This is a genomic window from Sphingobacterium sp. UBA5639 (genome assembly GCF_002421245.1).
In the GTDB taxonomy this organism is placed as follows: Bacteria; Bacteroidota; Bacteroidia; order Sphingobacteriales; family Sphingobacteriaceae; genus Sphingobacterium; species Sphingobacterium multivorum.
The window spans coordinates 57,672-115,342 of sequence record NZ_DIJR01000006.1; the positions used below are offsets into that span (position 1 = coordinate 57,672).

The 57,671-nt window shown below is 39.9% G+C and carries 52 protein-coding genes (1 of these 52 only partly in view); 35 read left to right on the forward strand and 17 right to left on the reverse strand.

The genetic code is table 11. From position 1 onward, the window contains the following. The 21 genes from ureC to groL form a co-directional block, all read left to right on the forward strand. Positions 1 to 1,830: the 3' portion of an urease subunit alpha gene (gene ureC, locus B4Z90_RS05975; protein WP_075990805.1), read on the forward strand. It extends 21 nt beyond the left edge of the window; 1,830 of the gene's 1,851 nt are visible here — the last part of the coding sequence; its start codon lies off the left edge, out of view; the stop codon is at positions 1,828 to 1,830. Positions 1,831 to 1,840: 10 nt separating this feature from the next. Further along, positions 1,841 to 2,335 carry an urease accessory protein UreE gene (locus tag B4Z90_RS05980; RefSeq protein ID WP_145327231.1) on the forward strand — a complete coding sequence of 165 codons (495 nt, stop codon included), beginning with the start codon at positions 1,841 to 1,843 and terminating at the stop codon, positions 2,333 to 2,335. A 23-nt stretch (positions 2,336 to 2,358) separates the two neighbouring features. Beyond that, positions 2,359 to 3,045 (forward strand): urease accessory protein UreF, encoded by a 687-nt coding sequence (locus B4Z90_RS05985; RefSeq protein WP_145327228.1) that lies wholly within the window; start codon positions 2,359 to 2,361, stop codon positions 3,043 to 3,045. 18 nt (positions 3,046 to 3,063) lie between these two features. After that, the gene (gene ureG / locus B4Z90_RS05990) at positions 3,064 to 3,684 is read left to right on the forward strand and encodes an urease accessory protein UreG (protein WP_088160017.1); all 621 of its coding nucleotides are present in this window, start codon (positions 3,064 to 3,066) and stop codon (positions 3,682 to 3,684) included. A gap of 12 nt (positions 3,685 to 3,696) precedes the next feature. Further along, complete coding sequence (locus tag B4Z90_RS05995; protein WP_145327227.1) at positions 3,697 to 4,638, forward strand: urease accessory protein UreD; 942 nt, start codon at positions 3,697 to 3,699, stop codon at positions 4,636 to 4,638. Beyond that, positions 4,631 to 5,113 (forward strand): urease accessory protein UreE, encoded by a 483-nt coding sequence (locus tag B4Z90_RS06000; RefSeq protein ID WP_120333064.1) that lies wholly within the window; start codon positions 4,631 to 4,633, stop codon positions 5,111 to 5,113. Before B4Z90_RS05995 ends, B4Z90_RS06000 begins: the two co-directional genes overlap by 8 nt. Before the next feature lie 42 nt (positions 5,114 to 5,155). Beyond that, entirely contained in the window at positions 5,156 to 6,205 is a 1,050-nt protein-coding gene (gene mutY, locus B4Z90_RS06005; RefSeq protein ID WP_075990810.1) for an A/G-specific adenine glycosylase, read from the forward strand. 19 nt (positions 6,206 to 6,224) lie between these two features. Further along, positions 6,225 to 6,683, forward strand: coding sequence for a single-stranded DNA-binding protein (locus B4Z90_RS06010; RefSeq protein WP_046674796.1), 459 nt, complete (start codon positions 6,225 to 6,227; stop codon positions 6,681 to 6,683). A 239-nt stretch (positions 6,684 to 6,922) separates the two neighbouring features. Next, positions 6,923 to 7,963: a phenylalanine--tRNA ligase subunit alpha gene (gene pheS, locus B4Z90_RS06015; RefSeq protein WP_145327223.1), complete on the forward strand. Its 1,041-nt coding sequence runs from the start codon at positions 6,923 to 6,925 to the stop codon at positions 7,961 to 7,963. Positions 7,964 to 8,088: 125 nt separating this feature from the next. Next, a complete protein-coding gene (locus tag B4Z90_RS06020) occupies positions 8,089 to 8,664 on the forward strand; it encodes a TetR/AcrR family transcriptional regulator (protein ID WP_046674798.1) in 576 nt (191 codons plus the stop codon). Between the two features lie 424 nt (positions 8,665 to 9,088). Further along, positions 9,089 to 10,498: a 23S rRNA (uracil(1939)-C(5))-methyltransferase RlmD gene (gene rlmD, locus B4Z90_RS06025; RefSeq protein WP_070561796.1), complete on the forward strand. Its 1,410-nt coding sequence runs from the start codon at positions 9,089 to 9,091 to the stop codon at positions 10,496 to 10,498. An 11-nt stretch (positions 10,499 to 10,509) separates the two neighbouring features. Next, positions 10,510 to 10,908 carry a hypothetical protein gene (locus B4Z90_RS06030; protein WP_112373963.1) on the forward strand — a complete coding sequence of 133 codons (399 nt, stop codon included), beginning with the start codon at positions 10,510 to 10,512 and terminating at the stop codon, positions 10,906 to 10,908. A 205-nt stretch (positions 10,909 to 11,113) separates the two neighbouring features. After that, the gene (locus tag B4Z90_RS06035) at positions 11,114 to 11,866 is read left to right on the forward strand and encodes a hypothetical protein (protein WP_070561645.1); all 753 of its coding nucleotides are present in this window, start codon (positions 11,114 to 11,116) and stop codon (positions 11,864 to 11,866) included. Positions 11,867 to 12,077: 211 nt separating this feature from the next. Beyond that, positions 12,078 to 12,767 carry an OmpA family protein gene (locus tag B4Z90_RS06040; RefSeq protein WP_172462318.1) on the forward strand — a complete coding sequence of 230 codons (690 nt, stop codon included), beginning with the start codon at positions 12,078 to 12,080 and terminating at the stop codon, positions 12,765 to 12,767. A 314-nt stretch (positions 12,768 to 13,081) separates the two neighbouring features. Further along, positions 13,082 to 14,518, forward strand: a complete 1,437-nt coding sequence (miaB, locus tag B4Z90_RS06045; RefSeq protein ID WP_112373961.1) for a tRNA (N6-isopentenyl adenosine(37)-C2)-methylthiotransferase MiaB — start codon at positions 13,082 to 13,084, stop codon at positions 14,516 to 14,518. A gap of 36 nt (positions 14,519 to 14,554) precedes the next feature. Further along, entirely contained in the window at positions 14,555 to 15,829 is a 1,275-nt protein-coding gene (locus B4Z90_RS06050) for a sigma-54 interaction domain-containing protein (protein WP_070561639.1), read from the forward strand. 9 nt (positions 15,830 to 15,838) lie between these two features. Then, positions 15,839 to 16,354, forward strand: coding sequence for an LptE family protein (locus B4Z90_RS06055; RefSeq protein ID WP_070561637.1), 516 nt, complete (start codon positions 15,839 to 15,841; stop codon positions 16,352 to 16,354). 13 nt (positions 16,355 to 16,367) lie between these two features. Beyond that, a complete protein-coding gene (locus tag B4Z90_RS06060; RefSeq protein WP_070561635.1) occupies positions 16,368 to 17,438 on the forward strand; it encodes a hypothetical protein in 1,071 nt (356 codons plus the stop codon). Positions 17,439 to 17,450: 12 nt separating this feature from the next. Continuing rightward, positions 17,451 to 17,864 carry a preprotein translocase subunit SecG gene (gene secG, locus B4Z90_RS06065; protein ID WP_070561633.1) on the forward strand — a complete coding sequence of 138 codons (414 nt, stop codon included), beginning with the start codon at positions 17,451 to 17,453 and terminating at the stop codon, positions 17,862 to 17,864. Between the two features lie 302 nt (positions 17,865 to 18,166). Beyond that, positions 18,167 to 18,442 carry a co-chaperone GroES gene (locus B4Z90_RS06070; RefSeq protein ID WP_028070710.1) on the forward strand — a complete coding sequence of 92 codons (276 nt, stop codon included), beginning with the start codon at positions 18,167 to 18,169 and terminating at the stop codon, positions 18,440 to 18,442. A 163-nt stretch (positions 18,443 to 18,605) separates the two neighbouring features. Further along, positions 18,606 to 20,243 carry a chaperonin GroEL gene (gene groL, locus B4Z90_RS06075; RefSeq protein WP_070561631.1) on the forward strand — a complete coding sequence of 546 codons (1,638 nt, stop codon included), beginning with the start codon at positions 18,606 to 18,608 and terminating at the stop codon, positions 20,241 to 20,243. Positions 20,244 to 20,312: 69 nt separating this feature from the next. On the opposite strand, the gene ggt is transcribed toward groL, so the two are convergent. From ggt to B4Z90_RS06095, 4 genes are all read right to left on the reverse strand, one after another. Further along, positions 20,313 to 22,013 carry a gamma-glutamyltransferase gene (gene ggt / locus B4Z90_RS06080; protein ID WP_070561629.1) on the reverse strand — a complete coding sequence of 567 codons (1,701 nt, stop codon included), beginning with the start codon at positions 22,011 to 22,013 and terminating at the stop codon, positions 20,313 to 20,315. 60 nt (positions 22,014 to 22,073) lie between these two features. After that, positions 22,074 to 22,400, reverse strand: coding sequence for a nucleotide pyrophosphohydrolase (locus B4Z90_RS06085; RefSeq protein WP_070561627.1), 327 nt, complete (start codon positions 22,398 to 22,400; stop codon positions 22,074 to 22,076). Between the two features lie 18 nt (positions 22,401 to 22,418). Next, positions 22,419 to 22,877 carry a D-aminoacyl-tRNA deacylase gene (dtd, locus tag B4Z90_RS06090; protein WP_070561625.1) on the reverse strand — a complete coding sequence of 153 codons (459 nt, stop codon included), beginning with the start codon at positions 22,875 to 22,877 and terminating at the stop codon, positions 22,419 to 22,421. 209 nt (positions 22,878 to 23,086) lie between these two features. Then, the gene (locus B4Z90_RS06095) at positions 23,087 to 25,522 is read right to left on the reverse strand and encodes a TonB-dependent receptor (protein ID WP_286801590.1); all 2,436 of its coding nucleotides are present in this window, start codon (positions 25,520 to 25,522) and stop codon (positions 23,087 to 23,089) included. A 408-nt stretch (positions 25,523 to 25,930) separates the two neighbouring features. Between B4Z90_RS06095 and B4Z90_RS06100 the strand changes: the two genes are divergently transcribed. The 3 genes from B4Z90_RS06100 (at position 25,931) to B4Z90_RS06110 (ending at position 29,020) form a co-directional block, all read left to right on the forward strand. Further along, entirely contained in the window at positions 25,931 to 27,106 is a 1,176-nt protein-coding gene (locus tag B4Z90_RS06100) for an amidohydrolase family protein (RefSeq protein WP_070561620.1), read from the forward strand. A gap of 118 nt (positions 27,107 to 27,224) precedes the next feature. After that, a complete protein-coding gene (locus B4Z90_RS06105; RefSeq protein ID WP_112373959.1) occupies positions 27,225 to 27,506 on the forward strand; it encodes an acylphosphatase in 282 nt (93 codons plus the stop codon). A gap of 44 nt (positions 27,507 to 27,550) precedes the next feature. Then, on the forward strand, positions 27,551 to 29,020 hold the full coding sequence (locus B4Z90_RS06110; RefSeq protein ID WP_112374065.1) for a lipopolysaccharide biosynthesis protein: 1,470 nt from the start codon (positions 27,551 to 27,553) through the stop codon (positions 29,018 to 29,020). 67 nt (positions 29,021 to 29,087) lie between these two features. Here B4Z90_RS06110 and dusB read toward each other — a convergent pair whose 3' ends face one another. The 6 genes from dusB to trmD all read right to left on the reverse strand — a co-directional run bounded on the left by dusB (position 29,088) and on the right by trmD (position 34,254). Next, positions 29,088 to 30,083 carry a tRNA dihydrouridine synthase DusB gene (gene dusB / locus B4Z90_RS06115; RefSeq protein WP_070561616.1) on the reverse strand — a complete coding sequence of 332 codons (996 nt, stop codon included), beginning with the start codon at positions 30,081 to 30,083 and terminating at the stop codon, positions 29,088 to 29,090. Positions 30,084 to 30,268: 185 nt separating this feature from the next. Further along, positions 30,269 to 31,051 (reverse strand): indole-3-glycerol phosphate synthase TrpC, encoded by a 783-nt coding sequence (gene trpC / locus B4Z90_RS06120; RefSeq protein WP_112373958.1) that lies wholly within the window; start codon positions 31,049 to 31,051, stop codon positions 30,269 to 30,271. Positions 31,052 to 31,062: 11 nt separating this feature from the next. Next, complete coding sequence (locus B4Z90_RS06125) at positions 31,063 to 31,638, reverse strand: anthranilate synthase component II (protein ID WP_112373957.1); 576 nt, start codon at positions 31,636 to 31,638, stop codon at positions 31,063 to 31,065. Beyond that, positions 31,625 to 31,918, reverse strand: coding sequence for a chorismate mutase (locus B4Z90_RS06130; protein ID WP_070561610.1), 294 nt, complete (start codon positions 31,916 to 31,918; stop codon positions 31,625 to 31,627). Before B4Z90_RS06130 ends, B4Z90_RS06125 begins: the two co-directional genes overlap by 14 nt. Then, positions 31,915 to 33,318 (reverse strand): anthranilate synthase component I family protein, encoded by a 1,404-nt coding sequence (locus B4Z90_RS06135; protein ID WP_070561608.1) that lies wholly within the window; start codon positions 33,316 to 33,318, stop codon positions 31,915 to 31,917. Before B4Z90_RS06135 ends, B4Z90_RS06130 begins: the two co-directional genes overlap by 4 nt. Before the next feature lie 258 nt (positions 33,319 to 33,576). Beyond that, complete coding sequence (gene trmD / locus B4Z90_RS06140) at positions 33,577 to 34,254, reverse strand: tRNA (guanosine(37)-N1)-methyltransferase TrmD (RefSeq protein ID WP_286801591.1); 678 nt, start codon at positions 34,252 to 34,254, stop codon at positions 33,577 to 33,579. An 84-nt stretch (positions 34,255 to 34,338) separates the two neighbouring features. Between trmD and B4Z90_RS06145 the strand changes: the two genes are divergently transcribed. Beyond that, complete coding sequence (locus B4Z90_RS06145; RefSeq protein ID WP_046674822.1) at positions 34,339 to 35,970, forward strand: ABC-F family ATP-binding cassette domain-containing protein; 1,632 nt, start codon at positions 34,339 to 34,341, stop codon at positions 35,968 to 35,970. A 40-nt stretch (positions 35,971 to 36,010) separates the two neighbouring features. Here B4Z90_RS06145 and B4Z90_RS06150 read toward each other — a convergent pair whose 3' ends face one another. After that, positions 36,011 to 36,190: a hypothetical protein gene (locus tag B4Z90_RS06150; RefSeq protein WP_070561606.1), complete on the reverse strand. Its 180-nt coding sequence runs from the start codon at positions 36,188 to 36,190 to the stop codon at positions 36,011 to 36,013. A 180-nt stretch (positions 36,191 to 36,370) separates the two neighbouring features. Here B4Z90_RS06150 and B4Z90_RS06155 point away from each other — a divergent pair, with 180 nt between their 5' ends. The 9 genes from B4Z90_RS06155 to B4Z90_RS06195 all read left to right on the forward strand — a co-directional run bounded on the left by B4Z90_RS06155 (position 36,371) and on the right by B4Z90_RS06195 (position 47,598). After that, positions 36,371 to 37,882: a gluconokinase gene (locus B4Z90_RS06155; RefSeq protein ID WP_112373956.1), complete on the forward strand. Its 1,512-nt coding sequence runs from the start codon at positions 36,371 to 36,373 to the stop codon at positions 37,880 to 37,882. A gap of 16 nt (positions 37,883 to 37,898) precedes the next feature. Next, complete coding sequence (locus B4Z90_RS06160; RefSeq protein WP_112373955.1) at positions 37,899 to 39,221, forward strand: gluconate:H+ symporter; 1,323 nt, start codon at positions 37,899 to 37,901, stop codon at positions 39,219 to 39,221. A gap of 288 nt (positions 39,222 to 39,509) precedes the next feature. Continuing rightward, the gene (locus B4Z90_RS06165; protein WP_172462317.1) at positions 39,510 to 40,994 is read left to right on the forward strand and encodes a TPM domain-containing protein; all 1,485 of its coding nucleotides are present in this window, start codon (positions 39,510 to 39,512) and stop codon (positions 40,992 to 40,994) included. 179 nt (positions 40,995 to 41,173) lie between these two features. Then, positions 41,174 to 41,758: a CDP-alcohol phosphatidyltransferase family protein gene (locus B4Z90_RS06170; protein WP_204990926.1), complete on the forward strand. Its 585-nt coding sequence runs from the start codon at positions 41,174 to 41,176 to the stop codon at positions 41,756 to 41,758. Beyond that, a complete protein-coding gene (locus B4Z90_RS06175) occupies positions 41,751 to 42,581 on the forward strand; it encodes a phosphatidate cytidylyltransferase (protein WP_204990927.1) in 831 nt (276 codons plus the stop codon). The genes B4Z90_RS06170 and B4Z90_RS06175 overlap by 8 nt, the downstream gene beginning before the upstream one ends. 50 nt (positions 42,582 to 42,631) lie before the next feature. Continuing rightward, positions 42,632 to 43,660, forward strand: a complete 1,029-nt coding sequence (locus tag B4Z90_RS06180) for a patatin-like phospholipase family protein (protein WP_112373953.1) — start codon at positions 42,632 to 42,634, stop codon at positions 43,658 to 43,660. Further along, positions 43,657 to 44,412, forward strand: a complete 756-nt coding sequence (locus tag B4Z90_RS06185; RefSeq protein WP_112373952.1) for an SDR family NAD(P)-dependent oxidoreductase — start codon at positions 43,657 to 43,659, stop codon at positions 44,410 to 44,412. The genes B4Z90_RS06180 and B4Z90_RS06185 overlap by 4 nt, the downstream gene beginning before the upstream one ends. Next, entirely contained in the window at positions 44,394 to 45,830 is a 1,437-nt protein-coding gene (locus tag B4Z90_RS06190; RefSeq protein ID WP_204990928.1) for a phosphatase PAP2 family protein, read from the forward strand. The genes B4Z90_RS06185 and B4Z90_RS06190 overlap by 19 nt, the downstream gene beginning before the upstream one ends. A 64-nt stretch (positions 45,831 to 45,894) precedes the next feature. Next, the gene (locus tag B4Z90_RS06195; RefSeq protein ID WP_112373950.1) at positions 45,895 to 47,598 is read left to right on the forward strand and encodes a bifunctional alpha/beta hydrolase/class I SAM-dependent methyltransferase; all 1,704 of its coding nucleotides are present in this window, start codon (positions 45,895 to 45,897) and stop codon (positions 47,596 to 47,598) included. A 104-nt stretch (positions 47,599 to 47,702) separates the two neighbouring features. Here the strand turns inward: B4Z90_RS06195 and B4Z90_RS06200 are convergent, their stop codons facing one another. The 6 genes from B4Z90_RS06200 to B4Z90_RS06225 all read right to left on the reverse strand — a co-directional run bounded on the left by B4Z90_RS06200 (position 47,703) and on the right by B4Z90_RS06225 (position 56,901). Continuing rightward, positions 47,703 to 52,547 carry a DNA repair ATPase gene (locus B4Z90_RS06200; RefSeq protein WP_286801594.1) on the reverse strand — a complete coding sequence of 1,615 codons (4,845 nt, stop codon included), beginning with the start codon at positions 52,545 to 52,547 and terminating at the stop codon, positions 47,703 to 47,705. Positions 52,548 to 52,644: 97 nt separating this feature from the next. Then, a complete protein-coding gene (locus tag B4Z90_RS06205; RefSeq protein WP_286801596.1) occupies positions 52,645 to 54,762 on the reverse strand; it encodes a flotillin family protein in 2,118 nt (705 codons plus the stop codon). A gap of 119 nt (positions 54,763 to 54,881) precedes the next feature. Further along, a complete protein-coding gene (locus tag B4Z90_RS06210; protein WP_046674834.1) occupies positions 54,882 to 55,607 on the reverse strand; it encodes an OB-fold-containig protein in 726 nt (241 codons plus the stop codon). Between the two features lie 11 nt (positions 55,608 to 55,618). Further along, the gene (locus B4Z90_RS06215; RefSeq protein ID WP_083295781.1) at positions 55,619 to 55,816 is read right to left on the reverse strand and encodes a DUF4177 domain-containing protein; all 198 of its coding nucleotides are present in this window, start codon (positions 55,814 to 55,816) and stop codon (positions 55,619 to 55,621) included. Beyond that, positions 55,800 to 56,507 (reverse strand): PspA/IM30 family protein, encoded by a 708-nt coding sequence (locus B4Z90_RS06220; protein ID WP_070561586.1) that lies wholly within the window; start codon positions 56,505 to 56,507, stop codon positions 55,800 to 55,802. The genes B4Z90_RS06215 and B4Z90_RS06220 overlap by 17 nt, the downstream gene beginning before the upstream one ends. Positions 56,508 to 56,511: 4 nt before the next feature. Continuing rightward, entirely contained in the window at positions 56,512 to 56,901 is a 390-nt protein-coding gene (locus B4Z90_RS06225; RefSeq protein ID WP_046674974.1) for a YbjN domain-containing protein, read from the reverse strand. Between the two features lie 91 nt (positions 56,902 to 56,992). On the opposite strand from B4Z90_RS06225, the gene B4Z90_RS06230 reads away from it, so the two are divergent. After that, a complete protein-coding gene (locus B4Z90_RS06230) occupies positions 56,993 to 57,652 on the forward strand; it encodes a helix-turn-helix domain-containing protein (RefSeq protein WP_070561585.1) in 660 nt (219 codons plus the stop codon). Positions 57,653 to 57,671 lie beyond the last annotated feature (19 nt).

The window sequence follows — 57,671 nt, forward strand, 5'->3', positions numbered from 1 at the left end:
GAATGGATTAAAGTCGTAGGGCTCACCACTTTGGGTACTACTGTTGGTCTACATGCGCTTGGTTTAGATAAACTAGGTTTAGATAAATCATCTGTAAAATATGTTGATGGGGAACTTTATATACCGAGAGACAAATATGCGGCTCTTTTTGGACCGACCACTGGAGATAAGGTTCGTCTGGCAGATACAGAGCTTTTTATTGAAATTGAAAAAGATTTCAATGTTTATGGAGAAGAGAACAAATTTGGTGGCGGTAAAACTATTCGCGATGGTATGGGGCAATCGGCTCGTGCCTTGCGTGATGAGGGGGTGTTGGATTTTTGTATCACTAATGTCATTATCATTGACCACTGGGGTATTGTAAAAGGCGATATCGGTATTAAGGATGGTAAAATTGTAGGTATTGGTAAAGCTGGAAACCCAGATGTACAGGATGGTGTAACCGAGGGGATGATCATCGGTGCTTCTACGGAAGTGCATGGGGGAGCGGGCTATATCCTAACTGCAGGCGGTATTGATACGCACATTCACTTTATCTCGCCGCAACAGATTGAAACAGCGCTATATTCTGGTGTAACTACTTTTATTGGTGGCGGTGCGGGACCAGCAGATGGAACACTGGCAACGACAGTGACTTCAGGAAAGTGGTATATCGAGCGTATGTTTGAAGCGTTTGAAAACCTTCCTATCAATGTTGGTTTTTTCGGAAAAGGTAACGTGTCGACCACTAAACCTATCGAAGAACAAATTGAAGCTGGTGCACTGGGCGTGAAAATCCATGAAGATTGGGGAGCGACTCCGGCAACAATTGATGCGGCATTGAAAGTTGCTGATAAATACGATGTACAAGTTGCGATCCATACCGACACACTGAATGAGGCCGGTTTCTTGGAAGATACTGTTGCTGCGATAGATGGTCGTGTAATCCATACTTTCCACACGGAGGGAGCTGGCGGTGGACACGCTCCGGATATTATTAAGATCGCCATGTATCCCAATATCCTCCCTGCATCTACCAATCCAACAAAACCTTTTACGGTAAATACTGCTGAAGAACACTTGGACATGCTGATGGTCTGCCATCACTTGGATAAAAATGTGAAAGAAGATGTGGCATTTGCTGATTCACGTATCCGTCCACAGACAATTGCTGCCGAGGATATTTTGCAAGATATGGGCGTATTTTCAATTATGAGTTCGGATAGCCAAGCGATGGGACGTGTGGGAGAGGTCATTTCCCGTACATTCCAAACCGCCCATAAGATGAAAATCCAACGCGGCCCTTTAGCTGAAGATCAAGGGAAAGAAAATGATAACTTCCGTGTCAAACGTTATGTGTCTAAATTTACAATCAACCCTGCTAAAGCACATGGTATTGACCAATATATTGGTTCGATTGAAAAAGGGAAGTATGCAGATTTGATCCTTTGGAAACCAGAATTGTTTGGTGTAAAACCTGAGTTGATCATCAAAGGCGGTATGATTTTGGGCGCTAAAATGGGGGATGCCAATGCGTCAATTCCGACACCACAGCCAATCATTTATCGGCCAATGTTTGGAAATTATGGTAAAGCAGTTTCAAAACTATGCTTCAATTTCGTTTCGAAAATTTCTTTGGAGAACGGAAATATTCAAAAATTGAATTTGTCGCGTAAATGTCTGCCTGTGGAGGGATGTCGTACGGTGATGAAAAAAGATATGGTCCATAATCATGCAACACCAAATATCGTCGTTAATCCAGAAACCTATGAAGTAACAGTCGATGGTGTGTTGGCGACCTGTGAACCATTGAAGGAACTTCCAATGGCTCAACGGTACTTCTTATTCTAATTGGTTATTTATGTTGTTAGCAAGAGACATTAAGGGGAATATTTGGGCCGATAGCACAGATCAGAACAGTGTTGAACTTGATTTTTTGGAACTCGAATGGTTTGATACGGAAAGACGTATTATCCGAGGGTTCACTGTTGAAGGTCGAGAAATAGGCTTTAAAAATTTAGGAACGGAATCCTTGTTTGACGGTGATATTTTGTTCGAAACAACGGAACTGCGCATTGCTGTTCGAATATTGCCCTGTCCTTGCCTTGTTGTACGTCCTAAAAACCTCTTGGATATGGCTCGGATATGTCTCGAAATTGGCAACAAACATATCCCTGTTTTCATCAACGCTGCACATGAAATTATTGCAGCCTATGAAAATCCCCTTTGGGAAACCTTAGAAAGGGCGGGTTTTACACCGACGAAAGAGTTACGGGTGATAGAAAGAACACATACGTTACGCATACATCAGTATGCCGTAGTCCAGCACAAAATTACCTTGGCCAAGGGGCTCTAATACTTAATTAATAACGATTACATATGAATCCATTGTTGACATTAATGCAGATTAACGACTCTGTATTCCCGATTGGAGGCTTCACACATTCCTATGGTTTGGAAACTTATATCAATAAAGAGATTGTACATGATGCTAAAACTGCAAAAGAATATGCACAGACTTTATTGGAGCATAGTTTCTATTACAACGATGCCGCTTTTTTTCATAAAGCTTGGCAATTATGTGAATCAAGAGCAACCAGGAAAAAGATCGCTGAACTGGATGCATTGATAACCGCTTTCAAAGCTCCTTATGAGATTCGGGATGCCAGTAAGAAATTGGGAATACGGTTTTTAAAATTGACAGAAAAATTAAAACCGGTCAAGCGTTGTTCGGCTTATCTAAAGGCGATAAATGCGCAAGAACAGCATGGTCACTATGCAATGGCATTTGCCATGTTTGCCCATGCGCAGGAAATTAGTTATTCAGACGCACTGAGTGCTTTTTATTATAATTCTTTGAATGGTATTATGACGAATTGTGCCAAACTGGTTCCAATTAGCCAAATGGATGCACAGCAGATTTTGTTTAAACTACAGCCCTTGATTAATAAATTGGTCGGATTACAGCCCGAACTGGATGATGATCTGATCGGAAATTGTTGTATCGCTCAGGATATTCGATGCATGCAACATGAAAAATTATACACGAGAATTTACATTTCGTAAAAATAACTGAAATAAAAGATGTCTAAGAGAAATTACGTGAAAATTGGTGTTGCTGGTCCTGTGGGCTCTGGCAAGACGGCACTTATTGAACGGTTGACACGTTCGATGTCGGCAGATTATAGTATCTGTGTTGTAACAAATGATATTTATACGCGTGAGGACGCTATGTATCTACAACAGAATTCGGCTCTGCCCGCTGAACGTATTATTGGTGTTGAAACAGGGGGCTGTCCGCATACGGCAATCCGTGAAGATGCTTCGATGAATATTGAAGCTGTAGAAGAATTAGCGAATCGTTTTGAGGATGTGGAACTGATTTTTGTTGAAAGTGGAGGTGATAACCTGACGGCGACTTTTAGTCCGGATCTAGCCGATTTGACCATATTTGTTCTCGATGTTGCTGAAGGCGAGAAAATGCCACGTAAAGGTGGGCCAGGTATTACGCGCTCGGATTTGTTGTTGATCAATAAAATAGACCTTGCCCCTTATGTAAATGCCGACTTGGAAGTTATGCGCCAGGATACAATCCGCATGCGCGGTGAAAGACCATTTATTTTTACAAACTTAATGACTTTAGAAGGTTTGGAAGATGTGAAATCATGGATCAAAAAGTATGCTTTGTTGGAGCCCGTAGGTTAAAATTTATCGTATATGGATAGCAAAATCGTATTAAATGTTGCCAAAGAGGACGGCAGAAGTAGATTGAAGGAGAGTTATCATAATGCACCTTATAAACTAACGCATTATGGCGCGGCAGGATTGACCAATCATTTGGAAATGATCATCATGAGTGCATCGCCTGGTATTATGGATACGGATTATTTGCACATTGATGTTCATGTGAAAAAAGATGCACAATTGAAACTTTTTACACAGTCCTTCAATAAGCTTCATCCTATGAAAACTGGCGCAAGACAACATACGGACGTGCATGTTGGGGCCGGTGGCTTGTTTCATTACATTCCACACCCAGTAACGCCGTTTAAGGATTCTATTTTTAAGGCAAGCAATCATATTCACTTGGCTGAAGATGCAGTTTTGATGTGGGGTGACATTATTAGTGTTGGAAGAATTCACATGAAAGAAGCATTTGAGTTTGATAGTCTCCATACGCAAACCAAGATTTTTAGACAAGGTAAACTGTCCTTTATTGACAATCAGCTTTTGCGTCCCAAAAGTCAACCGATACAGAAGATGTTATTTTTTGAGGGATATACCCATCAGGCAACTTTTGTGTTCTCGGCTCTTTTTGCGCAAGAATTAAAATATGAATTGGATGAAATCTTAACTGTTGAATACAATGATATCTCTTATGGCTTTACGCAGGCTTCAAAAGATGTGGTTATCCTACGTGCTTTGGGGACTGATGGAGAGTTGCTTTACGACTTTTTACATATGTTGGGGCAATTGTGTTGGGATTTTACACAACATAAGTTTTCTGAAAGGAAGGAAGATACAGCCGTCGAAGCGATAACGGAAGATGAGAAATCGAAGACGGGGGAAATCACCGTCATTGAACACAGAAAACCTCGTCGAAAAAGTAAGCGGGAGTTGGTGGATGCTGTAGTGGTGGAAGGAACTAACTATGCATAAGGGGAGCCAGCATGACGAGATATGGATTGATGTTATCCCTGATTTTGACAAATTGAAGCTGGGCCGCGATTCAGATATTTTGGATCTTTCCTATTATGAAGTAAATAAGCGCGTTATCCAGCGGAAAACAAGAAAGGGTAATCTGGTGCGTATACAGCGTGATGATGGCAGCGCACTGCGTTCAGGACAGTGTATTTATCATCGTGGTGATTTATTCATCCAGGTCAACATTTTACCTTGTCTTTGTGTATTGTTGGATAGTCAGAATCTATCTGTTGTGGGCGAGTTCTGCTTCGACGTGGGCAATCGACATTTGCCGGTTTATCTCAAAGCAGATGGGCGATTTGCTGTTTCTTATGATGGACGTCTCTATCAGGCGCTAAAAGAAAAATACAAAGGCTTTATCACATTGGAAAATACGATTTTAGAACCTGATGAACAGATTACCTACATTCGTAGACCTATCCTCGAATGATGGAATGCTGGTATTAGCGAAAAATTGCGCATTTTTGTCGCTATGAAATTTGGCGAGGAATTGCAAGCATGGTATCGACAGCATAAGCGAGATCTACCATGGCGAGAAACAAAAGATGCCTACAAAATATGGCTTTCTGAAATTATTCTGCAACAGACTCGTGTCGAACAAGGCTTGCCCTATTATGTACGTTTTGTCGAGCGATTTAAGAATGTTGTGGAATTTGCGAATGCAGAAGAAGATGATATTCTCCATCTTTGGCAAGGTCTGGGTTACTATTCTAGAGGACGGAATATGCATAAGGCCGCGCGAATAGTTCGCGATCGGTATCAGGGTGTTTTTCCGGTAGATTATCAAACATTAATAACGCTTCCTGGAATAGGAGAGTATACTGCTGCGGCGATATCCTCTTTTGCGAACGATGAAGCCCAGGCAGTATTGGATGGAAATGTGTTTCGTGTACTAGCGCGATACTATGGCATAGAAACACCTATCAATTCTACGGAAGGAAAGAAGATTTTCACAGCTATAGCCAAAGAAAATCTTGATCATAAACACCCGGCATTGTATAATCAGGCGATTATGGATTTTGGTGCTACCCATTGTAAGCCCAAGCTGCCTTTATGTGAATTCTGTATGTTTCGTCCTTCCTGTTATGCGTTATCTAAAGGCCAGGTAGATCAATTGCCCGTAAAGCTTAAAGCCAAGGCAAGCAAAAATAGATACTTTAATTATTTTATCTTGAAGGACAACGATCGGATACTGATGTCTAAACGCGGTGAAGGTGACGTTTGGCAGAATCTATATGAGTTTCCACTTTTGGAGTCTAATTACAGCTTGTCAATTCCGGATGTTGTTAGCGATGAGTGGTTTATTTCCTGTTTCGGTTCCGATGCAGAACTACATGTTTTACAGCAGCAGACAAAACATATCTTGAGTCATCAAAATATTTATGCGACATTTTTTGAGGTGCGGTTAAAAGGCGATCTAATTCAAAAAAAATCCAATTGGGATTATGTATTTCTAAAAGATTTAGATAAATTAGCTAAACACAAGTTGATCTTTACCTTTTTGGAAAGATCAAATTTTTAACCATTTATGCTTTTAAATTATGTCAGGAGTTAACAAAGTCATTTTAGTGGGACATCTTGGAAAAGATCCCGAAATTCGCTATTTAGAAGGCAATGTCTCTGTTGCCAGTTTTCCATTGGCAACATCAGAAACGTATAACAAAGACGGAAAAAGAGTAGAACAAACCGAATGGCACAATATTGTTATGTGGCGAGGTCTGGCTGACGTCGCTGTAAAATATCTAACAAAGGGGAAGTTAGTTTATATTGAAGGTCGACTGCGGACTCGTACTTATGAGGATAAGGAAGGTATTAGACGATATGCTACTGAGGTTGTCGCTGAAACCTTTACGCTTTTAGGTCGTAAATCGGATTTTGAGCCGAATGCGGGTGTAAGTGCTGGTAATACAGCAAACACGCAGGCGCAAAAAGTCGAAGATAAGGAAGTGGAGGTCGATTTTACGGAGAATGATCAGGAGGATAATCCATTACCATTTTAAGCTGAAGAATTTGAGATTATGTAAAAACTTTACATGTATAGTAAATATAGTAAAATCATCAAAAAACAAAAGAGCAGGCAACTAGGCCTGCTCTTTTGTTTTATTAGCGTTTTGGGTGTGGAATTCTGATTACCTTCTCCCAAGCGAGTAGGCTGTTTCTGCTATGTGTTCTTTTATGATGCTCAGTCGAAGTTCAAAATTTCTTTTTAGCGGAAATTTTGGCTATGTTTGCTCTAATTATGTTGCAAGATAGAATTACGCAGTATACTGAAGAGATTAAGGCATTTGCGCCAGCTTCTTCAGCCGATGTAGAAAATTTCAGATTGAAGTTTTTGGTTTCCAAAGGGATTGTGAAAAATCTTTTTGATGAATTCAAAACAGTTACGCCTGAAGAGAAACGTACTTTGGGAAAAGTGTTGAATGAATTTAAGCAGTTCGCAGAAAATACATTCAAAGAAGCACAAGAAAAGTTCGGGTCTGGTGAGAAGCAAAAATCACAGGAATTTGCGAGTGATTTAACATTGCCTGGTCAAGGTTTTCAGCTGGGGTCTAGACATCCCATCTCTTTAGTTCGTAAAGAAATTGTTGAAATTTTCAAGAAATTAGGCTTTATTGTATCAGAAGGACCGGAAATTGAAGATGATTGGCATAATTTCTCCGCACTAAATTTTCCGCCGGAACATCCTGCGCGTGATATGCAAGATACTTTCTTTATCAAAAAACAAGAAGGTAATGACATTACATTGAGAACGCACACCTCTTCGGTTCAGGTGCGTTTAATGGAAGCCGGTAAACCGCCATTTCGTGCGATAATGCCTGGACGTGTTTATAGAAATGAAGCTATATCAGCCCGTGCGCACTGTTTCTTTCATCAGGTAGAAGGTTTATATGTAGACGAAAATGTTTCTTTTGCCGATTTGAAACAAACGTTATATCATTTTGTTCAAGAGATGTATGGTGAAGGTACCAAAGTGCGTTTCCGTCCGTCCTATTTTCCTTTCACTGAACCTTCGGCCGAAATGGATATCTCCTGTACAATCTGCAAGGGGGCAGGGTGTAACTTGTGTAAGTACTCTGGCTGGGTAGAAATTTTAGGTTGCGGTATGGTCGATCCTAACGTGCTTGATAACTGTGGTATCGATAGTAAAAAGTATTCTGGTTTTGCTTTTGGTATGGGAATAGAACGTATCACAAACCTTAAATATGTGATTAAAGACTTACGTCTTTTCTCAGAAAATGACACACGTTTCTTGTCTCAATTTGAGACTGAATTAATATAAATTATTCATTGTAAAGATTGTGGCATCACATTATTCTCTACGATAACTAGGCAAGAGAACAATGTGATGCTTTTTGGTCTTTAGGCTTTGTAGATGACTTTCAACATTCGTACGATCTAACGTATATGGAACCAGATTATATTATTGAATCCATAAAAAGAACAGCACGTGAGCTCTTTCGTCAAAATGGCTATCATAAAACCAGTGTGAACACATTGGCAAAAAAAGCTAAGATTGCGAAGGCGACAGTGTACAAGTATTTTGATAGTAAAGAAATGATCCTGCATGCCATTCTCATGGATTATCTTCGTGCGAGTCTGCAGGATATTTTGAAAACAACCAAATATGAAGATGATATGGCTTCGTTTTTGGCGTCTACAATATTGCGGGTAAGCCGACTGACCTATACGGCTTGCAATGAATTGATCGGCTGGGAATTTATCCGGGAATCTGCAAACGCCCAAGAATATTTAAAAACGCTGTCTGAAGATTTGGAGTTTCTGCTCTTAAGTACATTCATTCAGAATGAAAAGATAAATGAAGCGATTAGCGAAGAGAAGCTAACCTTTTTGATCAAGTCCAGTAAAAGTATTGTGTTTTCTTTTGCTTTTACGGCTGTCTCAGATGCCGATGTGCGGAAAAACTTTATTTCGTTTCAGAAAGAAATCCTTCCTTATCTTGTTCAGGCAACAGTTCAGTAAAGTTGTTATAACGCGCGCATCCCTTTCTAATTCGCGACGTTATGTCCATTCCTGAAAAAGGTTTACATCTTATCTTTTTTGCATGCTCACTTTTTTATGATGCTCTGCAACGTTCATGCTGTTGCCGGGTTGTCTTCGTATTGTGTTCGTACCACCTTCGGAGATGAACACTCTTGCAACTATTATTGACCTGACTCGGAACAGATAATTCCTGTTCAGAGTCAGGTCAGAATCTGGTCAGTATTGGTACACAATCTGTATCGCATCCGAATAAGGTACGAACAATGTCCGAATCTGATCCCCGTATTTTATTCGCTTGAAACTTATCATACCCGTCAGGTACTCGTTTATGCCAGTGATAATCAATGGCTATAAATCATTTATGCAGATGAAAAATCGGTATAAATTTGTATTTTTGCACCCTATGAGTAGAAGAATTCCGCAAGAGAAAAAGTTCTTGAAAGATATTGCCATCATTGATATTGCCGAAGAGGGTAGAGGTGTTGGAAAAACCGAAGATTTGGTTTTGTTTGTAGAAAAAGCTGTTCCCGGTGATGTTGTTGACGTGGAGCTTATGCGCAAGAAAAAGAATTTTGCGGAAGCTCGGGTAACCAGTTTAAAAGAGGCTTCATCTTATCGCGTAGATCCGTTTTGTGAACATTTCGGTGTGTGTGGTGGATGTAAATGGCAGCATATGACCTATGATGCTCAATTAAAATTCAAGCAACAATCTGTCGATAATGCCCTATCGCGTATTGGGAAAGTGGATACTTCAGCGATGGAAAGTATCTTGGGCTCTGCGCAAACGGAATACTATAGAAATAAATTAGAATATACATTTTCCAACAAAAAATGGTTGACTTCAGTTGATGAAGATGCGTCCCAATTGGAAATGAATGCGCTAGGTTTTCACGTGCCAGGGCGTTTTGATAAGATTTTAGATATTGATCATTGTTTTTTGCAAGAAGATCCGTCAAATGAAGTTCGCAACAGCATTCGTGATTTTGCGCTTAGTCAAGGTATGACGTTCTACGATCTGCGTGAACACACCGGTGTATTGCGCAATTTGATTATCCGTATCTCGTCTACCGGGGAGATGATGGTGATCGTTGTGTTTGCATATCCTGAAGAAGGACAGGTTGAGTTGTTGATGGAATTTGTTAAAGAAAAGTTTCCTCAAGTCGCTTCCCTGTTATATATCGTAAACCAGAAACGCAATGATACAATCTTCGACCAGGATATTCATGTATATGCAGGTCGTGACTTTATCTATGAGGAGATGGAGGGCTTGCGTTACAAAGTGGGGCCTAAGTCGTTCTATCAAACAAACTCTGCACAAGCGTATGAGCTGTATAAAATCACACGTGACTTTGCCAATTTAAAGGGGGATGAGCTGGTGTATGATTTGTATACAGGAGCAGGTACAATTGCAAACTTTGTCGCTAAGAAGGCAAGAGAAGTTGTGGGTGTAGAGTATGTTCCCACTGCCATTGAGGACGCTAAAGTGAATTCGTCGATCAATGATATCACGAATACAAAGTTTTACGCCGGTGATATGAAAGATGTGTTGACCCCTTCCTTTATCGCCGAACACGGTAAACCGGATGTGGTTATTACCGATCCACCACGTGCAGGAATGCACGCTGACGTTGTAGCGCGTTTGTTAGAAATGGAATCGCCGCGTATTGTATATGTCAGTTGTAATGCTGCTACACAGGCCCGCGATTTGGTGTTGTTAGGCGAAAAATATGAGGTGAAGCGGATCAAGCCGGTAGATATGTTTCCGCATACGCAACACGTTGAGAATGTCGTTTTATTGGAGTTAAAGAAGTAATAGGATACCATATGGAAGTAGAAGATTTATTTGCAGGATCTGCAAGAGAAGAAAATGCAGCGTCTACAGCGCAAAGTCCATTGAAGAGTTTGCAGGTAGATCTCGATTTTTATAGTGAATCAATCCGTGAGGTAGCGCAGGAGATTGTTGAAGAAGGTTATTCTGACTATCCTATTTTTGTTGCACATCAGCATGAAGTTTCTGTTGGTGAACTGATATTGGATCGTAAAGAATTGGAAACGAAATGGAGTATAAATGCCTCTACATTGGAAGAGTTTGTAGAAATGGATATTATTCAAGAAGATCGTAAGGCTTCTTTTATTCAGAACTATAAACCTGCGAAAGACTATATGTGCTTATTTGTTGTCGTTGCTGAAGGCGCTAATTTTGTTTTTTATCCATACAAGTGATCAACAAAGAATATTTAAACTTTTTTAACAGTACAAGTGTCAAACTATTACTACTTTTAGCAAAGTAGGTTAGGTGTAACAGGGAATTAATAAATTGAAATAAATTATAAACTGTTCTTGCGGAAATAAATGTTTGACCCAATAAAATTGTTGAGAATCACAATCGCACTGAAACCAATTGGGGTAATTGAAGAGAAATATTAGGATGAAAATAATACAGATACATATATTAGGGCTTTTTTTACTGTTATTCACCTATTTCGGTGCTACTGCGCAACAGTTGCAGAAGGTTTCGGGGATGGTGCTGCAAAAAGGTAACGGTAATCGCATTGGAGATGCTGTGGTGCTTAATATGCGTACACACAGGTCTACGTTGAGTAACTCTTTTGGTGTTTTTACGATTGATGCATCGGTAGGAGATTCCTTGTCTTTTACAAAAGTTGGGTATTCACCGGTTAAAACTGTGCTGACCAACCTGAACGAGTTTTATGTGGAGTTGCAAGAAGGGATCCGATTGGAGACTGTCATCGTTGAACGAAAAACAAAGGAGGCCGAATTAAATGATGCCATGAGTAATTACGCTAAAAAGGGCGTTTATAATGGGGGTAAAAATAAGTTCGGGACCTATCTGGGTAGCCCGGCAACAGCGCTTTATAATCTTTTTGGACGGGAAGCCAAGAACGCCAAACGCTTTGGGCGTTTTATGGATAGGGAGAAGGATGAGTTGCAAGTTGATCGTATTTTTTCTCGGGAGGCTGTTAAAAACCTGACGAAACTGGATAGTACAGAATTAGATGCTTTTATGATACGCTATCGTCCATCGTTTGATCTTGCTGAGCATTGGGGACAGTACGATCTAATGCATTACGTACAGCAGTCTATGGACGACTTTAATGCCAAGGGAAGGCCTAAAGGGGCTCTTTTACCTGATATTGAAGTAAAGACTCAAGAAAAATAAAAACATTTTGCTTTTGTTACTGTTAGCTGATTGTAAGGTCGGAAAAGGTGATTTAAAATTTTGTAGCGTATCAACGTCATTTTCGGAAGTTTTAAGCGCCTTTTGTCGTGTTTTGTAACAAAAAAGTTGATAAAAATATCTTTTGGCACTTTGTTTGATTTTAGTAGAACGGTATTTAATTTGAATATTAAAAGTCTTAGATAGCATACATATGAAAATGAATAGAAAATTGGCTGTATTAGGTTTGACAGTTGCAACCTCAGCTATGTTATTTGGAAGTTGTTCTACCATCCAAAATACAAATAATACAACTAAAGGCGGCGTAATCGGTGGTGTTGCCGGTGGTGCATTGGGTGCATTGATCGGAGGTAAAGCTGGTAATACGGCAATAGGTACTTTGGCTGGTGCTGCCATTGGTGGTGCTGCAGGTGTATTGATCGGTAAAAAAATGGATAAGCAAGCCGCTGAGATTTCTAAAACTGTTGAAGGCGCGGAAGTTACACAATCTGCGGAAGGAATCGTGGTTAAGTTTGATTCAGGTATTTTATTCGATTTCAATAAATCAGATTTAAAAGCGTCAGCTAAAGATAATATCGCAAATTTGGTAACAACCTTGAACAAAGAACAAGGTACTGAAATCCTGGTTATCGGACATACAGATAATGTAGGTACGTTGGCTGCGAATGAAAAAGTGTCTTTGGACCGCGCAAATTCTGTACGTGCATTTGCGGTATCTAAAGGCTTAGCGTCTTCGCGTATTAGAACTGAAGGTAGAAACTTCTCTGAGCCAATTGCAAGTAACGATACGGAAGCAGGACGTGCTCAAAATCGTCGTGTTGAAATCGTGATTGTGGCAGGTGATCAAATGAAGAAAGAAGCAAAACAACAAGCAGGTCAATAAATCTGATTCAGGACTTTGGTCTTTTCGGAGTCTGTTTGACTTGATTGCGAATCATAGAAAAAGCGCTGATAAATTCAGCGCTTTTTTTGTGGAATACAGCCGTCCGAATTTTTATACGGCCCATTTACGCCTAAAATTTGACAAAGTATAAACCATATTTCTGTCTGACAAACTGTCATTATATGGATTTAAATTTCTAACTTTGTAGTCTTTGAAATAACTAAGGGCTTGAAATCAGATCAGCAAAAGATGAGTATTTGCGTTAGTTATTCCATCGAAAATAATAAAAATTATATTCTATTGAATATCGAGCTATGCTAGATTTAACACATACCACTAAGGAACACGACGAATCTCGTCAGGGTGAGGCATTATTATTAGAACAGGATCCGATTTTAAGTAATGGACGCAAACTGTATATTGAAAGTTACGGTTGCCAGATGAATTTTTCGGATAGTGAGATTGTTGCTTCTATTTTGTTGGATAAGGGATTTGAAACAACCAAGAATTATCAGGAAGCTGATGTGGTTTTTATTAATACCTGTTCAATCCGCGAAAATGCAGAACAGCGGGTACGCAATCGTCTAAAGGAATTTGAAGCTGCTAAAGCAAAAAATCCCGGAATGATCGTTGGTGTGCTGGGCTGTATGGCGGAGCGTTTGAAATCGAAATTTTTAGAAGAAGAAAAGTTGGTGGATGTCGTGGTGGGGCCAGATGCTTATCGCGATCTACCAAATTTGATTGATAAAGTTGACGATGGAGCTAAAGGTGTAAACGTTTTATTATCTCGGGAGGAAACGTATGCCGATATTAATCCTGTCCGTTTAAACTCGAACGGTGTGACAGCTTTTATTTCGATTATGCGCGGTTGCGACAATATGTGTTCTTTTTGTGTTGTTCCTTTTACACGTGGACGTGAACGTAGTCGTGATCCACAATCTATCGTGAAGGAAGCCCAAGATCTTTTCAATGCCGGATATAAGGAGGTTACGTTGTTGGGACAAAATGTGGATTCGTATAAATATACTGCTCCAGTAGCTGAAGGGGAGGAACCGGGTGAAACCATAACATTTGCTAGCTTGCTTACAATGGTTGCTGAAATCAGCCCGCTTTTACGTATTCGCTTTTCTACTTCCCATCCAAAAGATATTACAGATGAAGTTTTATATGCAATCGCTTCGCATGAAAACATCTGTAATTATATTCACTTGCCAGTTCAATCAGGGAACTCTAGAGTATTGGAATTAATGAACCGTACCTATGACCGTGAATGGTATATGGAGCGTGTCGATGCCATCCGTCGTATTATTCCGGATTGTGCTATTTCCACAGATGTTATTACAGGTTTCTGTACTGAAACAGAAGAGGAGCATCAAGAAACATTGTCTATGATGGATTATGTCAAATACGATTTCGCCTATATGTTTGCTTATTCAGAAAGACCAGGTACATTGGCGGCAAAAAGATACGCAGATGATATTCCTGAAGATGTTAAAAAACGTCGTTTGACAGAAGTGATCAATAAACAGCGCGATCATAGTTTATACCGTTATCAACATTTTATTGGCAAAGTTTGTAAAGTGCTTGTTGAGGGATTTTCGAAAAGATCTGAGTTTGATTTCTGTGGCCGTAATGATCAAAATGCATTGGTGGTATTTCCAATTGATCCTCGATTTAAACAAGGCGATTATGTGAATGTACTTATCGAGTCATGTACCTCTGCGACATTATTGGGAAAGATTGTTGATTAAGAAAACTTAGATTGTTTTATTTCCAACTGGAAATTTATGGATAACCAAGATATAAAGAATAGATTTGGAATTATTGGTAATTCGCCTTTGTTGAATCGTGCTATTGATATTGCACGACAAGTGGCTCCAACTGATATCTCCGTACTAATACAAGGTGAAAGTGGGAGTGGTAAAGAGGTTTTTTCGCATATTATCCATCAATTAAGCTCACGTAAGCATGGCCCTTTTATTGCGGTCAATTGTGGAGCTATACCAGAGGGGACCATTGACTCTGAGTTATTTGGTCACGAAAAGGGTTCCTTTACAGGTGCCCATGAAGCCAGAAAGGGATATTTTGAGGTCGTTGACGGTGGAACAATCTTTTTGGATGAAGTAGGTGAGTTGCCTTTGGGTACGCAAGCAAGATTATTACGTGTATTGGAGTCAGGTGAGTATATACGGGTAGGGTCATCCAAGGTACAGAAGACAAATGTACGTGTGGTTGCTGCGACAAATGTGAATGTATTTGAAGCTGTACAAAAAGGTAAATTTCGCGAAGATCTTTATTATCGTCTGAATACTGTACCGTTGCGTGTACCGTCATTACGTGAAAGACCTGAAGATATCAACTTATTATTTCGCAAGTTTATTGTAGATTTTTCTGAGAAATACCGTACACCTGGGGTTCAATTGACAGAAGATGCACAAAATATGCTGCGCAACTATAGCTGGCCCGGAAACGTGCGTCAACTGAAAAATGTTGCGGAGCAAATTGCAGTTTTGGAGAAAGAACGCGTTGTCGATGCCTATACACTTCAAAATTATCTGCCCAATGAATCCCGAACGAGTTTGCCAGCGGTAGTTCCTTCAAATAATGGTGGAAAAGAGGATTTCTCCGAAAGAGATTTGCTGTATAAGGTCTTATTTGATATGAAGAAGGATATGGTTGATCTGAAAAAACTGGTGGTTGAATTAATTCAGAAAGGTGTCGATTCGAGCACATTTGATCAAAATTCCCCTTACATTAATCAGTTATACCAGGAGATTGAACCACAATTGAAAGCAGAACCAGAAAATTATAATACAACCCCAACGCTCACCATACATTCTCCAGCAAATACAACAAACGTATTAAAAAGTCCTGTTGCACAGGATGAATACCTGCAGGATGCTCAAGAAGTTGAGGAATCTTTATCGCTTGTTGATAAAGAGTCTGATCTGATTAAAAAAGCGCTGAAAAAGCACCGAGGTAAACGTAAAGCTGCTGCGCAAGAGTTGGGGATTTCTGAAAGAACTTTGTACAGAAAAATTAAAGACTTAAATTTAGATTAAGGTTTACAGATGTTGTCAAGAAAAATTTTATATGCTTTTCTCACCACAATCTTTTTGTTTGTAATGAATAGTTGTGGGGTAAAATATGGATTTACTGGTGGATCCATTCCTGAGGGAATGAAAACAGTTAATATTCAATATTTCGAAAATATAGCTCCTTTGGTTTATCCAACCTTAAGTCAGAATTTTACGGAGGCACTGAAAGAACGTATCCGTAACCAATCTCGATTGAGTCAGGTGAATCAAGACGGTGATGCTACCTTTGAGGGATTTATTACAGAGTATTCGATAAGTCCTGCAGCTGTTGAAGCTGGGACAGATCGTGCAGCGATGAATAGGTTGACGATTACAATCAAGGTTAGTTATCATAATAAAATTAATCCGAAGGATGATTTTGAACAGCCTTTTACGCGATTTAAAGAGTTTGCAGGTAATCTTCAGAGTGCACAAGAAGAGACCTTGGGTAAAGAAATTATTCAAATGCTAACTGAGGATATATACAATAAAGCGTTTGCTAATTGGTAATTCTATTTCCAAGATGAATCTTAATATATCATTATCCAATAACGAGCTTTTTTTTCAAGCAATCAATCATCCCGACACTGTGGCGGAAGATGTTGTTTTAGCATTGATTGAAAAATACCCTTATGCCCAAAGCCTGCGATTTATCTATGAACGCAAAGTTTTTGGCAAGCATAGTTCAGTTCAGAATTTATCGTCTACTTTGCTCTATGCATCTTCTCCGAGTTGGTTGTATGAATTTATGCATTGTAAACCAACGACAGAGCCTGATGTATTCATGCCGTCAGATGAAATTCCAGTGGATGGAGCACTTCGCGACGATGATGGGACTATCGAAATTGAAGCTGAGCGTGAAACGGTAGCTGAACCAGTTTTATCCAAGATTGAGGTTGATGAATTGGATCGTTTGATTCAAGCCGGGGTTGCAAAAGATTATTTTCGGTCAAACGATCAGCAGCAAGAAAATAGTGTCGATTCAGAGGAACCTGCATTAGTAGCACCTGTTGTAGCGGAAGCTGTTGCCAATACAATGGATGATGGTCAGGAGCGTGTTTCGGTCTATGATGATGATACCATGCCCTACAGTTTCTTGTGGTGGTTGCATAAGACGAGATTAGAATATGCTGATACCTATCAGCCCTATGTAAAATCTCCATTACGCCCAATGACGCCCTCGAATGACGATATTGCTAAAATTCATGAGAAGCTGGATAATCAGCTACTCGATCAACAGATCCGGGAAAATATCTTTCATTTACAATCGCCTGAAGCAAAGTTAAGTGATGAGGTTAAAACGACAATCTCTTTTCAAATACCGCGTAAAACAGACGAGGTAATCGAAAAATTTATTCGTGAAGAACCTATGATTCAGCCCCTGCAAGCAGAAAAGTTAGACTTGGAGAATAAAGCTAGAAAAAGTTCGGAAGATCAGCATTCACTTGTTACCGAAACACTTGCAAAGATCTATGTGGAACAGGGCTTATATCCAAAAGCAATAGATGTTTACAAAAAATTAGTTTTGAAATATCCAGAAAAAAATGCTTACTTTGCGGCACGCATAACAGAATTAGAAAAGAAATTAAATTAATAACATAAAGAGATGCAAGGATTATTAATCGGTCTAATCATATTAGCTAGTATTATTTTGGCGTTTTTGGTTTTAATCCAAAATCCAAAAGGAGGAGGTTTGTCATCTGGTTTTTCAGGTGGAACGAATCTTATGGGAGTAAAACGTACAGGTGACTTTTTGGAAAAAGGTACCTGGATCATGGTTATTGCCATTATGGTATTTAGCTTAGGTGTAAATGTTATTGGTACGTCTCCAAGTACATCTAAAGGTGGATTGGGGGGTCAAATCGAAGCGCCTAAACAACAAGGTCCATTGAACTTGGGTACTGGACAACAACCTGTTGGCGCTCCGGCGGGACAAGGGCAAGCTGCTCCGGCTCAATCGCAAGAAAAGGCTCCAGCGGCTACACCGACAACAAAACCAGCAGAAGAAGCTAAGAAATAGTTGTCAGTAAAAAATGATGAGCCCCGTTTGTTTGTACAGACGGGGCTTTTTTATGTTCGATATTTTGTTTAAGACAGGTATGTAGCGATAAATTTATTAGTCTGTCTGTCGAAGGAAGTAAGACTGACAGACTGGGAATGACAGTGTGACAGCAAAATGAATTTTTGTCGATGGAGATATTAACTTTTCTGTGAAAAATTGTCTTATAAGCTGTCTTAATTACAATTGGCATAAAAGATGATGTGTTTATAGCGATTATAACATTAAAATAAATTCAATAACAGATAAAAAGTAAATTAATTATGGCATTAAGTATCAAACCTATCGGAGACAGAGTAGTAGTAGAAGCTGCTCCAGCAGAAGAAAAAACAGCTTCAGGGTTGTATATCCCCGATACAGCAAAAGAAAAACCATCTCAAGGTACAGTAGTTGCTGTAGGTACAGGTAAAGTTGACGAACCGTTAACTGTGAAAGTTGGTGACAAAGTATTATACGGAAAATACGCAGGTACTGAAATTACTTACGAAGGAAAAGAGTACTTAATTATGCGTGAGTCTGATATTTACGCGGTTATCTAATTAATAGGAACAGTTTATTTAAAACGAGCTTACTGGCTCAATTAAAAATTCAATAGGTTATTTTAGTGAAGCTGTAAAATTGGACGTGTAAAAAATAAATCGGTTTACGGTTTAATTTAAACTCGAATTACACTTCTTAGAAATACTAAATACTCATATAAAAATGGCAAAACAAGTAAAATATAACGTTGAGGCTCGCGAGGCCCTTAAAAAAGGTGTAGATACTTTAGCGAATGCAGTTAAAGTAACATTGGGTCCTAAAGGACGTAACGTAATTATTGAGAAAAAATTTGGTGCTCCAGTAATTACTAAAGATGGTGTTTCGGTAGCGAAAGAAATCGAATTGAAAGACGCTTTAGAAAATATGGGTGCACAAATGGTAAAAGAAGTAGCTTCTAAAACAGCAGATCAAGCTGGTGACGGTACGACTACTGCTACTGTATTGGCACAAGCAATCGTTGCTCCAGGTATCAAATCTGTGGCTGCTGGAGCTAATCCAATGGATCTAAAACGTGGTATTGACAAAGCTGTTGCAACTGTTGTTGCTAACTTGAAATCTCAATCTCAAGAAGTTGGTCAAGACAATAATAAAATTAAACAAGTTGCTACTATTTCTGCAAACAACGACGAAGTAATTGGTGCTTTGATTGCTCAAGCAATGGAAAAAGTAGGTAACGACGGTGTTATCACTGTTGAAGAGGCAAAAGGTACTGAAACAGAAGTAAAAACTGTAGAAGGTATGCAATTTGACCGTGGTTATTTGTCTCCATATTTTGTGACCAACTCTGACAAAATGGAAGCGGAATTAGATAATCCATACATTTTGATCTACGACAAGAAAATCAGCAACATGAAAGAATTGTTGCCTATCTTGGAGAAACAAGTTCAAACTGGTAAACCATTATTAATCATTGCTGAAGACTTAGATGGTGAGGCATTGGCAACATTAGTTGTTAATAAAATCCGTGGTTCGTTGAAAGTTGCGGCTGTTAAAGCTCCAGGTTTCGGTGACCGTCGTAAAGCAATGTTAGAAGATATCGCTATCTTAACTGGTGGTACTGTTATCTCTGAAGAAAGAGGTTTCAAATTAGAAAATGCTGAGTTATCTTACTTAGGTCAAGCTGAAAAAGTTCAAGTTGACAAAGATAACACAACGATTATCAATGGTTCTGGTAATGTAGAGGATATTAAAGCACGTGTTGCTCAAATCCGTTCACAAATCGAAACAACAACTTCTGACTACGATCGCGAAAAACTACAAGAACGTTTAGCAAAATTGTCAGGTGGTGTAGCCGTGTTATATGTCGGTGCAACTACTGAGGTTGAAATGAAAGAGAAAAAAGACCGTGTTGATGATGCTTTACACGCAACTCGTGCAGCTGTTGAAGAAGGTATTATCGCTGGTGGTGGTGTTGCCTTCATTCGCTCAACTGAAGCTTTGGTAAACCTTAAAGGTGACAACGAAGATGAGCAAATCGGTATTGACATCATCAAACGCGCTATCGAAGAGCCATTACGTCAGATCTGTAATAACGCTGGTATCGAAGGCGCAGTAATCGTTCAAAAAGTGAAAGAAGGAACTGCAGATTTCGGTTACAATGCACGTACAGACCGTTACGAAAACTTAATCGCTGCTGGTGTAATTGATCCAACTAAAGTATCTCGTGTAGCATTGGAAAATGCAGCTTCAGTTGCTTCAATGTTATTAACTACAGAGTGTGTATTGGCTGACGAAGCTGAAGAAAACCCTGTAGGTGCTGGTGCTCCTCCAATGGGTGGCGGTATGGGTGGAATGATGTAAGATCATCCCATTTCTAAATAAAAAAGAAAGGCTCATTTGGAATTCCAAATGAGCCTTTCTTTTTGTTCTTTAATAGCCTTTTGCCGTATCGTCTCCACGCGGGTCGGCTCCTGTCTGTAATTTACCATTTGGTAATACAAGTATATTCTCCACACGACCGATTGTCCCTCTCGGATTTATCGTATAGCCATCTTTTGTCAATCGATCACGTAGATTGACATCGATTGCGTTATTTTCAACGTCAATACGATCAGGAAGCCATTGATGATGAAATCTTGGCAGGCTTACAGCTGATTGGGCATTTTGTCGGAAGTCAATAACGTTGAGGATGGTCTGAAAAACAGAGGTAATGATAGTTGATCCTCCAGGGGTTCCTACAACCATAAATAGTTTGCCATCTTTTTCTACAATAGTGGGTGTCATGGAGCTGAGCATCCTTTTGCCGGGCTGAATCTCGTTCGCTTTTTCCCCAGTAAGCCCATACATGTTTGGGATACCGGTCTTTACGGAGAAATCGTCCATTTCATTATTTAGGAGAAAACCTGCGCCCTCCACAAATACTCCTGAGCCATAAGAATCATTAAGTGTTGTTGTAATGGATACTGCATTCCCTTGCTCGTCTACAATATTGAAATGCGTCGTTTGTTCACTTTCATAACCCGGAATGACATCTGCATTGACATCTTTGCTTGATGTCGCTTTATGGAAATTGACTGAATGGAGTTTATGCGCATTTGAGCTTGAGTCAATAAGCTGTTCGACAGGTACCTTAATAAAATCAGGATCTCCTAAATATTTAGCCCGATTGGCATATACATAGCGTTCAGCTTCGACCATAACACGAATGGTTGAATCGGTTTGGAAGCCCCAGCGTTGAAGTGGAAACTGTTCGACTGATTTGAGCAGGGCTAAAAGAGATGTTCCCCCACTCGAAGGTGGTGGCATGGAAATAACTTTGTGGCCCCTATAATTTGTGGAAATTGGGGTACGCCAAAGTGCCTGATAATCCAGTAGATCTTGATGATTAATAATGCCTTTCCCTTTGTCCATTTCGGCAACAATTAAATCGGCCGTTTTACCTTTATAGAAACCGTCTCGGCCTTCGATTGCGATTCTTTCCAGTGTTTTTGCAAGTTCCTCCTGGATAAATAGATCACCTGCTCGCCAAACTGTGGTTTTGATAATTGCAGCACCAGCGGGATTCAGTTTGACAAAACGCTCTTTATGGCTTTCAAACTCATTGGCTTGTCGTTGACTGATTTTAAACCCTGTTCTGGCTAGCTGTATTGCTGGGAGTACGAGATCTTTCCATTGTAATTTGCCGTACTTTCTGTGGGCTTCCCACATACCAGCAACAGATCCAGGGATACCAGAGGCCAATTGACTATAAAGGCTCAACTCCGGAATAACATTGCCTTGGGCATCGAGATACATATCCCGGGATGCTTTTAGGGGAGCCTTCTCACGAAAATCTAAGGCATCTAAATTACCCCGATGATCGCGGTAGAGCATAAAGCCACCGCCGCCAATATTTCCTGCATTGGGATAAACAACTGCAAGAGCAAATTGTACGGCAACTGCAGCATCTATTGCATTCCCACCTTGTTTTAAAATCTTTACCCCGACTTCTGAAGCCAAAGGATGTGCTGTGACAACGGCAGCCTTATTAAAAGTACTGGCCTGCTCAACCTTAGTATTTAGCTGCTGTCTTGTCGCACAAGAGGCAAAGCATATGCTTGCTATGAGCGAATAGGTTATGAATTTATACATCGTACGCGATTTAAAATTAAATATTATCTCAAAGAGGTGTACAAACAATACTACTCTTGGTTATTTAAGTTTTTCGTTGTTTTTATGGCGGTCGGCATCCCGAATTGATTTCTTTTGAAGATTTTGTTCCAAAGCCGCTGTTAGATCAATTCCCGTTTGATTGGCAAGGCACATCAAAACGAATAATACATCGGCCATTTCATCTGCTAAATTAACTTCTTTGTCTGACTTTTTGAAAGATTGTTCTCCGTATTGCCGAGCCATTATTCGGGCAACTTCACCGACTTCTTCCATGAGTATGGCGGTGTTTGTCAACTCGTTGAAATAACGTACTCCGGTACTATTGATCCATTTGTCAATAATCTCTTGTGCTTCTTTAATAGTCATCTTGTGTTCAATTAAAAATTAAAAGTTGTCCTTATCTTTTGTGTCCATGACGATGGTAACTGGACCATCATTCAGTAGGTCGATTTTCATATCGGCTCCGAATATGCCAAGCTGAACCTCTTTTTGGAGCAATTGACTTAGCAGTAAAGCCATCTCTTCATACATTGGTTTGGCTTTGTCCGGTTTTGCTGCTCTGATAAAGGAAGGCCTGTTTCCTTTTTTTGTTTGAGCAAAGAGCGTGAATTGTGAGATGAGTAAGATATTTCCGTCTACATCTTGTATCGACTTATTCATCATACCCTGTTCATCCTCGAAGATGCGTAAGTTGATGAACTTCTGTCCTAACCATTTCAGATCTTCCGTTGTATCTGCTTCTTCAACTCCTAATAAAATCATTAGACCCTTCTGGATCTGGCCTGTTATCTGATTATCTACCGTACAAGAAGCTTTGGTAACTCGTTGTATAACTGCGCGCATAGTGAAAAGTATAAAACCAAAGGTAAAAATTCCGATTGTCAAACACGATGGGAAATTCAGTTTTCTCCAAGGTATATATAGAAACGTCCCTTTCTCCCGAAGGAAAAAGGGACGCTAATTATGCTAAAGGATTTGATCAGAAGCGACCTTCAGTCCGCCTTCCCAGCTACTAATGCGTTTGGAATCAGGAGGCTTTTATAAAGGGTGGTTTAGAATTTGAAATTCAAGCCCAGTAAGAAATTCGTTGGGGCTTGTGGGAAATAGAAATTATAATACTTCCGGGTATCTCCTTCCATCCAGCCAAAGGTGTAGCCATTGGCCTCGTACTTCTCGTTCAGTATATTGTTGACCTGTAAGGTTGCACTGATGTTTTTGATACCTAATGCTGTAAAGTTATAGTTTGCTAACAGATTGTTGACAAAATAAGCGGAAATGCTTCTCTCTTTTGCAGAAGAATTATCCAGGTATTGTCTTCCTACAAATTTGGATAGAAGCGAAAATGTAAGTGATGTTATTGGACTATAAGAGAAATTACTTGACAAAATAGTTCCCGGTGATAAAGCAATGTTTGTTTTCGAATAAAATATCCTTGTATCGCCGATGACCTCTTCAAAGTCCTTAATTTTATTTTGGCTGAAACTAGCTGTTGCTTTCCAATTGAACTGCTTGCTGATGTTCCATGATCCATCGAATTCAAGACCTATTCTATAGCTATCATTGACATTTTGTCGAATTGGAGAGCCTGTATCACTAATTTCACCTGTTGGGATCAACTGATCCTTGTAAAACATGCCATATCCATTTAATCCGATGTTGAATTTTTCATTTGTAAAACGATAGCCCAATTCAATGTCCTGCATTTTCTCTGGGGTAGGATCTGGTAAGGCGATATTTTTCTCTATAAAATCCTTTCGGACAGGTTCTTTTTGTGCAAAGGCATAAGAAGCGTATACATTTGAATGGTCATTTAGCAGATAAGTTGCACCAGCTTTAGGATTCAGGAAATTAAACTTAGGATGATAATTATAATTTTTTACCTTATCATCATCACCATACATGTGGTAATCTACATTCCGATATTGAATATCGGCCATTAATATCCATTTGTCTAGTTTGTAATCGATTTTTAAGAAATTGCTGAAATCATTTTTTTGTGATTTCCCAAAATAATATTTGTCGTCAAGAAATCCTGTTGATGCATATTGTGCCCAAATCACCTGGCCATAATGTTTTCCTTTATATTGATTATAAGCTCCACCCCAAGTAATTTCAAGCTGATCGTTCGGCCTGTAATTCAGAGCATAAGTCATTCCGTAAAAATAATTATCCAGCCATCTCCTGCGGACAAGATCTGTTTTTTGAATGGTGTCCTTACCAATAATGACGTTAGGCAAACCGTATTTACTTAGTTTATCTCCCGGTCTCATTTCTTCATAGTAACCATAACCTCTTGTATAGTGTAAGGCTGTATTGAGCGTCAATTTGTCGTTCAGTATATTGGTATAATGAAGTTGATGATGTTTCTGCGTATAATTATCTGTTTGATTGTTATACGTGTATAGGTTATAATTACGGCCAGCGTTCATGAAACGATCCTTCTCGGCACCGGAAATTTCGAGTGCATTATCTGCATAATCATCCATGCGCGACCGATCTCCTGTAATCAATGGTTCAGGAACGCCATTCCAGGCTTGATAGGTCTTTTCTTTTCCCCAGAATACAATTCCTTTTAAAATATGTTTCTTGCCATAATACCCTCCGTCCACATAGAAAGATTGTAAGTCTGAACTACCTCTTTCGATGTAACCATCGCTACTTATTCGAGATAATCTGGCATTGAAGGCAAATTTGTCGTCAATTAGTCCGGTACCGACTTTGACCGTATTTTTCCAAGTATTATAAGAGCCAAATGAATTGTTGAGTTCTGCGTAAGGGGTTTCTACTAGAGTATTGGACTGGATATTTAATGAGGCTCCAAATGATCCGGCGCCATTCGTCGAGGTCCCAATACCACGCTGAACTTGGATGCTCTCGGTAGAAGAGGCAAAGTCGGGAAGGTTTACAAAAAAGGAACCCATGCTCTCTGCATCATTTAAGGGGATTCCATTGAGTGTTACGTTGATTCGTTGATTGTCGGATCCCCTGATCGTCATTCCTGTATAACCTATACCCGCACCGGCATCGGAATTTACCTGCACGGACGGGGTCTGATTTAAAAGAAATGGGATATCCTGACCGAGATTGTTACGTGTTATTTCTTCTTTGGAGATGTTTTTAAAGGTTGTAGGAGCATTTCTTTTGGCACGGGTAGATTGAACAAGGACCTCTTCCATTTGAATTGTACTAGGTTCTAATGCTACCGTAAGTTCCAAATTGTCTTTAATATCCACATTTCGGCTCCATGTTTTATATCCAAGAGAAGATACCTGAATCTGATGCTTACCTGTATTGATACGATATAGTTTAATCAGTCCGTTTTTGTCCGATTGGCCAGCGAAGGATGCTTGTCCATCGATGGATATGGAAACGTACTGTAAGGGAGTCTGATTGGTATTGTCTACAGCTTTAATTGTCAGATTTTGTTGCGCAATGGCAATTTGACTTGAAATAGTAGCTAAGGAGCTACAAATCAAAAATTTGATCATGGTAATGTATTTTGTTTGAGTTAAACAAATCATAGCAAGGGGTTACTATGACCGCACTATTTAACTAACCTCTCCCTACGCCAGCATTATCTGGATCAGGTGTACAGAATTTAATCTGTTGGGTATAATCTCAGCCTTTATTTGTGTTCCTGACAAAACAAGGCACCCCTATTCGATGCTGCGAATATATAAATTTAAAATTGAAATGAAGTATAAAGAAGTAATTTATGACAAATACAAAAGAGTGGATTTACGGCTTTATTTCTTTTTGGTTAAAAATTTGTGCAAATTGTTGTTTTTGGTATTTATTGTTCTTTTTAGGTACCTTGGCATGAATTTTTCTACTAGAGGTATGTATTCATACAGGTCAAAAATTTTTAGTTACTAAATTGATAGTGAGGAGATAAAATGTTAAAATATTTAAGCGCTAATTATATTCTGCCGATTACTTCAATGCCAATAAAAGATGGTATTGTTTCGGTAGATGAGGAGGGGGTAATTCAAGGTATCTATGACCCAACTTCATTTACACCTTCAGACAAAACGAAGGTTGAGAGATATGAAGGAGTGATAATTCCAGGTTTTATCAATGCACATTGCCACATTGAATTGTCGCATATGAAAGGTATTGTCCCTAAAGGTACGGGACTTCCGAGTTTTCTTAGTAAGGTGATGACAACGCGGTCGGCGTCGATGAAAAAAATAGACGACGCTATGGCAAAAGCCGATCGAGAGATGTATGAAAATGGTATTGTTGCAGTCGGAGATCATGCCAACACAGATAATTCCTCGAAACTGAAGGAAGATTCTCAGATCTTATATCATACGTTTGTGGAGGTGCTCGGAATTGAACCTGACGAAGCTGACTTTAAGTTAAAAGAGGCTAAATCGTTGACTCAAGAGTTTAGGAATGGGCATGTATCCATTACGCCACACGCGCCATATTCTTGTTCGAAAGTACTTTTCAAAAAATTCAAGAAGATGGTTCCGGAAACAAATATTATCAGTATCCACAATCAAGAAAGTGAAGAGGAGAATAAACTGTTTCGTTATAAAATGGGGGAGTTCCTGGACTTTTATAAAAGTATAGGAAAAAACGCCGATGCGATTAAGGCGCAGGCAAGAAATTCGATTCAGTCCTATCTTCCTTATTTGCCATATCCCAATAAATTATTGTTGGTTCATAATACCTATACTTCTCTTAAAGATCTGGATTTTGTAGAGCGCATGGATCGTGATGTGATGTGGTGTCTTTGTCCAAAAGCCAACCTTTATATTGAAGGAACATTACCAAAGGTTCAGAATTTTATGAATGCCGGACAGCGTTTAGTAATCGGAACGGACAGTTTAGCTTCAAATGATACATTATCCATTTTGGAGGAACTAAAGGTATTGCATGCGCACTTTGAGGATCTCGATTTCTTGCAGACTATTCAATGGGCTACGATTAATGGTGCGATCGCGTTGAACATTGAGGATGAATTTGGCTCACTTGAAGTGGGTAAAAAGCCTGGGATTGTATTGTTGCAAGGTATGGAACACATGCGCCTACATGAAGATGTTAAGGTAAAACGTTTAGCGTAGTATTTAATTCCCCAAAACTTCTGTACTTTTGCTCTTATTGAACCGTCCATGACTATAATAACGGAACTATAGTCATGGTAAGTTCCATCTGACCGATGGAAGAAAAAATAAGTTACAGATGAAACATTTGAATATTTCAATAATAGGTAAAGTACAGGGAGTCTTTTTTAGATTGACAACCAAGGCGGTTGCAGATCAAGTTGGTGTTAGGGGCTTTGTTGTCAATTTAAAAGATGGTTCTGTCTATATTGAGGGCGAGGGCGACGAGTTTGCACTAGATTCACTGTTGGAGTTCTGCCAAGAAGGGCCCGAGGGTGCAATTGTTGAAAGTGTTGAAGTAAAGGAAGGCGAAATGAAGGGCTTTTCCAATTTTGAAGTAGTTAAAAGAGTTCAATCTTAAGTCTTTTCACCTTGTCAGTACTTAAAAAATTCGCTGGACAGACCATGATTTATGGCCTGAGTACGATTATAGCACGTATGCTGTATTTCGTTATGACGCCACTCTATGTCCTCAAATATCCACCTGCGTCCTACGGAATATTTACCAATATGTACGCCTGGGCGTCCATGATCAATGCCGTTTTGGCATTTGGTATGGAAACTACTTTTTTTAGGTTTCTCCAAAAAGTCGAAGAAAAGGATAAGAAGCAGGTTTTCAATAATAGTTTTATCGTCATTGCCACTCTGGCAACATTATTTTTTATAACGGCCATTGTCTTTGCTGGCACTATTGGTGGTTGGTTGAATAAGGGAACTTACAATGCCGATTACGAGAGCTATGTGAAGTATTTTGCCCTCATATTGGCATTGGATGCTTTAGCTATTGTTCCTTTTGCGAAATTGAGATCGGAGGGAAGGCCTATCCGATTTGGTGTTATTAAATTGGCCAATATCGGTATTATGGTTGTTCTTAACCTATTCTTTATTGCTCTGGTTCCCTATTTGATAAAAGATGGAGGTGCATTGGGCTCTTGGTGTTCCGGTTGGTACAGAAATGAATGGATAGGTTATGTATTTATTTCCAATATTGTGGCAAGTGCAGCGACCTTTCTATTTCTTCTGCCTGAAATGAGAGGTTTTTATTTTAAACCCGAAAAGCAGCTAATCTTAAAGATGCTATCCTATAGCTTTCCGATTTTAATAGCCAATATTTCTTATATCATCAACGAAAATTTAGATAAAATTGTATTGCCAATCTACCTGCCTAAGGATATTGGTGATCGCGATTTGGGGATCTATGGAGCCGTTGGAAAATTGGCGATGTTTCTGAGTATTTTTGTTCAGGCTTTTCGATTGGGGGCAGAGCCATTTTTCTTTTCTTATGCAAAAAATGCAAATGCGAAAAAGACCTATGCGTTAATTATGGAATATTTCGTCATTGCCATGATGTTAGTTATGTTGGGGATTACAGCGAATATTGACTGGCTGAAGTATTTTATTAAAGGAAATGTGGAAACACGTGACTTATATTGGTCTGGACTTTTCATTGTTCCTTTGTTGCTGTTCAATTATGTGCTGCTGGGGATTTATATGAATCTTTCGGTATGGTATAAGCTTTCTGATCAAACGCGGTACGCTTTGTATATTTCATTGGTAGGCGCAGGAATAACCATCGTGGCAAATTATTATCTGATTCCGAGATACAGCTATGTGGGAGCATCAATAGTCACATTTTTAGCCTACTTTGCTATGGTTGTGCTATCTTATGTATGGGGGCAAAAACATTACCCTATACCTTATAAATTGGGAAAGATCCTGATGTATATATTTGCGGGAATATGTTTCTCCTACCTTTCTTACTTTGTATTTCATCATAATGTTTTTATTGGTAATGGACTTTTAATCGCTTACCTGGGAGGTGTATTTTTGATGGAACGAAATCAGCTCAAGCGATTTATCAAGAAAGATGCTTAAAAGAAAAAAGGTCGTGCTAATGTTAACTTAGCACGACCTTTTTCTTTATAAATTGTAGACTTCAGTATTATACCATTTCTGCGGAGAAATTGTGTTCAATTTCATAAAGTACCTCAAGAATCTCTGCCTGGCTTTGTAAGCTGACTAATTTCATGCGGTGTTCTTTAAAGTTGGGGATTCCTTTGAAGTAATTCGCATAATGCCTACGCATTTCAAAAATACCCAATTTGTCACCTTTCCATTCGATGGATTTGTTGAGATGTGTTCGGCAAACCTCGACACGTTCAGCAATGGTAGGTCCTTCTAAACGTTCGCCAGTATTGAAAAAATGTTTGATTTCTCTAAAGATCCAAGGGTATCCGATTGCTGCACGGCCAATCATAATGCCATCCACTTCAAACTCCTGGCGCCATGCCGCAGCTTTTTCGACAGAGTCTACATCGCCATTGCCAAAAATTGGGATTTTGATACGCGGATTACGTTTGATATCCCGAATCATGGACCAGTCCGCCTGACCCTTATACAATTGTGCGCGCGTACGTCCATGAATAGCCAGTGCTTTGATCCCCACATCTTGTAGTCTTTCAGCAACTTCGTATACATTTTTTGTGTTGTCATCCCAACCAAGACGTGTTTTCACCGTTACGGGTAAATCCGTAGCCTCAACGACAGCTTTTGTCATTGCAACCATTTTATCGATGTCCTGTAGCAGGGATGAACCAGCTCCTTTACAGACTACTTTTTTAACTGGGCAGCCGTAATTGATGTCGATTAAATTAGGTCCTGCTTTTGTGCAGATTTCAGCAGATTGACGCATACTTTCAATATCTCCACCGAAGATCTGAATGCCAATAGGACGTTCATACTCAAAAATATCCAATTTTTGAATTGACTTTGCAGCATCCCGAATTAACCCTTCCGAAGAAATAAATTCAGTATACATTAAATCAACACCATTCTGTTTGCACACATAGCGAAACGGAGGATCACTTACATCCTCCATCGGAGCTAATAACAAAGGGAATTTACCCAAATCAATATTTTCACCAATCTTGACCGACATCTTCGATAATTTTTTACAAAGGTACAAAATTTGGCATTAGTATAAAGTTAACTCACTGTCACGAGTTTAAAGCCTATTTTTGATCTCTTCAGACCCTGTCGAACGTTGACTGTTCAAATCGCTAAGCCCGCCAAATCGATAATTAAAGGAGAGGATAGCCGTCCTGCTGTCAGGGTTCGATTTCCCTATATTTCTTTTACAAAGTCTTTGATGGCTTGTCCAGGATCGGCTGTCTTCATGAAATTTTCACCAATTAGAAAACCTTGGAATCCAGCTTTTTTTAAGGCTTTAATTGTCGAAGGATCAGCTATGCCGCTCTCAGATACTTTAATATATTCTGTTGGTATTTTGTCTAGGAGATCATAGGAATGCTGAATGTCGACTGAAAAATCTTTCAGATTTCTATTATTAACACCGATTGCGTCAATGTCATCAAAAAGATTATCCAACAGTTCCTGTTCGTTATGCACCTCAAGTAAGACATTTAAACCCAATTGATGTGCATAGGCTGCAAATTCCTGAACTTCCTCCTTTTTCAGACATGCTGCAATTAAAAGAATGATGTCTGCGCCATACGCTTTTGCTTCGGCGATCTGATACTTATCGACGATGAATTCTTTTCTTAAGATAGGAATGCTAATAGCCTTACGTGCTTTCGATAGATCTTCTAAATTGCCTTTGAAAAATTCCCCATCCGTCAGAACAGACACCGCTGAAGCACCTGCCTCCTCGTATGCCTTTACAACATCTTCCACTGCTGAAGTGCTATTGATGTCTCCTTTTGATGGCGATGCTCTTTTGTATTCAGCTATAATTCCTGTTTTTTCAGGATCAAGAATAGATTCTCTCAACGATAGACAAGCCACATTGAAATAGGGATAGTTTAATAATTCCTCCAAAGGAACTAAAGCTTTTGCTTGTTCTACTTCTATTTTTTTTCGTTCAATGATTTTATCAAGTATAGTCATTTTTCTAGATGTTAGATTCCCAACCAGTTTTCAATTATTTTCTTACCATTTGTGGTCAATACCGACTCTGGGTGGAACTGCATTCCCCTTACATCGTATTCAGTATGGGTTAAGGCCATAATGATGCCATTCTCGTCGATCGCCGTTACCTTGAGGCTAGCCGGTAAGGTGTCTTTGTTTACGGCCCAAGAATGATAGCGTCCTATTTTGGAATCTTTTGGGAAGTCGCGAAACAATTTTTCTGACTCATCAACAACGGTAATATTTGTTGCTACGCCATGCAAAGGTTTTTCCATATTGAATAGCGTACCACCAAAAACCTCTGCGATCGCCTGTTGGCCCAAACAAATGCCCAATATACTTTTATGTGGAGCGTAGGTACGGATAACATCAAGCAATAATCCAGCTTCTTCCGGAATGCCTGGTCCGGGCGAAAGAAGTATTTTATCGAAAGCATCAATATCTTCCAGTTTGAATTTATCATTTCTCCATACAACATACTCTTGATCTAATTCCTGTAACAAATGGACCAAGTTGTAAGTGAACGAATCGTAGTTGTCTATAACGACTATTTTATTGTTGCTCATAACCTTTTACTATAAAATCTTGATTAATATAATTTTCAATTTCCTGAAATATAGATTGAATAAATTCGGTTGGCAAATTAAATCTTTTTGCCAGCACTCCATAATTACTGCCCAGGTTCCGAATAATATGCTGCTCTTCGTTTTGCTCATCCTTGAAGGCCTTACCTTTACCGATATAGGTTTTTCGTAATGCCAATAGCTCAACGATGCGGTTGTCAATAGTGTCTACCGAATCATGGATATGTTGCTTGTTGACACAGTATTCCAATGGTCTGATCATAATGTTTCTGCTAATTGTAATGCTTTTCGTAGAGCAGCAATTTTGTTATTTACTTCTTGTAGCTCCATTTCAGGATCTGAATCTAGTACAATACCACCGCCGGCCTGATAGTGTAGGGTGTTTTGTTTACTTAGGAAGGAACGAATCATAATGGCATGATTAAAGTCGCCGTTAAAACCCATGAATCCAATTGCACCAGAATAAAATGAGCGTTGTAATCCTTCGTAACGATCAATCAGTGTCAACGCCATATGTTTTGGAGCACCTGAAAGTGTACCCGCTGGATACGTATCGCCTACGATGTCAAATGGATTGATATTATCTTTTAATGTGCCCGTTACTTTAGAGACCAAGTGGATAATATGGGAGTAATATTGTGGTTCCATGTAGGACTCAACTTTAACTTGGGTACAATGTCTACTTAAGTCATTGCGGGCAAGATCTACGAGCATAACATGTTCTGAAGTCTCTTTTGGATCTTCTTTGAGTTTGGTGGCTATTTTTTGATCTTCTTCCATGTTGCCTGTCCGTTTAAATGTTCCTGCAATAGGGAAAATCGTCGCTTGTTTTCCGTGAATACGCAGTTGAGCCTCAGGCGAAGATCCGAAAAGTTTAAAGTCACCGTAGTCAAAATAGAAAAGATAAGGTGATGGGTTGATGGAGCGGAGTGCACGATAGACATTGAATTCATCACCAGAGAATGGTGTCTTAAAGCCTCTGGATGGAACAATCTGGAATACATCGCCACGTTGGATATGCTCTTTCATCTTCTTGACCAGCTGACGGTGTTCTTCATCGGTACGATTGGAGCTTTCCTCACCAGCTAGTTTGAAGGTATATTCAGGGAAGTTTTTGTTCTGAATAAGGAACTGCATTCTTTCAAGTTCTGATTCTTCGTCGTCCAGCAGATGTTCAAAAATATAGAGTTGATTACGGAAGTGGTCGATGGCAATGACATATTTGTAAACATGATATTGCATAAACGGTATTTTCCGTGCTGGATCTACCGTTGTTGTGAGTTTGATGTCCTCAAAGTGTTCAATACAATCGAAGGTGAAGTAACCAAATAGGCCATTGGAGATCAAGTTAAGTTCAGCAATTGTATGATCTTCGAACGAATTTCTAAAATCGGAAACTTCTTGACGTAATTCGATTTCGTGTGCACTTTTTGCGATACGTTCTCTACCCGGATAAGTGAGCGTCAGCTCTTCCTCATCGAGCTGGATTCCAGCTATTGGTTGACAACAGATATAACTTATGTTGTTGTCGCGACTATGGTAGTCGGAGCTTTCCAGTAACAAGGAGTTTGGAAAGATATCTCTTAGACGAAGATAGATGCTCACGGGGGTAGTTGTATCCGCAAGCAACTTTCTGGTTTGTGTTTTGAATGTATACTTCATTTTTTGTGTCTTATCTTCTTTTTGTAAATTATGTATAAAAAAACCCCGATACTGGTCAGCATCGGGGTTGGAATTTCCATAAATGGTTTTGGTTGATTATGAAATATTATGACAATACCAATTAGTTCCCGATGCTTATTGCTTCAGGCCACCACCAATTTGTATTTGTATATCTTCGTGTCATTATTACACAAATTTATAAAAAAAAATAAATAAGCAAACTTTTTGTGACAAAAAAACAAAAATTCACCTTATTTCTTAATCATTTAATAAATCAGGACGTCTTTCTTGTGTTCTTTTTAACTGTTGTTCATCTTTCCATGCAGCGATTTTTGCCTCATGACCACTAAGGAGAATATCAGGCACTTTGTGGCCTTTCCAGTCTGCAGGGCGTGTATAGATAGGTGCATCAAGTAATCCATCCTGAAAAGAATCTGAAAGCGCGGATGTTTCATCCGACAAAACTCCGGGAATCAGACGGATCACAGCATCTGTAACAATCGCCGCTGGAAGTTCACCTCCAGACAATACATAATCACCTACAGATATCTCCTTTGTTACATAAATATCACGGATACGTTGATCTATTCCCTTGTAATGCCCACAGAGAATCATCATATTTCCTTTTGTCGATAATCCGTTCGCAATATCCTGATTGAATGTTTCACCATCGGGAGTCATGTAAATGATCTCATCGTATTCCCGTTCAGACTGCAATTCCTCAATACACTTGGCAAAGGGTTCTATTTGAAGGACCATGCCCGATCCGCCCCCGTACTGATAATCATCGACACTTTTGTGTTTATTTGTTGAATAGTCTCTTAAATTATGGACATATATTTCAGCCAAGCCTTTGTTCTTTGCTCGTTGCAAAATAGAGTGTGCAAATGGACTTTCCAAGAGGTCAGGTAAGACCGTAATAATATCAAAACGCATGGGGCAAAGATACACAAAAATGCACCATTGTCTATTTATAAGATTGATTCGCTTATCTTTGTGCCAAAATTAAGTGTATATACAGTGATTGACGTAAATAATATTTCTGTTTCCTTTGGGGGAACAACTCTTTTTTCAGATGTATCCTTCTCCATCAATGAGAATGATAAGATCGCATTGATGGGTAAAAATGGCGCCGGTAAATCGACTTTATTGAAAATTATCGCTGGAGTGGGTAAACCTACTACAGGTAATGTTGCTGGTCCGAAAGATGCCATTATAGCCTATTTACCGCAACATTTGCTAACAGAGGATAACGTGACTGTTTTTGAGGAAACGTCAAAGGCTTTCGAAGAAGTCTATGGTATGCGTGATGAGTTGGAAAACCTGAATGAGCAATTAAATATCCGTACAGACTATGAGTCTGATGATTATATGCAATTGATCGAACGTGTATCCGAATTAAGCGAAAAGTTCTATTCAATTGAGGAAGTTAATTATGATGCAGAAGTTGAAAAGGTCTTGAAGGGACTCGGTTTTGAGCGTTCTGATTTTACAAGACAGACTTCTGAGTTTTCGGGTGGTTGGCGGATGCGTATCGAATTAGCTAAAATATTATTGAAGAAGCCGGATTTGATTTTATTGGATGAGCCAACCAACCACATGGATATCGAGAGTATTCAATGGCTGGAAGATTTCTTGGTCAATTCGGCTAAAGCAGTTATCGTTATTTCGCACGATAGGGCATTTGTCGACAATATCACCAATAGGACCATTGAGGTGACGATGGGACGGATTTATGATTATCGTGCCAAGTATAGTCATTACCTGGAATTACGTCAGGAGCGTCGCCAGCATCAGCTAAAAGCATATGAAGAGCAACAACGCTTTATTGCGGACAATCAGGAGTTTATTGATCGTTTCAGAGGAACCTATTCTAAAACATTGCAGGTACAATCACGTGTAAAGATGTTGGAGAAATTGGAAATCATCGAGATTGACGAAGTGGATACTTCCGCATTGCGTCTTAAGTTCCCACCATCTCCGCGTTCGGGTCAATATCCTGTTATTGTTGAGGATCTAACCAAAGCTTATGATGAACATGTTGTGTTTCAAAAAGCAAATATGGTTATCGAACGTGGTGAAAAGGTTGCTTTTGTCGGAAAGAACGGTGAGGGTAAATCTACCATGATCAAAGCAATTATGGGTGAGATCGATTTCGAAGGTACGTTAAAAGTTGGCCACAATGCAAAAATTGGCTATTTCGCACAGAATCAGGCAGCCTTACTTGATGGTGAAATGACTGTTTTTGATACCATTGATCAAATCGCAGTAGGCGATGTACGTGTTAAAATGAAAGATCTTTTGGGGGCTTTCATGTTTAGCGGCGATGATACAACTAAAAAGGTGAAAGTATTATCTGGAGGGGAGAGAACGCGTTTGGCGATGATAAAATTGTTGTTGGAACCGGTCAATGTATTGATTCTTGATGAGCCCACAAACCATTTGGATATGAAGACAAAGGACATTATCAAAGATGCTTTAAAAGATTTCGATGGTACATTGATCCTTGTTTCGCACGACCGTGACTTTTTGGATGGTTTGGCAGAGAAAGTCTTTGAATTCGGAAATAAACGTGTACGGGAGCATTTTGAAGATATTAAAGGTTTCTTGGAATACAAGAAGATGAGTAGCTTGAAAGATATTGAACGTTAGCATCTAGATAAACGTCGTGTAAAACCCGATAGGGGCTCAGTTATAAAAAGCGGCTTTTTGATATAAAAGCCGCTTTTTTGTGTTTTAAAAGAATATTAATCGAGCCTTCAAGCTTTTTTTCCTTAATCCCAAAGTGTGTGAAAGACACCTTCCCGATCAATACCATTACGCCGAGTCCAACTATTCCAAAATCGTAGTTATTCTTTTTGTCTATACTCATCGTTTAATACCATTTTTCTAAGTTGAAATTTACCATTTATGTTGATACTACGAAAGACAATTATCAGTAGATTGGTATGCGGCGATTTTCTCGCTCCAATTACTTTGCTGGTATTGAGCCTTTTGTTGTAAGCTAACAGATATTCCGTATATTGAACTTTCCTAAACATCAATTTTATTTATGATCATTGGATTAGACATTGGGACATCATCTGCGAAAGCTGTTGCATTTGACCACGCAGGTAACATCTTATCCCAGCATAGTATACCTTATCCTATAATAAACCCGTTGGAAGGGTGGTATGAGCAAGATCCGGAGATTGTTTATGGCGCATGTATTGATTCTATTATGCATGTCATGATTAGCTTAAGGCAATCTAGTGTGGAGATACCGAAACCTGTATGTATTTCGGTGAGCAGTGCTATGCACGGACTGATCGCTGTTGACTCGGCAGGACAGCCACTTAGCAATTGCATTATATGGGCAGATCGCAGAAGTGAGCATATTGCGGTTGCCTTGGAGGCAAGTGAGGCGGGCAGGTTGCTTTATCAGCAGACGGGTACACCAATACATCCCATGTCTTTGCTTTGCAAATTAATGTGGATAGGGGCCAATGATCAAAAATTATTTGCTCAATCGTACAAGTTTATCGGTATCAAAGAATTTCTTTTTTACCGGCTCTTTGGCGTGTATGTGGTCGATCATTCCATTGCATCTGCAACAGGGCTTTTCGACATACATCACCTAAGATGGTCTGATCAGGCGTTAAGCTTGGCGGGCATATCGGAAGAACAGCTAGCATCTCCAGTTCCGGTCAATTATATTTTAAATATGCCTAGCCGAGAAATTGCGGCCTTGATGCATATCCCTGAAGATACCCCTTTTGTTATAGGTGGTAGCGATGGTTGTTTGGCTAATCTCGGAGTAGGAGCTATACGTCCTGGAGTGGCTTCGGTAACTGTAGGTACCAGTGGAGCTATTCGCGTAGCAAGCTCGCAGGCAAATCAAGAAAAAAAACAAAGACTATTTACCTACCTACTGAGATCAAATGAATATATAATTGGTGGTGCGGTTAATAATGGCGGTGTATTACGCAACTGGTTTCGAGACAACTTTTTGAACGAATATACCCAAATGGAAGCAGATGGAGATCTTTCGGCGTCGTTAGATGCTTTGATCGGCTCCGTCGTTCCGGGGGCAGAGGGCTTGATATTCTTGCCCTATTTAACTGGTGAACGGGCACCACATTGGAATTCCAATGCTAAAGGTGTTTATTTTGGAATACAGTTGCATCATGGCAGGGCGCACTTTGCACGTGCCATGATGGAAGGGATGTTGTTTGCAATTTACAGTGTAGGAATCGCGTTAGAGGAGAACACCGGTCCCATTCATACGATCTTTGCAAGCGGCGGCTTGGCGCGGTCATCGTTGTTCGTGCAGATGCTTGCAGACATTTTCAATAAACCTGTATTCACCAAAAATACAGTAGAAAGCTCTGCATGGGGAGCAGCATTGATAGGCTTGGAAGCCTTGGGTATTCAGGGATGTGAGCCTACTATAAAAAACAAACAAGCGGAAGGAGAGCAAGAGACCGAGCATTATTATAAACCGAGTGCGGAGAATCACGCTGTATATATGAAAAACTTCCGGAAATTTGAACGCCTGTACCATATATTGGAAGGTGAGTTTTAAGTAAATATAAATTATTATGCCTCTAATCATCGTTATTTTGGGAGTAGCTTTACTACTTCTTTTAGTTACCGTCGTCAGGTTAAACACGATCTTTTCATTACTGATAACCTCTGTTGCGGTCGGTTTTGCTATGAATATGAGTGCCGTCGACATCCTTAAATCTGTTGAAAACGGAGTGAGTACCACTATGGGCCAGTTGGCACTATTGTTGGCTTTCGGGTCTTTACTGGGAAAATTGATGGCGGAGGGTGGTGCTGCAGAAAAGATTACAACGGTACTAACGGCTGTATTTGGCAAAAAGAACTTACCTTGGGCAATGGTTCTCACGGGCTTTTTAGTAGGAATTCCCTTATTTTACAATGTCGGTTTTATCGTCTTAGTACCATTCGTTTTCATGGTATGTGTTTCCAATAAAATGCCTTTGCTTTACATAGCCATTCCGTTGCTGGCAGCGCTGTCCGTGACACATGGTTATTTGCCACCGCATCCGGGAGCTACGGCCATAGCGCTTAACTACAAAGCGGATATCGGTTTAACAATGGTCTATGGCATTGTTGTGGCAATTCCTGCCATCATTATCGGTGGGCCGCTCTTTGGCAGGATGCTTAAGCGTATTCCGACCAATCCACCGACCGAGTTTTTTCCGGAACACAATCAAGCGGATAGGAAGGAGCTTCCCGGGTTTGCAATTAGTATATTTACGGGGCTTTTTCCAATAATTTTAATTGCTTTTGGTTCATTTTCCCATCTAATGTTTCCAGAAGGCTCCTCTTGGCTGAAGGCACTGCGTTTCTTGGGTGACCCAGTGGTGGCTTTAATGATTGCATCGCTAATGGCGATGTACACAATGGGTATCCGCCAAGGTAAAAGTTTGCGGGAGCAATCAGAAAGTGTGGAAGAAGCAATCCGCGGGATAATGATGATCCTTTTTATCATTGCGGCATCAGGCGCCTTTAAGCAAATTTTGGTAGACAGTGGTGTAGCGAACTACATCGCTGACCTAACCGCAGACCTGAGCTTGTCGCCTCTTGTGCTTGCATGGTTAATAGCCGGTATCATTCGCCTAGTTATCGGTTCGGCTAGTGTTGCTGGGCTCACGGCAGCGGGCATTATGCTTCCCATTGTGCAGGCAGGAAAGGTTACTCCTGAATTAATGGTGCTAGCGACGGGAGCGGGTAGTCTTATGTTCTCACACGTCAACGATCCTGGGTTTTGGATGTTTAAATCTTATTTTGGAGTGAGCATGAAGGATACGTTTCGCTCATGGACGGTGATGGAAACGCTCGTTTCTGTTGTTGGATTGATTGGCGTCTTGATTTTACATTGGCTTGGTCATTGACAGCGAATGGGAAAGTTTCCTATTGTCATACATCTTTAGTTAATAATCTTGCCTTTCTAAGCATTGCTTCTTTATAAACAACATAAACAGGATCATGTACTGTCCCTGTAGCTCAACAAAATGATGATATGAAGTAATCGTAAGGATGTATAGTAATAGCTCAAACGAATATTGAATTATACAGGCCCATAATCGGTTGATTATGGGCTTTTTTTTGACGGAAACCTTTGTTTGATTTTTTTTTCTTAATATCGTGACAATGAACCAAATTTTTGTTGTTCTAAAATTATGTGGAGATTACACCGATTTTATATACTTTGCTCAATCCTGTTGGTAAGCTGCCTATCTGGGTTACCTTCTTTTGGACAATCAATTGCTTATACAGTAGACAATTTGCCCAGTCCAAAAATAAAGGGGCAGGATTATTTTGTGTCCAATCCTGATGGGATTCTATCCTCAGGTACAGTGGCGGAATTAGATGGTTTATCGACGCAGATTGAGGCTACTACAAAAAGTGAATTTGCCATCGTTGTTGTGAACGATTACGTTGGCGACAGTGATTTCGAATTTGCTTTAAAATTATTCAATGCCTGGGGGATCGGTAAGAAGGAAAGTAACAATGGGCTTTTGTTGTTTATTGCTAAAGACCGCCATGAATACCGTTTTCTCACTGGGTATGGTATGGAAAGTATTTTGCCCGACGCTTATTTAAAGCGCATTGGCGAAAAATATCTCGTACCTAATTTTAGGAATGAGGATTACGACCGGGGTGTTATGGAGGCTTCAGAATTTATAAAGACCATTCTCACCTCACCGGATAGTAAAGCCGAGCTGGAACGCTTAATGCCAGAGGCAACACCTGTCTGGAGCTTTAAAAGTCCAATCCTGCGAAATTCACTGTTGGTTTTAGGTTTGTTTGCAATCTGTTATATCTGGTTGGGTGAAGTGACCCGAGCGATCAAAGGGAAGTTGACCAAAAAAAGTAAATATTTCCCGCCTTTAGTCAGTGGATGCGGCTGTATGGGGATAGTAATGTTTATCTCGGTGTTTATCTGTGCATTTGCCCTCAATAATTTTGAGGAGGTCTATCAGTGGAAAAATTTACCTTATTTTATTGGTGTTTTTGGTAGTATCACCTTGGCGATGAAGTATAATGCAAGCCGCACGCAAATTGTCAATTCTTATCAGGACGAAGAAAATATACAAAAAGCTTTGCGCAAATTTCGTGTCTGGGGCTTAGTTCCGCTATTGCTTAGTCCATTGGCGCTATTTGATCTAATTGGATTGAATAAACGCATTCGGAAGAATCAACTTCGATTGGCTCCTCCAGATCAATCTGGACGTTGGTTGCGCATGAATAAGGATGATGTGTCTACCCGAGAAAGTGCATACCTGGATAAGGGGCAGCTTTTGGAGGAAAAAATCGGTAGTCGTTCGTACGAAATATGGATAGATCAGACGACCAATGAAACAAAGCTGGTTCCCTGGGATGAAAATGTTGGGTTCAGTGATTGTCCTGCATGTCATTACAGAACTTTTGAGACCGGGCGTACCAAGACGATACGTGCAGCAACGTATAGTTCGCAGGGATTGGAAGAACGCTTTGACTTATGCAAGAACTGTGGCCATCGGGTATCCCATGGTGAACATTCAACTCCAGTTAAAGTGCGCTCAACATCGAGTAGCTCTGGCGGAGGATCGAGTAGTAGTGGCGGTGGTGGTAGTTTTGGTGGCGGATCTTCTGGTGGCGGTGGTGCAGGCGGAAGATGGTAATCCGTAATTTAGGGCAAAAAAAAGGTTTCCAAACGGGGAGAATGAAAACCTTAAATAACCAATTATAAACCTAAATTATGATGATACAAATATAGTGTATTTATTACACTATGCAAATTTTTTTTAAAAAAAAATAAAAAATAAGTTACAGCTAGCGCTATATGATTTCTGTTTATAAATTGAAACCAAAATTTCAGCAGTTGCTGATGCCGATCTTGAACTTTTTGCATCAAAGGAAGATAACGGCCAATCAAATTACAATTGGATCGATCGTATTCTCGTTGATTATTGCTTTGTTTTTTTGGTATGCTGATCGTTTCCCGATTTTCTTTTTGGTCCTGCCAATCGGATTGTTATTACGCATGGCCTTGAATGCCTTAGACGGTATGATGGCGAGGCTTTTTAATCAGACAAGCAAGACCGGAGAGGTTTTGAACGAAGTCGGAGATATTGTTTCGGATGTCGTGCTATTTTTTCCTTTGTTGAAGTTTCATCCGGAAAGCGTGTATCCAATCGTCGCTTTTATTGTCTTGAGTGTTGTGAATGAATTTTGTGGATTGATAGGGAAGGTAATTGCCAATGATCGTCGTTACGATGGGCCGATGGGCAAAAGTGATCGTGCTTTGCTGTTGGGCGTATATGGAATTTTAGCATTATTGCATATTTCTATCGTTGCTATTTCGGGCTATATTTTTGGCGTTTTGTGCTTACTCTTACTTTTGAGTTCGGTAACTCGATTGAGAAAGGCTTTGGCGCATGGCTGATGCCAATGGCAAGTTTGCAGATGTTCCTGTTCGTGTTAGAAGCTGGGGTTACATTGTCTTGGTGCTGGCGGTTGCTTTCGTCCCACCAACATTATCACCTTTGTTTGTTGCCTGGATAACCTTTCAAGGGATGTGCGAGTTTGCGCGTATGTTTATCCCTGAATGGAAGGCGAATCCATTTGTATTTCTTTCCATGGCAATGTTGCAAGCGTTGCTTCTGTACTTTTGTTCCTATCAAGAATATTTAGTGTTGGCCAGCTTCATGTGTTTGGGGACTGCTTTATTTTTCAACTATGGTTTAAAGGTTAAGAAGGGAACTGTGTTTGGACTGTTTTTTGGCGCCGTAGCTTGTTTGCTTGCCTTTAGCCATTTAGCTTTTATCCGATCCATTAAAATGGATGGCATCGCGTTCCTAGGACTAAAATTAATCGGATATATTGTTGTGTTAACGGAACTGAATGACGTCTTTCAATACCTGATGGGCAAGTTTTTTGGCAAACGTAAAATCGTTCCGCGTATTAGCCCAAATAAGACAATTGCGGGATGTGTGGGCGGTATCGGCTTAACAATTATACTGAGTAATTTATTGGGGTATTTCCTACTGCCTTTTCAGAATTTTCTATACTTTTCGTTGTTCGGTTTGTTCTTCGGTATTTTGGGATTCTGGGGAGATGTTCTTTTTTCCTATCTGAAAAGAAAGGCAGGAGTGAAAGATACTGGAACATTGATTCCCGGGCATGGTGGCTTATTGGACCGTATCGATAGTCTGATCTTCAATGCACCACTGTTTTATGCTTTGATTATCCTGTTGTTGGGGAATTAATAAAATTTGACGAATGTAGTGGAGAGAAGGTTAATTAAAATTTCAATGTGATGGCTTATCAACGTGCTGTTTTATTTTCAGGGGGTGGAACGCGGTTCAGTCTATATCTGGGCATGTACGCTGCGTTAGATGAGCTGGGCTTAAAACCAGATCTGCTTATAGCGAGCTGCGGAGGTTCAATGGCAGTCGCTGTTATACAGGCCTTTGCTACACATGAAGCCCGCAAGTGCTATCTACAATCTGAAGAACTTTATCGATTTTTCTTGCATCATCGGCTCACTGAACAGCGTCGTTTGGGGAAGCTGGGCGTGTATGTTTTGAAAAAACAGCTGAACAAAAAACGGGCGCCCTTTATCGAGGATGTCTTTAGTCGCTATCTCGTAGATATGGAACAGGATCTTTCCTTACTATTGCCTACCTTGGATAGACCATTCTCGGCAGCAATACCGGCACTGGTGGTCGGCGCTAAAATGCTGTTCAGCCCGTCTGAAGTAGGGCAGCGGCGTGGAGATCGGAAACTCTATCAAAAAATGCTGATGGGAACTAAGGATGTATTGGCCAATGTGCCTGTTGAGGCAATAGGCATTGCGGATGAGAATTATGTGCACAGTGCAGTGGCTGAAGAAGTTCATTTGAGCGCTGAATTTTCTGTGCTACAGGCGGCCCGTATTTCAATGTCCGATATGTTTTATATTGAACATGTATGTTCCAATAATACTCATTACGCTGGTGGAGCAATTGATCTCGTTCCAATGGAGCTAGCAAATGTGCTTGCTGAAAACATTATATGTGAGCGAAAACAACCTTACAGACCACAAGAAGAAGCGTTGGTACGGGCAGTATTGGGCTTTAGTGGAAATAAACGGTTAGCAGATTTGGAACAACATTTTCCGTATGCACATTGGATAGATACACAGGATGCCGCGAAACAATTAGCTGGGAAATACTGTAAAAAAGGAATTGATTGGCGTAAATTTGAAGTTACGCTTTCTTTCCCGAGAGATCTGGAAGAATTTGCTGAAGCGATGGAAGCGCAATGGAACTATGGCTATGAGGTGACATTAAAATCATTGAAATGAAAGTATTTATTGCCGGTGGCACAAGTGGAATAGGCCTTGCGTTGGCCAAGCGTTATCTTGATCAAGGAGCAGAGGTAGCGGTATGTGGACGTGATCTAACGAAAATGTCAGCATATTCCTGGACGCATAGCCTTAAAAGTTTTGAAGTAGACGTATGTCAATTAAACAGTCTGCAGGGTACGGTCAGCACATTTTGTGCACATTCATCTTTGGACCTCTTTATTAATTGTACCGGGAGTTACGCAGATGACGTTGCTCAACAGATAAGTTATCAGGAGGCGGTTGCCATGCTACAGGTGAATATGATGGGTACGATAAATTGTTTTGAAGCGGCAAGAATGGTTATGCAGGGTCAATCGGAAGGACAGATTGCAATCGTCGCATCGGTATCGGGAACGCTTCATTTTCCCAATTCAAGCCTATATAGTAAGACCAAGCGTGTTGCAATCCAAGTGGCAGATGCCTATCGTAGGGCACTCCAGCCGTATGGAATTGCGGTTACTGTTATCGCCCCGGGATATGTGGATACGGAAAAGCTAAGAACACTCAACAAGCAAGATTTGTCTAAAAAGCCATTTTTAATCCCCGTAGGCGATGCGGCACAGCGTATAATGGCAGCTATCGAACAGAAGAAGAAGCAAGTAGTGTTTCCGAAGCGTATGAAGTGGTTAATGGCATCGCTGGGACTACTTCCAAATATCGTATTGAATAAAATTATGTCGAGGAAGGCCAAATGGATGAAAAACGACTGAAAAATGGGGGACTGCAATTTGCTGTTTTCCTTTATTGTGCGCTATTTTTCCAGGTGACTTATTCTGCTGCTGCGGTCCATGCTGCAAATCAGACTACTGTATCTTCGTTTGTGTTTCCTTTTGAACACTTTATGCCGTTCGTTTCTTGGATGATTATCCCCTACATGAGCAGTGGTTTGTTCTTCGCTGTGGTTCCTTTCTGTTGTCGAAGTCGAGAAGAGCTTTGGGTCTATACGAAGCGTTTCAGTTTCATTACCATCTTCTCTATTTGTTGTTTTTTTATTTTTCCCTTGCGATTTTCTTTTGATAGGCCTAGCGTTGAGCATTCAGTTTTTGAATTTTTCTTCGCCTTTTTAGGGAAGTACGATTCCCCATTTAATCAAGCACCTTCGTTGCATGTGGCCTATGCATGTCTGTTTTGGTCGGTGCTCGGTAGGCAGCTAAAAGGATGGAAAAAAGAGGCTGTGAGAATTTGGCTGCTGCTCACGGGGATTGCTACACTCACCGTTTATCAGCACCATCTGGTGGATGTGCTGACCGCATTGATTTTGGTTCATATGGGATTCGTTCTATTCCCATCTCCATCGGGACTGCTTCATGACAGTGCATTATCTATGTTAAAGGCCGGGAATTTGCCCTTTTTGGCTGGTACCGAAAAGGCAAATTTATACGAAAAGACGAAATTAGACCTCGAAGCGGAGATTTGTCGTAGAAACCAAAGAATTGGTAACGTTTACTATGCCATTGGCTGGAGTTTATTGTTACTGGCATTGTGGGGCGGAGTTCATGCTTTTGGAATATATCTTTTGTGTTGGCCATCCCTGGTCTGCATTGCGGTAGGAAGGAATTATGTTATCAATAATCCAAGGTTTCTAAAAAATGATAAAGGTTGGATACCTGGATTTAAAAAATGGTTTTATTGTCCATATCAATGCATATATTGGTTACTGTGGCGTTTTGTCAGACGCAGCAATAATCCGCCTTTATTTGAAATTTTACCAGGTTGTTATGTGGGGCCGAGGATGACTGCAGGAGATCTCCGTGTGCTTGGTCTGAATAAGCATCTGGTTGTTTTTGATCTGGCTGCTGAATTGGAAGAAATACCTATTCTACATTTGGAGAAAAACTATCATTCGTTTCCATTGTTGGATATAGCAGCAATTAAATTGTCGGATGCCGAAAGGATATTGGCAGCGCTCGTAATCAGTTATCAACAATTGAAGCGAGGTGAAAATATGATTATACATTGTACAATGGGTTACAGCAGGAGTATGATTTTTGCTGTTCTATTGTCACAAAAAATATTATCTTTAGATTTAATGGATGCTATAGATCGTGTTAAATCTCATAATAAGCATCTTGTATTGCATAAACATGCACTTGAGTTGATGGAGGTGCTGGTCGAGAGAAATAGCTAGACGGTCCTTTGCATGATCTTTGTTATGAAATATACTATTTGAAATTAGTACGTAAAAATTATACATGAAATCAGGTTACTTCAAGAGTTTTGATCAAGGGGAGTTATTATATCGCGTTTGGAATTATCAGGCCGGACAGCGGGCATTGGTCGTACTGCACCGGGGGCATGAGCATTCGGAACGTCTGCAGGAGATGGCTACGGATCCCCAGTTTGCCGATCATTCCATCTTTGCATTTGATTTGCGCGGACATGGTTATACGAAAGAACCAGTTTCACCGATCTTTATGGATTATGTACGGGATTTAGATAGTTTCGTTCATTATATAGGCCACGAATATTTGGTTGATTCGAAAGACATTTTCGTTATCGCCAATAGTATTGCAGGAGTTGTTGTCAGTGCCTGGGTACATGATTTTGCGCCTAAAGTCGCAGGTATCGCATTGTTGGCACCTGCATTTGAAATTAAATTATATGTGCCCTTGGCAAATCAGATGATTGCTTTGGGAACAAAGCTAAAAAAAGATCTGATTATCCAGAGTTATGTCAAATCTAAGGTGTTGACTCACGATATCGATCAGCAGAAGTCTTACGATGCCGATCCGTTGATTTCCAAATCTATCAATGGTGCTTTGTTGGTTGATCTATTAAAAGCTGGCGAGCGTATTGTTGAAGACGCTGCGGCGATTGATATCCCTGTGATTGTCCTTTCTGCTGAAAAAGATTATGTGGTCAAAAATTCGGTGCAGAAAAAATTCTTTGTGACAATAGCTTCAAAGTTGAAGACTTTTATCACTTTACGTAATTTCTACCACGGGATTCTATTTGAAACAAATCGGCAGAAAGTTTATCACTATCTGCGAAATTTTATCGACAAAGCCTATGCCCGACAAAGTCCTGAACTGACGCTCGAACCCGATGATTTTTCGGTGAAAGAGTATGAACAATTATACCATAAATTACTTCCTGCAGGTGAAAAATTGAACTATGCGGTTCAGAAATGGGCATTGGGCAAAATAGGTTCCTTAAGTAAAGGAATGAATTTAGGACTGCAGTTTGGATTTGATTCGGGGATATCGCTGGACTACGTCTATCGCAATGAATCGCAGGGTAAAAATCGGTTCGGTCGTATCCTCGACCGAGGTTATCTGGAGGCGATTGGATGGAAAGGAATTCGCATTCGAAAACAGCACTTATTACAGTTATTGGAAGAGAATATCGCGAAGGTCAAAGCTGCTGGAAAGACCGTGAAGATATTGGATATTGCAGGTGGCACCGGCAATTACTTATTTGATATCAAAGCGAAATATTCCGAAGCCGAAATCGTGATTAATGAATTCCTGTTGTCCAATATTGAGGTGGGAGAGAGGATTATCCGTAGAAATGGATTGCAGGGGATACGATTTACCAATTACGATTGTTTTGATCCAGCTACCTATTCCAAACTGGAATTCGAGCCTAATATTGTTATTATCTCAGGTATTTTTGAACTTTTTGGTGACAATGAAATGGCAAGTAGGGCTGTAAAAGGCGCAATTTCGATTTGCGAATCAAGCAGTCATTTGGTTTATACTGGACAGCCATGGCATCCACAGTTAAAGATGATTGCTTACGTGTTAAACAGTCATCAGAAAAAGGACTGGGTGATGCGTCGTCGTTCGCAGAAAGAATTAGATCGTCTGATGGCGTACAATGGAGTTGTTAAGGAACGTATGCTGATCGATGACTTTGGCATATTTACGGTGTCTTCAGGGACGGTAAATGGGTAGCCATTCCGCTATTCTTAGCAGTGAAAAGTTATGTCTTTGTTTAGGGTAATGATTATTCCAGCTGACGCTTCCAATTACGTCAGCTGGAATAATCAGGACGAATATTAATTCCTATAAGCACGGATAGCTTGTATGATACCCTCTAGGTTTTCATTAAAGTCCTGCATTTGTGCAAAGACCTTATCATCTTTGGCAAGTCCACCATGTTTATTGTTCTTGCGGAATATTTCTTTGATGTGTTCCCACCGTTCTTGTTCCACTGTATTGATTAATCCAGCAAGTTCTTTCAATTTTAAAAGATTACTTTCCGTATCGGCAGTAAGGGTTTGTGACTCACTTTCATAATGTGCGAGGAGAACTTGATCGATTTCCTGTTCGTTCATCATCGGCACAACTTGTGCGACGAGCTTACTCATATTCCGATAAGACCCTTGCAGTTTGAACGGCGGTTCTGTTCGGTAATTGTCCTGCATGGCCGCACTTTGAATATAATTTTGGTTGACCTTGATGACAACGTTTCTGATCTTTAACACATGTTTTAATACCGTGATAAAATCATCGATATCTTGCTTCAGGTAATTGCCTTCTAAATCGGGAAGTTGATCTACAACCGATTGTGCATAGTTCACTAAAGCATAGAAATCGTTGAAGGATTTGCTTGCTATTTTTTCAAGGTAGCTGTTTTCAATTGCCGCATTTTCAATTAAGCTGAGATTGAAAAGTGCTTCGGTATCACCGATCACATCCCCAAGATTGTATACATCCGCACGGTTGGCCAACATATCTGGAATCTGAAATTTGGATCCGCTTTCGGTGTAAGGGTTTCCTGCCATTACGATGCAGAATCTTTTCCCACGCAAATCGTATGTTTTACTCTCACCTTCAAAAATACCGTCGATCTTACGTTGCCCATCAGCCAATGAAATGAATTTCTGAAGGAATTCGGGATTCAAATGTTGGATATCATCGAGGTAAAGCATCACATTATCGGCCATTTCGAAAGCAAGATTGATCTTCTTAAGTTCCTCACGTTCACCAGAGGTTTTCGCTTCCACAGGATCTATTGAAGTAATGGAATGCCCTATTGTAGGTCCATTGATTTTCACAAAATGTAATCCCATGGTTTTCGCGAGGTATTCCATTAATGTTGTCTTTCCGTAACCTGGCGGAGAAATGAGGAGAAGCATACCCATCCTGGCGGTACGTTTATTGTCGCCAGCTGCCCCCAGCTGTTTGGCCAAATTATTTCCGATCAATGGGAAGTAAACTTCGTTGATCAACTTATTTCGGACAAAAGATGTTAGGACTTTTGGTTCAAATTCTCCGATTTTCAGCTCCTTGGCGTATGTTTTTCCGAGCTGCTCCTTCAAAGAAGCGAATTCTTGAAAACGAGGAACATTCCATTCGGCAAAAGTCTTCAATCTACGCAGAAATTGATGGTATTGAATCTGCTCTTCTCCATTGTTCAAGATCGCGTGATTTCCCTTTAATCCCTGGATGAGTGCATTGTCTTTGGCGATGATCAATTGGTATTCATCCTTCGGATAAAGAAGCGTGACTGCAGTTTCCTCCACGTACTTTTGGAAATCCTGGTAATCGTCGTTCTCGTCGATAAAAGAATTTAGCCAATTTAAGGTCAAATAGAAGCGGTCTACGAGACTAAATTGTGTATGCTGAATATCTGCTTCAAAGAGTTTAAAACTCTTTTTGTTTTCCAATAGCCGGATGAAAGCCTTTTTAAGTTCATCCGATTGCTCACTGACGACAAACTTGCTGTAGCTTGTGAACGTCTGGAAGAGATAGCTCGCGACGTCCTCCGCATGAAATGTCGAACGATCCAAATGGGTGTCCCAATTGATGAATAATTTTGTGAGTTCGTCCACGACAGATTGGTAGCGTGTGGAATTTGGAAATGCTTTTAATACCGAATGTGTAGATTGAATCAACGCTTTCTGTTTTTCCTGCTCGTCTTGCGCAAGTGAATGCCAAAACAATTGTGCCATAGCACGCAAATGAGCATCGTAACGTAAAAGATCAAGCTTGCTATCTAGCTGTTTGATGGTATCATAGATTACCAAGGCATCAAAGTTATGCACTCCTTTGACATAACCTTCCGAATAACTTTGCTCGACAGTCTGATTGATAAACAGGTTGGCATCAAAATCTAACTGTCCTTTGGAAGCAAGGAATGTTTTATAGGCGAGATATTCAGCCCGATATACGTCCTTGTTTTCGGAAATCAGTTCCTGATCCCAAATATCGCTAAAGTTTTCGATCTCGGATCCTTTGACTTTTTGATAGAAGCTCGTTCCGGTAAGATGGAAGAATAGTTCGTCATTTTTGCGTACGAGTGTTAAACTGAGTGACTGACTATTGACGGCAAATTTATGCTTGCCAAGCGCAATAATGTTCTCTCCATCTACAAAAAGATCATTCTTGTCACGTAAAATGCGTAATGCATCCTCCTGAGATTTTTTGAGCAGGTTTTCAAGATTTTCGGCTTTTGAAACGTCACTGAGCGTTTTCAGTTCTTGCACAAGCTGTCTGATTTTGTCAATCATCAAATCTGAAGCAAAGAAACTTAGGATTTCCTCACGCGTTGCAAATGTCTTTGATTTGTTTTCGATATTCTTTAATACGCGAAGTCCAATTTGCTCGAGTGAAGAGCTACGTTTGTTGATCTGTTCAACGATTTGCTCTCTGCGGGAATTAAATGCTTTGATGATTTCATCGCGTTTATCTGCTATTTTCAGGGCGAAGTCCTCAAATTCTGAAAACTTACTTTCGAGTTCTTCCAGTTGGACAATGACCTTGGTATAATACTCGTCTACTTTTTCAGTTGTCGTAGAGAGTTCAAGGTAGTTGGTGACAGACTGTTCCAGCAGAGTAAGTTGGGCAGAAAATTCCGCAATGGCTTCCGTACTTTTTAATGAATTGAGTTTGCGCGTAAGCTGCGCCCGGACCTCATTCAAGGACGAGAAAATAACGGCTATCTTCTCGATGATTTTGGTGGTTTGGGTGGAGTCGTCAATTTTTAAACTGTTTAGAATATCGATCAACAGCTCCAATTCACTCGATATAGCCGAATTGGCTTCCTCAATCGCTTTGGCGTCATAGACTTTGACAATTGCAGCAACATTGTTTTTCTGCTGCTCCACTTTCTGCTCATAGGGTTGTAAAGCCTCGTCGCGGAGCAAGAAAGCAATTGTCTTTTCGGCAAGTTCGGTGGTGATTGACTGCAGCTTCTCGAGTAAAGCATCGATACGGACTATATCAATATATCTGACATTTTTGAGGTCAATGATTTCGCCCTGTAAACGTCGTGAATCTGCCAGTTGATGAACAAGTTGGTCAAGCTTTTCGACTACAGTACTATTGATGGAAAAGGTAAGCTCTTCCATTTTCTTCTCGGCAGTGCTATTGAGCTCTGTAGCGTATTTACGTTGGGCTTGGACCTTAACAAATTCGTCAATTGCCGTATTAGCGACCTCCTTGATCTGAGCTAATGGCTGACCAAGGTTGGACAAGGCTTCATCCTTTATCCAAAAATAAGAGTCAAGAAGGACAGTCGATTTTTTGAGTATATCCTCGTAAAGGCCTTCATAACTATCTTCTTTGTTGATGAGCTGTATGACTTCTTGTGCTTCGGCCATGGCCTGTACGATCTGTTTATTACCAACCTTATAAAGCGGGTCGTCTTTTTTTAACTCATTTTCTTTGAGCACGGCCATGTAAGGGGTTTCCCAGATCTGAACCTGATGATGCCTTGTTGCTTCGGCCTCTGTATGGAAGTAAATTAAACTACCGTCTTTAAAAAGTGTGAATCCATTGCAGATGATCGGCGTTTCGACATGCTGCTGAATGATGTTATAAGACAGTAAGATGTAGGTATTCGTTTCCTCCTGACAAAAGATATAGAGGAAGTCTTCACCGTTTGGTGATGCGATGCGTCTAAGGAAACTAACCCGGTCAAACTGGACGTCAAAGATTTTATGGGTGCCATTCTGCAGGTAGTATCCGTTAGAAAAAATGATTCCTTGATTATCGGGTAGTAAAATGGCTGATTCATTAAGGGATTTAAGATTCACCACTTCTTTTGTCCGTTGATTAAAGACAAATGCACGGAAATCTTCTTGATACGGTTTGATGCGAACGGCAATCAAATTGCCAAGGTCTGCATAGTAGTAATCCGCATCATCCAATTGTTGGTCGGCGTTTGAAACTTTTTCGGAGAAGATTCCTTTCCCTGTATCGGTGTTATTTTCAATTTTGAAAGTAATATCGCCATTGATCGCTTCTATAAAGATCTTGTCCTTAATGGATATGTGTGGGTGTTTTCCGAGGCGACGGTCTTCCAAGGTTGTTTTTGTCCATTCAAATTCAAATTGGTTGGGTAATTTGACTTCATGGATGCTGCGGTCGTCCTGATATTGGAGCTTTCCGTCTTTAATCAACCACTTGAATGCCTTCAGGTCAGCAGGATTTTTGCTGGTCTGAAAGATCATATAAAGATAGTTTTCCGTACGTCGAAACTTGGAAAAGATCGAGTCGCGATAGTATTTGTATAAATTTTGGTAATCGCCAATGAAATTAGGATCATTGATCAGATCGAGTGATTGTGGGATAAACTGATTGTTTTCGAATGTATATACACTGAAAACATCTTCGAGTTTAATTTCGGTGCGTAACCCAAAATGGACATTATAACCAAATATACATAGCTTGTCCAGGGCTAAAATACCACGAGCAACACAGTTATTTTCTGTGGTGATCCGTTGATTGGCCCTGAGTATAAAACTTGTCGCATTAAATATTTCCTTGCGGGCATTATTTAGTTGTTGGAGTTTGATAGTAAGCTCTTCTTTTTGTGTAAGAAGCCGCTTCCGAATAATCTCGTATGCACCTTGATCAAGGGAGTCGTTCTGATTTATTACGTTTTCTTCTGGCATAAAATGAGCTTTCTCGACTTGGTATATGTGATAAAATCTTTTGTTTATTGCCTGCAATGGTAATTATCATTGCAAGCAATAATGAATTGGGGAGGGACTAGGACAGTTTTTTGTTTGATATGCCCAAGTTTTTCGCCAATCCGAACAAAGAATTAATGAAGCTTGTATCTTCGCCATTTTCAGCATCAGTCGCCGCTTGTTGAAGTTTGATCAATGCTGCTGAAACGGTGAGGTTCTTAATATCGTTTGTGGAAATTCCATATTTATCGGCTAATCCACGCACCTTCTCTGCGAGGTCTCCTTGTCCATCTGGACCTATCAAAGAATTTTTAATAGCTGTGGCATGTTTGGAGTTGTCAATCAAGTGATCAAAACCTTTGGAGTTGGATACTTGACGGACGATATTCTCAAAGAACATGGTTTCACCACCAACAATATCGATTTTTGCTGTTTTAAGTGCTTCCGATAATACGCCAGCTTGTGCTTGAGCAATGTCTTTTTGGATATTGATGTGTGCGAGTTCAATATCACGTTCTTTTTGCAATTGCAATTTGAATTCTTCGTGATCTCTGCCCACGCCGTCTAATTTCTTCATCGCTTCAGCTTTCTCTTCGATACCTTTGGCTTCAGCAAGCGCTTTCTCACGCACAACTTCCGCCTGTGCTAAGCCCTCTTTACGCATCGCTTCTGCTTTCTTCTCAATGACACTAGCTTCTACAGTACCTTGTTTTTCTTCAGCTTCAGCTTTGGCAATCATAACTTCGGCCTCGGATAAGCCAAGCGCAGCTTCTTCTTTGGCTTGTGCCTCGGCAATAATCTTACGACTTTCGGCTTCTTTGAGTGATGCTTCTTTTTTCGCTTCCGCATCGATCAATAGCTCTTGTGCACGCTTTTCGGCGATTTTACGAGCAGCCTCCGCGTCGATTACTTTTTTCTCTGCTTCCTGTTCTGCCGCAATTTTTGCAGCTTCGGCAGCTTTAACAGTTGAAATTAATTTTTCTTCTGCTTCTTGTGATGCCGCAATAACACCCGCTTGTTTTTTACGTTCTACTTCACGGAATACTTCGATGTCTTTGACGCCTTGTTGCTCTTCAACAACACCTTTTTCCAATTGTACACGTTCTTTGATAACGCCTTGGATACTTTTCTTTTCGGTTTCGATCGAGCGTTCTTTGTCGATCTGTGCTAAGGTAACAATGCGCTCGCGTTCTGTTTGTTCTAAGGCGCGATCTTTTTCTACACGTTCGGCCTCCACAGCATCGGTACGTTGTTTATTCTTTTCAGCAATGATAATCTGCCGCAGTTTATTTTCTTCTTGAACAGCGAGTTGCTCTTCGGTAGAAATCCGGACGCTTTCGTACTTGAGACGTTCTTCTTCGCGTACCTTTGCTATTTCTGCTTCTTCGCGTGCTCTGATGTTGTCAATTTCCCGTTTTTGTTTCTCTTCCTTTTCGGCAAGCTGACGGTCTAGTTCTAGAATCGCTTCCCTTGCTTCCACGTTTTGTTTTTTGATTAGTTTCTCCTCATCACGACGAATGAAGTTGGCATTTATATTTTGTTTGGCTGTTAATTCGGTGATCTTTTTGATACCCTCACTGTCTAGGATATTATTTGGATTGAGATGTTCGATGTCGGTCTGTTCAAGGTAATCAATCGCACAGTCGTCCAAAATATAACCATTAAGATCAGTTCCGATGACGTCGAGTATCTCATCACGGAATTCGCGACGGGCTTCGTATAATTCAATGAAATCAAATTTCTTACCTACTGTTTTGAGTGCTTCGGAGAATTTAGATTCAAAAATACTTTTTAATGTTTCTGGTTCACTGGCGCGGTCGCAACCTAAATTTTGGGCTACATTGATCACATCATCTACATTTTTATTGACACGAACAAAGAAAGCAACTTTGATATCTGCACGAATATTGTCCTTACAGATCAAACCTTCACCCTGCATACGGGCAATCTCAATTTTTTTGATTGAGATGTCCATGATCTCCATCTTGTGAAATACAGGTACAACATACATTCCCTTGTTGAATGCTACTTTTGTACCACCAACACCGGTTCGTACAATCGCCTTCCCTTGTGGAATTTTCTTGTAGAATGCACTCAATACAACAAAGAATGCAAAAATTAAAAAGACAGCCAAACCGACAATTAAAAGTATAATTCCGTTTAAGCCACTTAAAAATAAAAGAGGTTGATATAGCATATGATTTGTATTTATTTAGATTTTAATATTTGGGTTTACGATTAGAATTTAAAAGGATAAAGATTCGCTCTTTTAGGACAGTTGTTTAGTGTCGGGGCTTTGCGTTTATTCCTTTTCCATTAAATATTGTCTATCGTGATTTCTTTGGTCACATAATAATATTTCTTGTCCTTGGATTCGTCAACAATAATGACATCGTCTCCATAGCCTATTTTCTCCCCATTATGGCTGACAACATTGAGGCGAATAGGATCCTGTTGGATGATAAATTCGGCAGAACCTATTTTCTTGCCTTCAATACTGGCTCTCATTTTACCCATGCGACCAAGAAAATCGTGACTTTCTTCGCCATTGTAACCTATACTTTTGAACATTTTAGCTAAAGGTTTGGTCAGAAAATGCATTAAAATAAATGTAACAATAAAAACAGGGATCAGGATTAATACGGACTTTATCCCCCATGAAGCAACGTCGATAAAGAGCGAAGAAACAATGGTAATTATCCAGCCTATAAATTTGAACAGTGTTACAATAAGCATGATGGGTACTTTGCCAACATTGATGTAATCCATTGCTTTTGCAAAGAAACCAGGTTCTGTATTAGCGTCCGTATCCGTATGATGATGGTGTGCATGATCGCCGCCCTCAGTTGCGATATCATGTGAGCCATCAACGTCCGTGACATCAGGTGTAGGATGGAGGTCTATATCTGCATCGGCATCAAATAGATGTACTCCATCACCCATCAGAAACATAAATAACCAATACACTACAGACATGCCAGTTAAGACTGTCATAATTCCATTGGACAATGGATTGAATAAGATATTGATTAGTTCTGTCATAGTGTTATTGTTTAAATTTTCTCTCTCTTGAAAGTATAATGAAAAGACCAGGAATTCCCATTGACTTCAAGGTCCTGCATGGTTACCAATTCCCAGCCTTGATTTCCAAGATCATTTAAGATTTCATCAATTTTTTCGGGATCCAACTTTGTTCCCCAAAAACCTTTAGGTTCAATTTTTAGCGTTTTATATTCAAATCTTTTCATCATTATTTAATTTTCTTTTTAGTTCTTCTAATTCGTTGTTGACGGCTTCAGACCCGCCGATGGTCTCGTTGATCTCATCAACTTTACTTTTGTTACCTAGTGCAATCTCGCCATAGGCCTTTGCTAGTGCCTCGTCTTCCTCGACCTTCTCTTTCATACGTTCTAACATGGAAATCGTACTATTGGAATCGATATTAGCGAGCTGACGATTGACCATTTTAGCTGCGTTGGATACCTTTACACGTGCCTTTAAAGTAGAGAGTTCACCTTCCCATTTCGATATATTGAATTTGAGAATGTCTACATTTTTGTGTAGCTCATCCGATGAACTTTGATGAATCACGGCTTGTTTCTCCAATTCACCAGCTTCGATTAATAACTGTTTTTTCAACAACAGCGCTTCCTTTGCAAGACCTTCTGCCTTTTCTGTCGTTAATTCTCCCTTTTGTGCTTTTTGGAGTAATAGAATAGCTTTGTTTTCGAATTCATTGGCTTCTTCTTTTTTCCTTTCACAATTGTTTTGGGTACGTATGGCTAACGCTTTAACTTTAGCATAGGCTTCTAACGATTGTTCCAGGTCCTCTTTCATCTCACGGATACCCTGTTCCGTCATTTTGATAGGGTCTTCCATTTTGTCCACGACTGCGTGGATCTCGGCTTGACCAATTCTGAAAATTCTCTTAAAAATATTCATTATTCTATAATTTTGAAAAACTTATTAACTGATTATAATATTCACTCATCAAAAGACTCAGCGAATTAATGGCTGCATCAAACTCATTCTGATCGAGATTATGTATTTGTAAGGTATACCGAAATATAACTTTGGTACCATCTTCTGTTAATGCAAACCCACCGTGTATAATATCTCTATTTTTTATCAATAGTGATTTGAACATATCCATGGTGTCATTGCTGATTGTAAAAAGATATTGCTCAAAAATCAGGATGGGTTGGGCAATGCCTACAATCAGGTTACGGATTCCGTCGTCTTCATTTTCGATGACAAAGATTCCTTCTTTTGTATCCTTATGGGTGATGGTGTAACCGATATTGGCGATATAATTTTCAATTTTTGAGAAGTACATAATCAAGTTTTTTATATATTGCACATATTCTTTGCATAAAGGTAATAAAAATGCAAAAATATTTTGCAATAAATATTCAATTTTTTTTAAAATGAGCAACGTAGGCAACAATATTAAGAAATTAAGAAAAGTGAAAGGAATGAGTCAACAGGCATTTGGGGATATTTTTAATCTTACTAGAGGTAATATTTCGTCTTACGAAGAAATGCGTGCAGAGCCAAAAATTGAGATTGTTCTAAAAATTGCAAATTATTTTGGCATTCCTGTGCAGCATCTTATTGAAAAAAATCTATCTGTCAATGAAATTCTTAATTTCAATGATTATTTTGATCCAAATGTTTCTCTTATTGGACGTAAAAGATTGTTACAAATCCCGCTGCTGGAACGAGATGGTATTTTTGAGGCGGGTAGTTATTTTTCGAAATTAGAAGAGCTTCCAATAATTGAATTTCCTTTGCAAAGTAGGAACCGCCTCATCGCAATCGAATACGCTGACGCTATTCCGGTGCCGAGTGATTTTTTGGCTGGCCCTCAATCCATTTTATTTTTTGAAGAGGTAGATGTTCAGAGCCTACATACGTTGGATAAAGCATTTGGTTTGTATTTTTCCGAAGAAGAGTTCTTTATTGGAAAATACAGTTTGCAGGAAAAGGAGATTAGTTTAGCCTTAAATGCCTGGAAGAAGATTGATCTCACTATGGGGGAGAAAGCATATTTCTGGAAATTGTATGGCAGGTTTGAGCGAATCTAATTGCGTGGAACTTTTTCCT

Coding starts and splice junctions, on each gene's coding strand:
- dusB (WP_070561616.1), bottom strand. CDS start 30,083: ATGTCGGTCAAGATTGGTGAAAATATTGATTTGGGTAAATTCCCTTTG.
- B4Z90_RS06060 (WP_070561635.1), top strand. CDS start 16,368: ATGAATCTTAATATATCATTATCCAATAACGAGCTTTTTTTTCAAGCA.
- B4Z90_RS06020 (WP_046674798.1), top strand. CDS start 8,089: ATGGAACCAGATTATATTATTGAATCCATAAAAAGAACAGCACGTGAG.
- trmD (WP_286801591.1), bottom strand. CDS start 34,254: ATGCGTTTTGATATTATTACGGTCTTACCTGACCTCTTGGAAAGTCCA.
- B4Z90_RS06010 (WP_046674796.1), top strand. CDS start 6,225: ATGTCAGGAGTTAACAAAGTCATTTTAGTGGGACATCTTGGAAAAGAT.
- B4Z90_RS06225 (WP_046674974.1), bottom strand. CDS start 56,901: ATGTACTTCTCAAAAATTGAAAATTATATCGCCAATATCGGTTACACC.
- pheS (WP_145327223.1), top strand. CDS start 6,923: ATGTTGCAAGATAGAATTACGCAGTATACTGAAGAGATTAAGGCATTT.
- B4Z90_RS06200 (WP_286801594.1), bottom strand. CDS start 52,547: ATGCCAGAAGAAAACGTAATAAATCAGAACGACTCCCTTGATCAAGGT.
- mutY (WP_075990810.1), top strand. CDS start 5,156: ATGAAATTTGGCGAGGAATTGCAAGCATGGTATCGACAGCATAAGCGA.
- B4Z90_RS05980 (WP_145327231.1), top strand. CDS start 1,841: ATGTTGTTAGCAAGAGACATTAAGGGGAATATTTGGGCCGATAGCACA.
- B4Z90_RS06160 (WP_112373955.1), top strand. CDS start 37,899: ATGCCTCTAATCATCGTTATTTTGGGAGTAGCTTTACTACTTCTTTTA.
- B4Z90_RS06105 (WP_112373959.1), top strand. CDS start 27,225: ATGAAACATTTGAATATTTCAATAATAGGTAAAGTACAGGGAGTCTTT.
- B4Z90_RS06135 (WP_070561608.1), bottom strand. CDS start 33,318: ATGAAGTATACATTCAAAACACAAACCAGAAAGTTGCTTGCGGATACA.
- B4Z90_RS05985 (WP_145327228.1), top strand. CDS start 2,359: ATGAATCCATTGTTGACATTAATGCAGATTAACGACTCTGTATTCCCG.
- B4Z90_RS06070 (WP_028070710.1), top strand. CDS start 18,167: ATGGCATTAAGTATCAAACCTATCGGAGACAGAGTAGTAGTAGAAGCT.
- B4Z90_RS06095 (WP_286801590.1), bottom strand. CDS start 25,522: ATGATCAAATTTTTGATTTGTAGCTCCTTAGCTACTATTTCAAGTCAA.
- B4Z90_RS06030 (WP_112373963.1), top strand. CDS start 10,510: ATGGAAGTAGAAGATTTATTTGCAGGATCTGCAAGAGAAGAAAATGCA.
- B4Z90_RS06210 (WP_046674834.1), bottom strand. CDS start 55,607: ATGACAGAACTAATCAATATCTTATTCAATCCATTGTCCAATGGAATT.
- B4Z90_RS06190 (WP_204990928.1), top strand. CDS start 44,394: ATGGATGAAAAACGACTGAAAAATGGGGGACTGCAATTTGCTGTTTTC.
- B4Z90_RS06155 (WP_112373956.1), top strand. CDS start 36,371: ATGATCATTGGATTAGACATTGGGACATCATCTGCGAAAGCTGTTGCA.
- trpC (WP_112373958.1), bottom strand. CDS start 31,051: ATGACTATACTTGATAAAATCATTGAACGAAAAAAAATAGAAGTAGAA.
- ggt (WP_070561629.1), bottom strand. CDS start 22,013: ATGTATAAATTCATAACCTATTCGCTCATAGCAAGCATATGCTTTGCC.
- B4Z90_RS06130 (WP_070561610.1), bottom strand. CDS start 31,918: ATGATCAGACCATTGGAATACTGTGTCAACAAGCAACATATCCATGAT.
- B4Z90_RS06185 (WP_112373952.1), top strand. CDS start 43,657: ATGAAAGTATTTATTGCCGGTGGCACAAGTGGAATAGGCCTTGCGTTG.
- B4Z90_RS06175 (WP_204990927.1), top strand. CDS start 41,751: ATGGCTGATGCCAATGGCAAGTTTGCAGATGTTCCTGTTCGTGTTAGA.
- B4Z90_RS06195 (WP_112373950.1), top strand. CDS start 45,895: ATGAAATCAGGTTACTTCAAGAGTTTTGATCAAGGGGAGTTATTATAT.
- dtd (WP_070561625.1), bottom strand. CDS start 22,877: ATGCGCGCAGTTATACAACGAGTTACCAAAGCTTCTTGTACGGTAGAT.
- B4Z90_RS06220 (WP_070561586.1), bottom strand. CDS start 56,507: ATGAATATTTTTAAGAGAATTTTCAGAATTGGTCAAGCCGAGATCCAC.
- B4Z90_RS06100 (WP_070561620.1), top strand. CDS start 25,931: ATGTTAAAATATTTAAGCGCTAATTATATTCTGCCGATTACTTCAATG.
- B4Z90_RS06085 (WP_070561627.1), bottom strand. CDS start 22,400: ATGACTATTAAAGAAGCACAAGAGATTATTGACAAATGGATCAATAGT.
- B4Z90_RS06215 (WP_083295781.1), bottom strand. CDS start 55,816: ATGATGAAAAGATTTGAATATAAAACGCTAAAAATTGAACCTAAAGGT.
- B4Z90_RS06165 (WP_172462317.1), top strand. CDS start 39,510: ATGTGGAGATTACACCGATTTTATATACTTTGCTCAATCCTGTTGGTA.
- B4Z90_RS06230 (WP_070561585.1), top strand. CDS start 56,993: ATGAGCAACGTAGGCAACAATATTAAGAAATTAAGAAAAGTGAAAGGA.
- B4Z90_RS06180 (WP_112373953.1), top strand. CDS start 42,632: ATGGCTTATCAACGTGCTGTTTTATTTTCAGGGGGTGGAACGCGGTTC.
- B4Z90_RS06050 (WP_070561639.1), top strand. CDS start 14,555: ATGGATAACCAAGATATAAAGAATAGATTTGGAATTATTGGTAATTCG.
- B4Z90_RS06055 (WP_070561637.1), top strand. CDS start 15,839: ATGTTGTCAAGAAAAATTTTATATGCTTTTCTCACCACAATCTTTTTG.
- B4Z90_RS06040 (WP_172462318.1), top strand. CDS start 12,078: ATGAAAATGAATAGAAAATTGGCTGTATTAGGTTTGACAGTTGCAACC.
- B4Z90_RS06000 (WP_120333064.1), top strand. CDS start 4,631: ATGCATAAGGGGAGCCAGCATGACGAGATATGGATTGATGTTATCCCT.
- groL (WP_070561631.1), top strand. CDS start 18,606: ATGGCAAAACAAGTAAAATATAACGTTGAGGCTCGCGAGGCCCTTAAA.
- B4Z90_RS05995 (WP_145327227.1), top strand. CDS start 3,697: ATGGATAGCAAAATCGTATTAAATGTTGCCAAAGAGGACGGCAGAAGT.
- B4Z90_RS06150 (WP_070561606.1), bottom strand. CDS start 36,190: ATGAGTATAGACAAAAAGAATAACTACGATTTTGGAATAGTTGGACTC.
- B4Z90_RS06110 (WP_112374065.1), top strand. CDS start 27,551: ATGATTTATGGCCTGAGTACGATTATAGCACGTATGCTGTATTTCGTT.
- secG (WP_070561633.1), top strand. CDS start 17,451: ATGCAAGGATTATTAATCGGTCTAATCATATTAGCTAGTATTATTTTG.
- B4Z90_RS06035 (WP_070561645.1), top strand. CDS start 11,114: ATGAAAATAATACAGATACATATATTAGGGCTTTTTTTACTGTTATTC.
- B4Z90_RS06125 (WP_112373957.1), bottom strand. CDS start 31,638: ATGAGCAACAATAAAATAGTCGTTATAGACAACTACGATTCGTTCACT.
- ureG (WP_088160017.1), top strand. CDS start 3,064: ATGTCTAAGAGAAATTACGTGAAAATTGGTGTTGCTGGTCCTGTGGGC.
- rlmD (WP_070561796.1), top strand. CDS start 9,089: ATGAGTAGAAGAATTCCGCAAGAGAAAAAGTTCTTGAAAGATATTGCC.
- miaB (WP_112373961.1), top strand. CDS start 13,082: ATGCTAGATTTAACACATACCACTAAGGAACACGACGAATCTCGTCAG.
- B4Z90_RS06205 (WP_286801596.1), bottom strand. CDS start 54,762: ATGCTATATCAACCTCTTTTATTTTTAAGTGGCTTAAACGGAATTATA.